This is a genomic window from Stagnihabitans tardus, assembly GCF_009925085.1.
In the GTDB taxonomy this organism is placed as follows: Bacteria; Pseudomonadota; Alphaproteobacteria; order Rhodobacterales; family Rhodobacteraceae; genus Stagnihabitans; species Stagnihabitans tardus.
The window spans coordinates 1-54,153 of record NZ_JAABNR010000020.1; the positions used below are offsets into that span (position 1 = coordinate 1).

The 54,153-nt window shown below is 63.3% G+C and carries 64 protein-coding genes and 1 tRNA gene (1 of these 65 only partly in view); 4 read left to right on the forward strand and 61 right to left on the reverse strand.

Going from position 1 to position 54,153, the window contains the following annotated elements:
* Window positions 1–75: 75 nt before the first annotated feature.
* From GV832_RS16880 to GV832_RS17025, 30 genes are all read right to left on the reverse strand, one after another.
* Entirely contained in the window at window positions 76–840 is a 765-nt protein-coding gene (locus GV832_RS16880) for an amino acid ABC transporter ATP-binding protein (protein WP_168776057.1), read from the reverse strand.
* A 10-nt stretch (window positions 841–850) separates the two neighbouring features.
* On the reverse strand, window positions 851–2,281 hold the full coding sequence (locus tag GV832_RS16885; RefSeq protein WP_168776058.1) for an amino acid ABC transporter permease: 1,431 nt from the start codon (window positions 2,279–2,281) through the stop codon (window positions 851–853).
* 1 nt (window position 2,282) lies between these two features.
* Window positions 2,283–3,527 carry an amino acid ABC transporter permease gene (locus GV832_RS16890; protein ID WP_168776059.1) on the reverse strand — a complete coding sequence of 415 codons (1,245 nt, stop codon included), beginning with the start codon at window positions 3,525–3,527 and terminating at the stop codon, window positions 2,283–2,285.
* 90 nt (window positions 3,528–3,617) lie between these two features.
* Entirely contained in the window at window positions 3,618–4,634 is a 1,017-nt protein-coding gene (locus GV832_RS16895) for an amino acid ABC transporter substrate-binding protein (protein WP_168776060.1), read from the reverse strand.
* Between the two features lie 221 nt (window positions 4,635–4,855).
* The gene (locus GV832_RS16900; protein ID WP_168776061.1) at window positions 4,856–5,560 is read right to left on the reverse strand and encodes an ATP12 family chaperone protein; all 705 of its coding nucleotides are present in this window, start codon (window positions 5,558–5,560) and stop codon (window positions 4,856–4,858) included.
* The gene (locus tag GV832_RS16905; RefSeq protein WP_168776062.1) at window positions 5,561–6,598 is read right to left on the reverse strand and encodes an RluA family pseudouridine synthase; all 1,038 of its coding nucleotides are present in this window, start codon (window positions 6,596–6,598) and stop codon (window positions 5,561–5,563) included.
* The gene (locus tag GV832_RS16910; RefSeq protein ID WP_435531771.1) at window positions 6,595–6,942 is read right to left on the reverse strand and encodes a fluoride efflux transporter FluC; all 348 of its coding nucleotides are present in this window, start codon (window positions 6,940–6,942) and stop codon (window positions 6,595–6,597) included. The genes GV832_RS16905 and GV832_RS16910 overlap by 4 nt, the downstream gene beginning before the upstream one ends.
* A gap of 133 nt (window positions 6,943–7,075) precedes the next feature.
* Window positions 7,076–8,374 (reverse strand): replication-associated recombination protein A, encoded by a 1,299-nt coding sequence (locus tag GV832_RS16915; RefSeq protein ID WP_168776063.1) that lies wholly within the window; start codon window positions 8,372–8,374, stop codon window positions 7,076–7,078.
* A 184-nt stretch (window positions 8,375–8,558) separates the two neighbouring features.
* Complete coding sequence (rplQ, locus tag GV832_RS16920) at window positions 8,559–8,972, reverse strand: 50S ribosomal protein L17 (RefSeq protein WP_168776064.1); 414 nt, start codon at window positions 8,970–8,972, stop codon at window positions 8,559–8,561.
* A gap of 143 nt (window positions 8,973–9,115) precedes the next feature.
* Window positions 9,116–10,132 (reverse strand): DNA-directed RNA polymerase subunit alpha, encoded by a 1,017-nt coding sequence (locus tag GV832_RS16925; RefSeq protein ID WP_168776065.1) that lies wholly within the window; start codon window positions 10,130–10,132, stop codon window positions 9,116–9,118.
* A gap of 116 nt (window positions 10,133–10,248) precedes the next feature.
* Window positions 10,249–10,650: a 30S ribosomal protein S11 gene (gene rpsK / locus GV832_RS16930; protein ID WP_168776066.1), complete on the reverse strand. Its 402-nt coding sequence runs from the start codon at window positions 10,648–10,650 to the stop codon at window positions 10,249–10,251.
* 12 nt (window positions 10,651–10,662) lie between these two features.
* Window positions 10,663–11,031, reverse strand: a complete 369-nt coding sequence (gene rpsM, locus GV832_RS16935; protein ID WP_168776067.1) for a 30S ribosomal protein S13 — start codon at window positions 11,029–11,031, stop codon at window positions 10,663–10,665.
* 174 nt (window positions 11,032–11,205) lie between these two features.
* Entirely contained in the window at window positions 11,206–11,856 is a 651-nt protein-coding gene (locus GV832_RS16940) for an adenylate kinase (RefSeq protein ID WP_168776068.1), read from the reverse strand.
* Between the two features lie 86 nt (window positions 11,857–11,942).
* Window positions 11,943–13,301: a preprotein translocase subunit SecY gene (gene secY, locus GV832_RS16945; RefSeq protein ID WP_168776069.1), complete on the reverse strand. Its 1,359-nt coding sequence runs from the start codon at window positions 13,299–13,301 to the stop codon at window positions 11,943–11,945.
* Between the two features lie 101 nt (window positions 13,302–13,402).
* Complete coding sequence (gene rplO / locus GV832_RS16950; RefSeq protein ID WP_168776070.1) at window positions 13,403–13,873, reverse strand: 50S ribosomal protein L15; 471 nt, start codon at window positions 13,871–13,873, stop codon at window positions 13,403–13,405.
* 139 nt (window positions 13,874–14,012) lie between these two features.
* Complete coding sequence (locus tag GV832_RS16955; protein WP_168776071.1) at window positions 14,013–14,555, reverse strand: hypothetical protein; 543 nt, start codon at window positions 14,553–14,555, stop codon at window positions 14,013–14,015.
* A gap of 100 nt (window positions 14,556–14,655) precedes the next feature.
* Entirely contained in the window at window positions 14,656–15,093 is a 438-nt protein-coding gene (locus GV832_RS16960) for a GFA family protein (protein ID WP_168776072.1), read from the reverse strand.
* 72 nt (window positions 15,094–15,165) lie between these two features.
* Window positions 15,166–15,621 carry a hypothetical protein gene (locus GV832_RS16965; protein WP_168776073.1) on the reverse strand — a complete coding sequence of 152 codons (456 nt, stop codon included), beginning with the start codon at window positions 15,619–15,621 and terminating at the stop codon, window positions 15,166–15,168.
* A 220-nt stretch (window positions 15,622–15,841) separates the two neighbouring features.
* A complete protein-coding gene (gene rpmD / locus GV832_RS16970; protein WP_168776074.1) occupies window positions 15,842–16,033 on the reverse strand; it encodes a 50S ribosomal protein L30 in 192 nt (63 codons plus the stop codon).
* 1 nt (window position 16,034) lies between these two features.
* A complete protein-coding gene (gene rpsE, locus GV832_RS16975) occupies window positions 16,035–16,619 on the reverse strand; it encodes a 30S ribosomal protein S5 (protein ID WP_168776075.1) in 585 nt (194 codons plus the stop codon).
* An 11-nt stretch (window positions 16,620–16,630) separates the two neighbouring features.
* On the reverse strand, window positions 16,631–16,990 hold the full coding sequence (gene rplR, locus GV832_RS16980; protein ID WP_168776076.1) for a 50S ribosomal protein L18: 360 nt from the start codon (window positions 16,988–16,990) through the stop codon (window positions 16,631–16,633).
* 12 nt (window positions 16,991–17,002) lie between these two features.
* A complete protein-coding gene (gene rplF, locus GV832_RS16985) occupies window positions 17,003–17,536 on the reverse strand; it encodes a 50S ribosomal protein L6 (protein WP_168776077.1) in 534 nt (177 codons plus the stop codon).
* A 10-nt stretch (window positions 17,537–17,546) separates the two neighbouring features.
* Entirely contained in the window at window positions 17,547–17,939 is a 393-nt protein-coding gene (gene rpsH, locus GV832_RS16990; protein WP_168776121.1) for a 30S ribosomal protein S8, read from the reverse strand.
* 16 nt (window positions 17,940–17,955) lie between these two features.
* Window positions 17,956–18,261, reverse strand: a complete 306-nt coding sequence (gene rpsN / locus GV832_RS16995; protein ID WP_168776078.1) for a 30S ribosomal protein S14 — start codon at window positions 18,259–18,261, stop codon at window positions 17,956–17,958.
* A 16-nt stretch (window positions 18,262–18,277) separates the two neighbouring features.
* Window positions 18,278–18,838, reverse strand: coding sequence for a 50S ribosomal protein L5 (gene rplE, locus GV832_RS17000; protein WP_168776079.1), 561 nt, complete (start codon window positions 18,836–18,838; stop codon window positions 18,278–18,280).
* Window positions 18,838–19,143 carry a 50S ribosomal protein L24 gene (rplX, locus tag GV832_RS17005; protein ID WP_168776080.1) on the reverse strand — a complete coding sequence of 102 codons (306 nt, stop codon included), beginning with the start codon at window positions 19,141–19,143 and terminating at the stop codon, window positions 18,838–18,840. Before rplX ends, rplE begins: the two co-directional genes overlap by 1 nt.
* Entirely contained in the window at window positions 19,143–19,511 is a 369-nt protein-coding gene (gene rplN, locus GV832_RS17010) for a 50S ribosomal protein L14 (protein ID WP_168776081.1), read from the reverse strand. The genes rplX and rplN overlap by 1 nt, the downstream gene beginning before the upstream one ends.
* Window positions 19,512–19,568: 57 nt before the next feature.
* Window positions 19,569–19,817 carry a 30S ribosomal protein S17 gene (rpsQ, locus tag GV832_RS17015; protein ID WP_168776082.1) on the reverse strand — a complete coding sequence of 83 codons (249 nt, stop codon included), beginning with the start codon at window positions 19,815–19,817 and terminating at the stop codon, window positions 19,569–19,571.
* A 10-nt stretch (window positions 19,818–19,827) separates the two neighbouring features.
* Window positions 19,828–20,028, reverse strand: a complete 201-nt coding sequence (rpmC, locus tag GV832_RS17020; RefSeq protein ID WP_168776083.1) for a 50S ribosomal protein L29 — start codon at window positions 20,026–20,028, stop codon at window positions 19,828–19,830.
* Between the two features lie 179 nt (window positions 20,029–20,207).
* Window positions 20,208–21,002: a hypothetical protein gene (locus GV832_RS17025; protein ID WP_168776084.1), complete on the reverse strand. Its 795-nt coding sequence runs from the start codon at window positions 21,000–21,002 to the stop codon at window positions 20,208–20,210.
* A gap of 192 nt (window positions 21,003–21,194) precedes the next feature.
* Between GV832_RS17025 and GV832_RS17030 the strand changes: the two genes are divergently transcribed.
* Window positions 21,195–21,638: a hypothetical protein gene (locus tag GV832_RS17030; protein WP_168776085.1), complete on the forward strand. Its 444-nt coding sequence runs from the start codon at window positions 21,195–21,197 to the stop codon at window positions 21,636–21,638.
* Window positions 21,639–21,716: 78 nt separating this feature from the next.
* Here GV832_RS17030 and GV832_RS17035 read toward each other — a convergent pair whose 3' ends face one another.
* From GV832_RS17035 to rplJ, 23 genes are all read right to left on the reverse strand, one after another.
* Complete coding sequence (locus GV832_RS17035; RefSeq protein WP_168776086.1) at window positions 21,717–22,340, reverse strand: TIGR02466 family protein; 624 nt, start codon at window positions 22,338–22,340, stop codon at window positions 21,717–21,719.
* An 80-nt stretch (window positions 22,341–22,420) separates the two neighbouring features.
* Window positions 22,421–22,858, reverse strand: a complete 438-nt coding sequence (locus GV832_RS17040) for a hypothetical protein (protein WP_168776087.1) — start codon at window positions 22,856–22,858, stop codon at window positions 22,421–22,423.
* 67 nt (window positions 22,859–22,925) lie between these two features.
* A complete protein-coding gene (rplP, locus tag GV832_RS17045) occupies window positions 22,926–23,339 on the reverse strand; it encodes a 50S ribosomal protein L16 (protein ID WP_168776088.1) in 414 nt (137 codons plus the stop codon).
* Window positions 23,340–23,351: 12 nt separating this feature from the next.
* Complete coding sequence (gene rpsC, locus GV832_RS17050) at window positions 23,352–24,062, reverse strand: 30S ribosomal protein S3 (protein WP_168776089.1); 711 nt, start codon at window positions 24,060–24,062, stop codon at window positions 23,352–23,354.
* Window positions 24,062–24,442: a 50S ribosomal protein L22 gene (gene rplV / locus GV832_RS17055; protein ID WP_168776090.1), complete on the reverse strand. Its 381-nt coding sequence runs from the start codon at window positions 24,440–24,442 to the stop codon at window positions 24,062–24,064. Before rplV ends, rpsC begins: the two co-directional genes overlap by 1 nt.
* A gap of 3 nt (window positions 24,443–24,445) precedes the next feature.
* Complete coding sequence (gene rpsS / locus GV832_RS17060; protein ID WP_168776091.1) at window positions 24,446–24,724, reverse strand: 30S ribosomal protein S19; 279 nt, start codon at window positions 24,722–24,724, stop codon at window positions 24,446–24,448.
* Window positions 24,725–24,727: 3 nt separating this feature from the next.
* Window positions 24,728–25,567, reverse strand: coding sequence for a 50S ribosomal protein L2 (rplB, locus tag GV832_RS17065; RefSeq protein ID WP_168776092.1), 840 nt, complete (start codon window positions 25,565–25,567; stop codon window positions 24,728–24,730).
* Between the two features lie 223 nt (window positions 25,568–25,790).
* A complete protein-coding gene (locus tag GV832_RS17070; RefSeq protein WP_168776093.1) occupies window positions 25,791–26,444 on the reverse strand; it encodes a DUF4274 domain-containing protein in 654 nt (217 codons plus the stop codon).
* Window positions 26,445–26,557: 113 nt separating this feature from the next.
* The gene (locus tag GV832_RS17075) at window positions 26,558–26,854 is read right to left on the reverse strand and encodes a 50S ribosomal protein L23 (RefSeq protein ID WP_168776094.1); all 297 of its coding nucleotides are present in this window, start codon (window positions 26,852–26,854) and stop codon (window positions 26,558–26,560) included.
* Window positions 26,851–27,471, reverse strand: a complete 621-nt coding sequence (gene rplD, locus GV832_RS17080) for a 50S ribosomal protein L4 (RefSeq protein ID WP_168776095.1) — start codon at window positions 27,469–27,471, stop codon at window positions 26,851–26,853. Before rplD ends, GV832_RS17075 begins: the two co-directional genes overlap by 4 nt.
* Window positions 27,468–28,157: a 50S ribosomal protein L3 gene (rplC, locus tag GV832_RS17085; protein WP_168776096.1), complete on the reverse strand. Its 690-nt coding sequence runs from the start codon at window positions 28,155–28,157 to the stop codon at window positions 27,468–27,470. Before rplC ends, rplD begins: the two co-directional genes overlap by 4 nt.
* Window positions 28,158–28,169: 12 nt before the next feature.
* Complete coding sequence (gene rpsJ, locus GV832_RS17090; RefSeq protein WP_168776097.1) at window positions 28,170–28,478, reverse strand: 30S ribosomal protein S10; 309 nt, start codon at window positions 28,476–28,478, stop codon at window positions 28,170–28,172.
* 195 nt (window positions 28,479–28,673) lie between these two features.
* On the reverse strand, window positions 28,674–29,849 hold the full coding sequence (tuf, locus tag GV832_RS17095; RefSeq protein ID WP_168776098.1) for an elongation factor Tu: 1,176 nt from the start codon (window positions 29,847–29,849) through the stop codon (window positions 28,674–28,676).
* A gap of 81 nt (window positions 29,850–29,930) precedes the next feature.
* Window positions 29,931–32,054 (reverse strand): elongation factor G, encoded by a 2,124-nt coding sequence (gene fusA / locus GV832_RS17100; RefSeq protein WP_168776099.1) that lies wholly within the window; start codon window positions 32,052–32,054, stop codon window positions 29,931–29,933.
* Window positions 32,055–32,063: 9 nt separating this feature from the next.
* Window positions 32,064–32,534: a 30S ribosomal protein S7 gene (gene rpsG / locus GV832_RS17105; protein WP_168776100.1), complete on the reverse strand. Its 471-nt coding sequence runs from the start codon at window positions 32,532–32,534 to the stop codon at window positions 32,064–32,066.
* Between the two features lie 11 nt (window positions 32,535–32,545).
* Window positions 32,546–32,917: a 30S ribosomal protein S12 gene (gene rpsL, locus GV832_RS17110; RefSeq protein WP_168776101.1), complete on the reverse strand. Its 372-nt coding sequence runs from the start codon at window positions 32,915–32,917 to the stop codon at window positions 32,546–32,548.
* Window positions 32,918–33,195: 278 nt separating this feature from the next.
* Window positions 33,196–33,504 carry a lipid-A-disaccharide synthase N-terminal domain-containing protein gene (locus GV832_RS17115; RefSeq protein WP_227754497.1) on the reverse strand — a complete coding sequence of 103 codons (309 nt, stop codon included), beginning with the start codon at window positions 33,502–33,504 and terminating at the stop codon, window positions 33,196–33,198.
* Window positions 33,497–34,198 carry a glycosyltransferase family 2 protein gene (locus GV832_RS17120; RefSeq protein ID WP_354001977.1) on the reverse strand — a complete coding sequence of 234 codons (702 nt, stop codon included), beginning with the start codon at window positions 34,196–34,198 and terminating at the stop codon, window positions 33,497–33,499. Before GV832_RS17120 ends, GV832_RS17115 begins: the two co-directional genes overlap by 8 nt.
* 60 nt (window positions 34,199–34,258) lie before the next feature.
* The gene (locus GV832_RS17125) at window positions 34,259–35,128 is read right to left on the reverse strand and encodes a DMT family transporter (RefSeq protein WP_168776103.1); all 870 of its coding nucleotides are present in this window, start codon (window positions 35,126–35,128) and stop codon (window positions 34,259–34,261) included.
* Between the two features lie 59 nt (window positions 35,129–35,187).
* A complete protein-coding gene (gene rpoC, locus GV832_RS17130) occupies window positions 35,188–39,432 on the reverse strand; it encodes a DNA-directed RNA polymerase subunit beta' (protein ID WP_168776104.1) in 4,245 nt (1,414 codons plus the stop codon).
* Window positions 39,433–39,526: 94 nt separating this feature from the next.
* Window positions 39,527–43,660: a DNA-directed RNA polymerase subunit beta gene (gene rpoB / locus GV832_RS17135; protein ID WP_168776105.1), complete on the reverse strand. Its 4,134-nt coding sequence runs from the start codon at window positions 43,658–43,660 to the stop codon at window positions 39,527–39,529.
* A 235-nt stretch (window positions 43,661–43,895) separates the two neighbouring features.
* The gene (gene rplL / locus GV832_RS17140; RefSeq protein WP_168776106.1) at window positions 43,896–44,270 is read right to left on the reverse strand and encodes a 50S ribosomal protein L7/L12; all 375 of its coding nucleotides are present in this window, start codon (window positions 44,268–44,270) and stop codon (window positions 43,896–43,898) included.
* Window positions 44,271–44,339: 69 nt separating this feature from the next.
* On the reverse strand, window positions 44,340–44,855 hold the full coding sequence (gene rplJ / locus GV832_RS17145; protein ID WP_168776107.1) for a 50S ribosomal protein L10: 516 nt from the start codon (window positions 44,853–44,855) through the stop codon (window positions 44,340–44,342).
* 292 nt (window positions 44,856–45,147) lie between these two features.
* On the opposite strand from rplJ, the gene GV832_RS17150 reads away from it, so the two are divergent.
* Entirely contained in the window at window positions 45,148–45,894 is a 747-nt protein-coding gene (locus GV832_RS17150; protein WP_168776108.1) for a class I SAM-dependent methyltransferase, read from the forward strand.
* A 54-nt stretch (window positions 45,895–45,948) separates the two neighbouring features.
* Here the strand turns inward: GV832_RS17150 and rplA are convergent, their stop codons facing one another.
* The 4 genes from rplA to secE all read right to left on the reverse strand — a co-directional run bounded on the left by rplA (window position 45,949) and on the right by secE (window position 48,079).
* Window positions 45,949–46,647 (reverse strand): 50S ribosomal protein L1, encoded by a 699-nt coding sequence (gene rplA, locus GV832_RS17155; protein WP_168776109.1) that lies wholly within the window; start codon window positions 46,645–46,647, stop codon window positions 45,949–45,951.
* 3 nt (window positions 46,648–46,650) lie between these two features.
* Window positions 46,651–47,103 carry a 50S ribosomal protein L11 gene (gene rplK / locus GV832_RS17160; protein ID WP_168776110.1) on the reverse strand — a complete coding sequence of 151 codons (453 nt, stop codon included), beginning with the start codon at window positions 47,101–47,103 and terminating at the stop codon, window positions 46,651–46,653.
* Between the two features lie 86 nt (window positions 47,104–47,189).
* A complete protein-coding gene (nusG, locus tag GV832_RS17165; protein ID WP_168776111.1) occupies window positions 47,190–47,723 on the reverse strand; it encodes a transcription termination/antitermination protein NusG in 534 nt (177 codons plus the stop codon).
* A gap of 158 nt (window positions 47,724–47,881) precedes the next feature.
* Window positions 47,882–48,079, reverse strand: a complete 198-nt coding sequence (gene secE, locus GV832_RS17170; protein WP_168776112.1) for a preprotein translocase subunit SecE — start codon at window positions 48,077–48,079, stop codon at window positions 47,882–47,884.
* Window positions 48,080–48,230: 151 nt separating this feature from the next.
* Here secE and GV832_RS17175 point away from each other — a divergent pair, with 151 nt between their 5' ends.
* On the forward strand, window positions 48,231–49,823 hold the full coding sequence (locus GV832_RS17175; protein ID WP_168776113.1) for a hypothetical protein: 1,593 nt from the start codon (window positions 48,231–48,233) through the stop codon (window positions 49,821–49,823).
* 12 nt (window positions 49,824–49,835) lie between these two features.
* Here the strand turns inward: GV832_RS17175 and GV832_RS17180 are convergent.
* Window positions 49,836–49,911, reverse strand: a tRNA-Trp gene (locus GV832_RS17180).
* A gap of 176 nt (window positions 49,912–50,087) precedes the next feature.
* Between GV832_RS17180 and GV832_RS17185 the strand changes: the two genes are divergently transcribed.
* On the forward strand, window positions 50,088–51,422 hold the full coding sequence (locus GV832_RS17185) for a hypothetical protein (RefSeq protein WP_168776114.1): 1,335 nt from the start codon (window positions 50,088–50,090) through the stop codon (window positions 51,420–51,422).
* Between the two features lie 25 nt (window positions 51,423–51,447).
* On the opposite strand, the gene tuf (GV832_RS17190) is transcribed toward GV832_RS17185, so the two are convergent.
* From tuf (GV832_RS17190) to GV832_RS17200, 3 genes are all read right to left on the reverse strand, one after another.
* Window positions 51,448–52,623: an elongation factor Tu gene (gene tuf / locus GV832_RS17190; RefSeq protein ID WP_168776098.1), complete on the reverse strand. Its 1,176-nt coding sequence runs from the start codon at window positions 52,621–52,623 to the stop codon at window positions 51,448–51,450.
* 85 nt (window positions 52,624–52,708) lie between these two features.
* Window positions 52,709–53,350 (reverse strand): hypothetical protein, encoded by a 642-nt coding sequence (locus GV832_RS17195; RefSeq protein WP_227754499.1) that lies wholly within the window; start codon window positions 53,348–53,350, stop codon window positions 52,709–52,711.
* Window positions 53,351–53,585: 235 nt separating this feature from the next.
* Window positions 53,586–54,153: the 3' portion of a calcium-binding protein gene (locus GV832_RS17200; RefSeq protein ID WP_168776115.1), read on the reverse strand. It continues 281 nt past the right edge of the window; only the last 568 of its 849 coding nucleotides appear in the window; its start codon lies off the right edge, out of view — the gene reads right to left on this strand; its stop codon occupies window positions 53,586–53,588.

The window sequence follows — 54,153 nt, forward strand, 5'->3', positions numbered from 1 at the left end:
GGGGTCGGGGGGAGGGGTTCGCCCCTCCCCCCGCTTGGGCCCGCTGGGCGGCAGAACGGGTTTCCCGTTCTGCCCTTAGTGACCCAGGATCTGGCTCAGGAAGAGCTTCGTCCGCTCCGACTGCGGGTTGTTGAAGAACTCTTTCGGCTCGTTCTGTTCGACGATCTGACCCTTGTCCATGAAGATGACCCGGTTCGCCACGGCCTGGGCAAAGCCCATCTCGTGCGTCACGCAGAGCATCGTCATGCCCTCTTGCGCCAGCTCGATCATGGTGTCCAGGACCTCCTTGATCATCTCGGGGTCAAGCGCCGAGGTCGGCTCGTCAAACAGCATGATCCTGGGCTTCATGCAAAGCGAGCGCGCAATCGCCACCCGCTGCTGCTGACCGCCCGAGAGCTGGCCCGGATACTTGTGCGCCTGCTCGGGGATCTTGACCTTGCGCAGGAAATGCATCGCGGTCTCTTCGGCCTCTTTCTTCGGAACCTTGCGGACCCAGATCGGGGCGAGCGTGCAATTCTCCAGGATCGTCAGATGCGGAAAGAGGTTGAAGTGCTGGAACACCATCCCGACCTCTGAGCGCACCTTGTCGATGTTCTTCAGGTCATTGGTCAGTTCCGTCCCATCCACCACGATCTTGCCCGCCTGGTGTTCCTCCAGCCGGTTGATGCAGCGGATCAGCGTCGATTTGCCCGAGCCCGAGGGCCCGCAGATCACGATCCGCTCCCCCCTTTGCACCGTCAGGTCGATGTCGCGCAGCACATGGAAGGTGCCATACCACTTGTTCATGCCCGTGATCTGCACGGCCACTTCGTTCGAGATTTTCATAGCGGCTTCAGCCATTTGGGCACCCTCAGCGATGATCGGTTTTCAGCCGGGCTTCAAGATAAAGCGCATAGCGGCTCATCCCGAAACAGGCGACGAAGAAGATGGCGGCGACGAAGAGGTAAGGCTCCCAATAGGCCGCCTTCCAGTCGATATCGGCCCGCACGATGGCCGTGACCCCCCGCAGCGGGTCCATCAGCGACACGAAGCTGACCAGCGTCGTGTCCTTGAAGAGCCCGATGAAGACGTTGACGATCCCCGGAATGGAGATCTTCAAGGCCTGCGGCAAGATGATCAGCCGTTGCGCCTGCCAATAGTCCAGGCCCAGGGCATCGGCCGCCTCTTGCTGGCCCTTGGGCAGGCCCGCAAGGCCGCCCCGGATCACCTCGGCGATATAGGCCGCCGAAAAGAAGGTGACCAGGATGATGACGCGCAGGATGGTCTCGAACTGCACCTGCGGCGGCAGGAAGTATTGCAAGAGCAGCGATGCGGTAAAGAGCATCGTGATCAGCGGCACGCCCCGCACGAACTCGATGAAGCCCACCGAGAGCTTGTTCACGATGAACAGATCCGACCGCCGCCCCAGCGCCAGCAGGATGCCCAAGGGCAAAGCCATGCCGATGGACGACACCCCGATGATGAAGGCCAAAAGGAAGCCGCCGAAGTTTTCGCTCTCCACCGGGGCCAGCGCCAGAAGGTCATGCGGCAGGCTGGCCGTCAGCCGGGGCTCGATCACCGTCCACCACAGGAAGGCCGCCACGATGCCGATCCCCGCCGACAGCGGCACGCCAAGCCGCCCGCTGAACAGCTTGACCACGGCCCAGAGGATCACGAAGCCCCCCACGGCCAGGACCGGCCCCGACAGGGGCCCGCCCCACAAAAGCCAAACCGCGACAAAGGGATAGACCCCGGTCAGCACCAAAAGCTTCACCGGCCGATCCGAGGCCCAGGCCGCCAGCACAAAGACCGCGACCGCGATCCCCATGACCAGCAACGGCGCCCCCGCTCCGCCCAAGAGGACCAGCGTCAGGGCCGAGGTCGGCGCGATGATCCATTGCGCGTTCTTGCTGTCATCGGCAAAGAGCGGCGCCACCAGGGCCACCAGCATCAGGCCAAAGCACAGGATCGGGCGCCACCATTCCTCGGTCGGGTAGAAGCCGAAGAGATACTGCCCCCAGCGCTCGCGGATCACCGCCCAGCAGGCGCCCGAGGCATCGGGGCCAAAGCGCTCGGCGATGATCTCCAGGCATTGCAGGTGGCTGTCGGCCACCCAGACCCCGTGCCAGAGCCAAGGCAGGCCCAGGCTCAGGAACTCGTAAAGCACATAGATCGCGGCCAGGGTCAGGATGCTGTTCACCCAGCCCGAGAACAGGTTCTCGCGCATCCAGCCGATGACGCCCTGTTGCGAGGCGGGCGGCGGCGAGGGCTCCAGCATTTGCTTGCGGACATAAGCCGTCATCTCAGCGCTCCTTCAGCTTGACGGAGGCATTGTAGAAATTCAGCAGCCCCGAGAGGATCAAAGAGATCGAGAGGTAAATCCCCATCATCAACAGCATGCATTCCAGCTCGCGGCCCGTCTGGTTCATCGTGATCCCCCCCAGCGTGCCGCGCAGGTCAAGATAGCTGACGGCGATGCCCAGGGACGTGTCCTTGACCAGCGAGAGATAGTTGGAAATCTGCGGCGGGATGATCACCCGCAGCGCTTGCGGCAGGATCACCAGGCTCATGGTGCGCCCCGGGCGCAGACCCAGCGCAAAGGCCGCCTCGGACTGGCCCCGGCTGATCGCCTGGATGCCGCCCCGCACGACCTCGGCCGTGACGGCGGCGTAATAGAGCGACAGCGAGACCACCATGGCGGTGAAGGCATGGGCCAATTGCAGCCCGCCCTTGAAGTTGAAGCCCTTGAAGGTCGGGTAATCCAGGTGGAAGCCCATGGCGACCAGCAAGGCCACCACCGGCAGGACCACCACGGCCAGACCCGGCCAGAAGGTCCCGGGCCGCACGCCCGTCGCCTCTTGCACCCGGGTCGCACGGCGGCGGATCAGGCTCAAGACCCAGAAAGAGGCCATCAGCACCAGGATCACCGCCAGGCCCGAGGTGGGCAGGCCCGCGATCTCGGGCAGGGGGCGGTCCAGCACCGGGGCGGGCATCGTGGTGTAACGGTTGGTCACGGCGGCGATGCCGAGGAACATCTCCTCCTTGGCGACCCCGTCCACCACCTTGAAATCCTTGGGCTCGGGCGAGGCCTCGGAGAAGATGACATAGGCCAGGATGATCCACAAAACCAAGGGGATGTTGCGGAAGAGCTCGACGTAAAGCCCCATCAGCCGCGAGACGAGCCAGTTCTTCGACAGGCGCAAGACGCCGATCAGCACGCCCAGCACCGTGGCAAAGAAGGCCGCGATGATGGCCACGACAAAGGTGTTCACCAGGCCCACCATGGCCGCGCGGAAGTGGTTGTCGTCGTTGGTATAGGGGATCAGGGCCTGACCGATGTCATAGCCCGCCCGGCTCCACAGGAAGGAGAAGTCGATGTCCTTGCCCTTGGCCTCGAGATTGGCCATCAGGTTGCCGACCAGCCAGGACAGGGCCAGCAGAACCAGCACCAGCGCGACCACCTGGATCGTGATGCCTCGGTATCTTGTGTCGTAGATAAGTTGGCTCAGCCGAAACCCTTGTTTCGGCGGCTCGGTGGCATAGGCCATGGATTTCCCCCTGCGCGTCCTGCCGGTTCATGCCGGTCTGTTCGGACGTTATAAGTTGGGCGCGACCCAAAGGTCGCGCCCGGTGTCAGATCAACGGAAGGGCGGAGCGTATTGCAGGCCGCCCTGGGTCCAGAGCGCGTTCAGACCGCGCGCCAGCTTGATCGGGGTCGACATGCCGATATTGGCTTCGAAGATCTCGCCATAGTTGCCGTTGGCGGCGATGGCGGCCTTGGCGAAGCCGGCGTCGAGGCCGAGCATCTTGCCCATGTCGCCCTCAAGGCCCAGGAGGCGCTTGATTTCCGGGTCTTGGGTCGAGGTCGCGACTTCCTCGATATTGGCCTTGGTGATGCCCTTTTCCTCTGCGGTCAGCAGAGCGAAATAGGTCCAGCGCACCACGTCACCCCAGGCATTGTCGCCATGACGGACGACCGGGCCGAGGGGCTCCTTCGAGATGATCTCGGGAAGGATGATGTAGTTGTCCGGATCGGGCAGGGTCGCGCGGGTCGAAGCCAGGCCCGAAGCGTCGGTCGTATAGGCGTCGCAGGCCCCGGCGGTGAACTGGCGCAGCGCCTCACCGTCGTCGGCCACGTTCACCGGCGTATAGGTGATGTTGTTGGCCTTGAAGAAGTCGGCGAGGTTCAGCTCGGTCGTGGTGCCGGTCTGGATGCAGACGGTGGCGCCATCGAGTTCCTTGGCCGAAGAGACGCCGAGGTCCTTCTTCACCATGAAGCCCTGGCCGTCATAGTAGTTCACCGCGACGAAATCGAACTTCAGGTCGGTGTCGCGCGAATAGGTCCAGGTCGAGTTGCGGACCAGGAGGTCCACTTCGCCCGAGGCCAGGGCGGTGAAGCGGGTCTCGCCGGTCAGCGGCACGAACTTCACCTTGGTCTGGTCGCCGAAGACGGCAGCCGCGACGGCCTTGCAGAGGTCGACGTCGAAGCCATGCCATTCGCCCTTGTCATCCGGCGCACCAAAGCCCGTCAGGCCGGTGTTGGAACCGCAGTTCACCTCGCCCCGCGCCTTGATGTCGTCCAGCGTGCCGGCCGAAGCCAGGCCAGCGGACAGCGCCGCAGCGGTCAGCGTGCCGAGAAAGAGGGTCTTGTTCATTCATATCTCCCCATGATGCCCTGTTGGCAGGGCGGTTATCTATGTCCGATCTTGCACCGGACAAGGGTGGGTTGGCCCCACCAGTGCCGGGCAATATCCGCTAAAGCGGATGGATTGGTCAAGTTTATATCATCCAGACAAGGACAAGCGGATTTTTTAACCACGTTTTCGCGGCTTGCGGGCAGGATGTTTCTCCGCCCTGTTCCTCGCAGGCAAGAAACTTACCCGAGAAGGGCGAAGACGCGCGAAGCCGACAGGAAGTCGGCACGTTTCAGGGCCGCAACCTCGGCCGCCTCCTCGTCTTCGCCCCATTCCTCGGCCTGGAAGGTCTCATCGATTCGCGCGAGGTCCCAGGCTTCTTCGGGGGAGAGCCGCTTGTGGGCCACGGCCAGCGCCAGGATCAGCGACCCGGAGATGGCGACGAGGTCATGGAAGGCGGCAAGCTGAAAGGACGAAAAGCCGCCGAGATGGGAGCGCAGCGCGGTCAGCGCGGGCTCGGGCTGGGGCACATGCATGACACCCACCGTGACGGTCAGACGGGCCTGCAAAGCCTCGGCCGCCCAGTCGAGCAGAGGGTCCCAGCCCTCGGCCTGGCGGCGCACCAGTTCGGCCGGTTTCGCCGCCCGATAGCACAGAAGGTCGCTTCCGCCATATTCGGCCAGGTGATCGGCCACGGCCGCGACCATGGGCGCGACCTTGTCCAGCGCCGAATTGGCCATCCGCGTCGCTGGCATGGAATTGGGGTCGATCTTGCCGGTCTGGGCGTCCCATTCGCTGGCCACGAGACGCGCCAGCCCTTCGGTCGGCAGGACGAGCGGCGCCTTGGCCGGGGTCTTGACCGGGCGCGTGTCCAAGAGGACGGTCCAGCCGCCGTCGACGGCCTGGACCGTGGCGGCCTTCCAGAAGCGTTTCGGGGCCCAGCTCATTTATTGCCGATGCGTGAAAGGGTCCGCGGGGACATCATCTTCTTTCCAGTCCAGAAGCTTCCAGGTCTTGGCCATATGTTCGGGCAAGGGCGCGGTGAAGGTCATGATCTTGCCCGTCACCGGATGCTCGATCGTCAGCATCCGCGCATGGAGATGCAGCTTGCGCGACATGTCGCCCCCCGTGCCAGCCCCCCAGCCGTCGCCCATGTTCTCGGCCGTCGAGCCGCCGTATTTGCCGTCGCCGATGATCGGATGGCCGATTTCAGCCATATGGGCGCGCAGCTGGTGAGTGCGGCCCGTGACGGGCTCCAAAGCCATCCAGGACATGCGGGTTCCAAGGAACCAGAGCGTGAAGAAGTCGGTCTGCGCCCGCTTGGCATCGGGGAAATCGCCCATCTTGGCCGGGTGGACGCAGATCATCTTCTCATCGCCGCGCCCCATGGCGGCCTTCATCAGGCCGAACTTGACCGAGCCCTGCTTGGGGTTCGGACAGCCCGCCACCAGGGCCCAATAGATCTTGCGGGCCTCGCGGTGGCGCAGGGCCTCCGAGAGCCTGCGCGCCACGCGATCCGTCCGCGCCAGCATCAAGAGGCCCGAAGTGTCCTTGTCGAGGCGATGCACCAGCTTGGGCTTGTCCTTGTAGCCGAACTTCAAAGCCTCGGCGAGGCCATCGACATGACGCTCCCCCTGCCCCGAGCCGCCTTGGCTGGGCAGGCCAGCAGGCTTGTTCAGGACGATCATGTGTTCGTCCTTCCACAGCACGCAATCCAGGATCATCTGGGCATCGGTCTTGGAGATCTTGCCGTCGGGCTCATATTCCGGCGCGGGGCTGTCGGGCAGCGGCGGGATGCGGATCTCCATCCCCGGGGCGACGCGGTCGCTGGCCTTGGCGCGGCCCTTGTCGACCCGGATCTCACCCTTGCGGCACATCTTCTCGATCGCGCCTTGCGTGATCTGAGGAAAGTGCTTCTTCATCCAGCGGTCGAGGCGGCTTTCGCCCTCGTCCTCGGTGACGGTGATCAGTTGCACGGCGGTCATGGCATCAGCCTTTGGGTCAGGGCGGCGCCGATTGCGACAGCGGCCAGCGAGAGAAGAACGGAGAGGCCCGCATAAGTGGCGGCCTCGGCCAGGCGGCCGGACTGGGTCAGCCTGAGAGTATCCAGCGAGAAGGCTGAAAATGTGGTGAAGCCACCCAGAAGGCCGGTCAGGAAGAGCGGCGCCAGCGGGTGCTTGGCGAGCAGCACGGCCAGCACGCCCATGGCAAAGCAGCCCGCGACGTTGACGGCAGCCGTGCCCCAGGGGGCGCCGACCGCGGAAACGGTCAGATAGCGCAGGACAGAGCCCGCAGCGCCGCCAAGCGCGATCTGGAGAAGGGTGAACATCAGGTTTCCTTGGGGCGGGCGGGTCGAAATGTCAACCGTCGTGGGGGCGCTGCCCCCACACCCCCGGGATATTTGTGTCAGTATGAAAGCGAAAGAGGGAGGCTCTGTGGATTGGCTTGCTGGCTTGCGCGGATCACTCGGCGTTGCGGCGGGCGCGGAGCTTGGCGAAGTAGTCGATGCGCTTGATGAGTTCCCGTTCGAAGCCACGTTCGGGCGGGGCATAGTAGATGGGGCGCTTCATGCCGTCGGGGAAGTAGTTCTGGCCCGAGAAAGCGTCTTCCTGGTCGTGGTCATAGGCATAATCGGCGCCGTAGCCGAGGCTCTTCATCAGCTTGGTCGGCGCATTGCGGATATGCAGCGGCGGGGGGTGAGAGCCGGTCTCCTTGGCGGCCTGTCTTGCGGCCTTGTAGGCTTTGTAGACGCCGTTCGATTTGGGGGCGAGCGCCAGGTAGACCACGGCTTGCGCCAGGGACAGCTCGCCCTCCGGCGAGCCGAGCCGTTCGTAGGTGGCCCATGAGGCCAGGCAAAGCTCCTGCGCCTGGGGGTCGGCGAGGCCGATGTCTTCGACGGCCATTCTCGTGAGGCGGCGGGCGAGGAAACGGGGGTCCTCGCCGCCTTCCAGCATGCGGGCGAACCAGTAGAGCGCGGCATCGGGATCGGAGCCGCGGATGGATTTGTGCAGCGCCGAGATGAGGTTGTAATGCTCCTCGCCCGACTTGTCGTATTTCGCGGCCCGGCGCATCAGGCGGGTCGAGAGCGCCTCGGGGGTGAGCTTGTCCTTGACCGTCCAGGCGGAGACCTGCTCGATCAGGTTCAAGAGCGTGCGGCCGTCGCCATCGGCCATCTCGATCAGGGTTTCGCGGGCCGGGCCTGTCAGCGGCAGGGCGCGGCCAAGGTCTTGCTCGGCGCGCTGGGTCAGGCGTTCGAGGTCAATCGCGGTCAGGCGCTCGAGGACGATGACCTGGGCGCGGGAGAGGAGCGCCGCGTTCAGCTCGAAGGAGGGGTTTTCCGTCGTGGCGCCGACGAGGAGGATCGTGCCATCCTCCATATAGGGCAGGAATCCGTCCTGCTGCGCCTTGTTGAAACGGTGGATTTCGTCGACGAAAAGCAGCGTGCCCTTTTGGCGCAGTTTCGCGGTCTCGAAGACCTTCCGCAGATCGGGGACGCCGGTGAAGATCGCCGAGATCTGCACGAAGGCCAACTCGGTTTCCTGGGCGAGCAACCTTGCGATGGTGGTCTTGCCCACCCCCGGTGGCCCCCAAAGGATCAAGGAGGACAGCGACTTCGCGGCCAGCATGGCGCCCAGGGGCCCCTCGGGGCCCAGAACATGGGACTGGCCGATCACCTCCGCCAGGGTCTGCGGGCGCAGGCGGTCGGCCAGGGGGCGCGGACCTTCGGACTTGGGCTTGGGGCTATCGAATAGGTCGGACATGGGGGGAGGTTACAGGTTCGAGCCACTCTGCAAAAGAGCAGAGCACGAAAAACCCCCAACCTGGCCTTCTTGAGGCAAGGGCGCTTGGGGGCAATCCCCTGCGGCGAGGGGAGCGGGAAACCCCATGGCCCGGACATGCAAAAGGCCCGCGCGGGGCGGGCCTTTCGGGGAAGTCGGCAAGCGTTTACTCGGCGTCTTGGGCTTCAAGACGGGCACGGTCAACGGCGCCCTTGGCGTTCGGATCGCGGTCCACGAACTCGATGATCGCCATCGGAGCCATGTCGCCATAGCGGAAACCGGCCTTCAGCACGCGGACATAGCCACCCTGACGGTCCTTGTAGCGCGGCCCGAGGATTTCGAACAGACGGGCCACCAGACGCTCTTCCTTCAGCGAGGCCGAGGCCTGGCGACGGGCGTGCAGGTCGCCGCGCTTGGCCAGCGTGATCAGCTTTTCGACGATCGGACGCAGTTCCTTGGCCTTGGGCAGGGTCGTCTTGATCTGCTCATGCTCGATCAGCGAGCCCGCCATATTGGCGAAGAGCGCCTTGCGGTGCTCATGCGTGCGGTTCAGGCGGCGATAGCCAGCACCATGGTTCATAATAGTCTCCTATTCCATTTTGTTTTGTCTGGCGGGGGATCGTTCTTTCCCCGTCCGTTGGGTCTTGCGACCAGAGTTCCCCGGCAGCCCGGGCATTTTCGTCAAGGGTTCCACCCACGTAGGGTGGGTGAAACCCACCGTTCTTAGAACTGGTCCTCAAACCGCTTGGCCAGGTCTTCGATGTTTTCCGGCGGCCAGTCTTCGACTTCCATGCCCAGATGCAGGCCCATGCCCGACAGCACTTCCTTGATTTCGTTCAAGGACTTGCGGCCGAAGTTCGGGGTGCGCAGCATCTCGGCTTCGGTCTTCTGGATCAGATCGCCGATATAGACGATGTTGTCGTTCTTCAGGCAGTTGGCCGAACGGACCGAGAGTTCCAGCTCGTCGACCTTCTTCAAGAGCAGCGGGTTGAACTCGAGACCCGAATCCTCCACGCCCTTGCCAGCAGCCTCGGGCTCGTCGAAGTTGACGAAGACCGCCAGCTGGTCCTGCAGGATGCGCGCGGCATAGGCCACGGCGTCTTCGGGGGTCAGCGAGCCATCGGTTTCGACGCGCAGCGTCAGCTTGTCATAGTCCAGCACCTGGCCCTCACGGGTCGGGGTGACTTCATACGACACCTTTTTCACCGGCGAGAAGATCGCATCGATCGGGATCAGACCGATCGGCGCATCCTCGGGGCGGTTCTTGTCGGCCGAGACATAGCCCTTGCCGGTGTTGACCGTCAGTTCCATGTAGACATCGGCGCCGTCGTCCAGGTGGCAGATCACGTGGTCGCGGTTCAGGATCTCGATCCCCGAGGTCTCGGAGATGTCGCCAGCCACCACGACGCCCGGGCCCTTGGCCGAGATCGACAGGCGCTTCGGACCTTCAACATCCATCTTCAGACGGACGCCTTTGAGATTCAGGACGATGTCGGTGACGTCTTCACGCACGCCCGGCACCGAGGAGAACTCGTGCAGCACGTTGTCGATCTGCACCGAGGTGATCGCCGCGCCTTGCAGCGAGGAGAGCAGAACCCGACGCAGGGCATTGCCCAGGGTCAGGCCAAAGCCACGCTCCAGCGGCTCGGCGATCAGGGTCGCCGTGCGCTGCGCATCGGGACCATGCTTGGTCGCCAATTGCTGCGGCTTGATCAGTTCTTGCCAATTCTTGTGGATCATGCTGTCGCCTCCATACCTGCCCGCTGCCCATGTCCTTGACGGCGGACGCCCGAGGGTCGTTGAATAGCCGAAACCGGGCCGCGGAGGATCCGCAGCCCGGCCTTAGTCAGTAATGCTTAGACGCGGCGACGCTTGGGCGGGCGGCAGCCATTGTGCGCCAGCGGGGTCACGTCGCGGATCGAGGTGATGTTGAAGCCCACGGCGGCCAGCGCGCGCAGCGCCGACTCGCGGCCCGAACCCGGGCCCTGAACTTCGACTTCGATCGTCTTCACGCCATGTTCCTGAGCCTTGCGGCCAGCATCTTCGGCAGCCATCTGGGCGGCATAGGGGGTCGATTTGCGCGAACCCTTGAAGCCCATCGTGCCAGCCGACGACCAGGAGATCGCATTGCCCTGCACGTCCGAGATCAGGATCTTGGTGTTGTTGAACGAAGAATTGACGTGAGCAACGCCGGCGGCGATGTTCTTGCGCTCTTTCTTCTTGCCGCGCGACGCGGCGGATTTGGTATCCTTGGCCATCTGATCTACCCCTTACTTCTTCTTGCCGGCGATCGGCTTGGCCGGGCCCTTGCGGGTGCGGGCGTTCGTGTGGGTGCGCTGGCCGCGGACCGGGAGGCCCTTGCGGTGACGCAGGCCGCGGTAGCAGCCGAGATCCATCAGACGCTTGATGTTCATCGAGACTTCACGGCGCAGGTCGCCCTCGACGGTGAAGTTGGCGTCGATGTGTTCGCGGATCGCGAGCACTTCGGCGTCGGTCAGCTGGTTCACACGGCGGGCGCGGTCGATGTTCAACGCAGCGCAGATCTGCTCGGCGATATGGGCGCCGATGCCGGTGATGTACTGGAGCGCGATCGGAACGCGCTTCGCGGTGGGGATGTTGACGCCAGCAATACGTGCCACGCGTGTCTTCCTTTGCAGTTGCGGTTCCGTATCACCAGAACCTTTTTTCACAACCGAGGGTTTCCCCCCGAACGATCCCTCATCGTTGCCAATGAGAACCCCGGGCCGATTCCGCCCCGGGACACCGCGCTTTATGGGCTTTTCCGCCACGGGTCAAGGGGCGGAAGGCCCAATTCAACGCTTGTCAAGAACTTTCGCCACGGCCACGGCCACCGCATCGGGTTCCGCCATGCCATCGACGCCCGCCAGCTTGCCCTTGGCATAGTAATAGCCGATCAGCGGCGAGGTCTTCTTGTAGTATTCCATCAGCCGGGTCTTCAGCGCCTCGGCATTGTCATCGGCGCGGCGGTTCAGCTCGGTCCCGCCGCATTGGTCACAGGTGCCCGGAACCTTGGTGGGCTTGGTCTCGTCGTGATAGACCTCGCCGCAGCTCCGGCAGGTGAAGCGGCCCGACACCCGCGCCACGAGGGCCGCATCGTCCACCTGGATCTCGATGACCGAGGCCAGCTCCTGCCCCTTGCGCGCCAGGAGCTCGCCCAGGGCATCCGCCTGTTTCAGCGTCCGGGGGAAGCCGTCGAAGATGAAGCCCCCAGCGGCCCCGCCGTTCAGCTTTTCCTCGATCAGGCCGATGACAATTTCGTCCGTCACAAGCTGGCCAAGCGCCATGACATCGGCCACGCGCTTGCCCATCTCGGTCCCCGAGGTCTGGGCCTCGCGCAGCATGTCACCGGTCGAAAGCTGCACCATCTGCCGCTCGTCGACCAGTTTCTTCGCCTGCGTCCCCTTGCCCGCACCGGGCGGTCCCAGAAGGATGATATTGGTCATGATTCAGGTCCCTCCCCATTCACTTTCCCGTTAACGCAAGAAGGGGCCACTTTCCAGCGGCCCCTTGCCTCGCGTGACGTTTTGCCTCAGCGCCGCGCCGGCGCCTTGGGCGCCGTCCGCTTGCGTCCGCGCAACTGCGACTTCTCGATCAGCCCTTCGTATTGATGGGCCAACATATGCGACTGGATCTGGTTGATCGTGTCCATGGTCACCGACACGACGATCAGAACCGAGGTTCCGCCGAAGTAGAAGGGGATCGAGAACTGCGTGACCAGGATCGTCGGCAAGAGCACGACCGCCGCCAGGTAGAGCGAGCCCGCCACCAGGATGCGGTTGACCACGTAATCAAGGTAGTCCTGCGTCTTCTTGCCCGGACGGATGCCCGGCACGAAGCCGCCTTGCTTTTGCAGGTTCTCGGCCACGTCATCGGTCTTGAAGGCGACGTTGTGGGTGTAGAAATAGGCGAAGAACATCACCAGCGCGACCTCGAGCACGAGGTAGAGCGGCTGGCCATGGCCCAAGAGCGCCAGGACATAGCCCAGGATCGGGTTCGAGGTCTGGCCCGAGAAGGTCGCGAGAGTCGTCGGCAGCAAGAGCAGCGACGAAGCGAAGATCGCCGGAATGACGCCCGCCGGGTTCACCTTGATCGGCAGGTGGGACGAGCCCGCGTCGTAGATCTTCATGCCCACCTGGCGGCGGGGATACTGGATATGGATCTTGCGCAGCGCGCGCTCCATGAAGACCACGAAGAAGATCACCGCGACGACCAGGATCAGAGCGATCAGGATGACCCAGGGCGAGATGACGCCCGAACGGCCCTGGCTCAGGAACTGGGCCAGCGCGCCGGGGATTTCGGCCACGATGCCGGTGAAGATGATCAGCGAGACGCCGTTGCCGATGCCGCGCGCGGTGATCTGCTCGCCCAGCCACATCAGGAACATCGTGCCGCCGACCAGCGTGATCACGCAGGACAGCTTGAAGAACAGGTCCGGATTGTGCGCCAGCCCGCCCGAGGCGATCGAGGCCGCAATCGCCCAGCCCTGGAAGGCCGCGAGGCCCACCGTCGCATAGCGCGTGTACTGGTTGATCTTCTTGCGGCCCTGCTCGCCCTCTTTCTTCAGGCTCTCAAGCTGCGGGACCATCGAGGCAAGGAGCTGGACGATGATCGAGGCCGAGATATAGGGCATGACGCCAAGCGCGAAGATCCCCATGCGCGACAGGGCGCCGCCGGTGAACAGGCTCAGCATCCCGCCAAGACCCTGCCCCTGCCCCTCCATGAAGGAGCGCAGCGCGGTGCCGTCGATGCCCGGGACGGGAATGTAAGTGCCCAGGCGGTAGACCATCAACACGAGGATGGTGAAGAAGATGCGCTGGCGCAAATCGCTGGCCTTGCCGAGCGCGCCCCAGCTGAGGTTCGCCGCCATCTGCTCTGCTGCGGATGCCATATCGGGACTTCCTGTTGGCTTTGTGACAGCGCCGCCAAACCGGTTTCACCAGTTGGCGGCGCGAAGATAGATGTAGGAGGGCGCGTGCCCCCCCGCAAGCCTTATTCGGCAGCCGCCGCAGTCACGGTCAGCGAGCCACCAGCGGCCGCAACCGCTTCGATGGCCGAGGCCGAGGCGCCGGTGACGACCAGGTTCACCTTGGAGGTGATGGCGCCCTTGGCGAGGATGCGGATGCCGTCATGCTTGGACTTGGTCAGGCCAGCGGCGACCAGGGCGTCCTCGGTGATCGTGGCCGAGATGTCCAGCTTGCCGAGGGCCACGAACTTCTCGATCAGGCCGAGGTTGATGACGGCGAATTGCTTCTGGTTGGGCTTGTTGAAGCCACGCTTCGGCAGGCGCCGATAAAGCGGCATCTGGCCGCCTTCGTAGCCACCCAGGGCGACGCCCGAACGGGACGACTGACCCTTGATACCGCGACCAGCGGTCTTGCCCTTGCCCGAACCCGGACCACGCGCCACGCGCTTTTGCTTCTTGGCGGCGCCGGGATTGTCGGAAAGTTCATGCAGTTTCATGTCGCAAACTCCTATGCCGGAACTGCCTGGGCTGCGACGGCGCAGGCAAACACGGCGTTGATGATTCTTGCGGCGATAGGACGCCACCGGGGGCGTATAGCGGGGAGGGGGGCGGGGGGCAAGGGGCTTGGCTGTGGCCTCAGCCGCCCGCATCAATCGAGTCCGGCATAGGCTCCTCGACGTCGCGCCAGGACCTGAACGCCAGACCGGGATGCGTTTCCACGAAGATCCCGAGAAAGCGCAAGCCTTCGCCCTGGTCGTGATACCTGGAGGCCGGGGCTTCCGCCTCCAATGGCCCCGGGTGGCATCCGGCCTCGGGGGCCGGCTCTGAGGCGGCGCCGGGGTTGCCCTGCCGCGATGGCGGATCGATGAAGCGGGGAGGGCAGAGCGCGAAAACGACATAGTCGATGCCGTCGTCCAGAAGATAGCCCCCCTCGGCATCACGGTAGAGGGCGGAGCCCCTCCACCATCCCGTGTCCTCGAAGAGCTTCACGGTCTCGCTGCTCCACCCATCCGAGATGACCAACTGGCGGCTCCAGTCCGAGTGCCACCCGAACAGGGGCTGACCTCGAAGCACAACCGTCTTGCCATCCCCGAGGTCAGCCTCGGAGGTCACGGTCGGAACCCAGAACAGCCAGACACCCAGGCCAATGATCGTTGCCAGAAAGACTATCTTTTTCAAACTCTTTGCCTCAGGCCAGACCCGCCCACTGCGCTTGGTTGACACGTAGGGCGGGGCGCACCCCGCCGCTACCGGGTCGGCGGGGTGCGCCCCGCCCTACTCAATGCCCCGCAGGCCAGACGAACTCCGGCCGCAACCCGCCAAACACGGGACGACCATCCTGCGGCGCCGGGTAGCCCTTCGTCTCGTCCCAGAACGCATGGTAGGTCGCCTTGGGGAAGGCCGCGTCGTCGTAGCCCATCACGTTGGGCACGGCCACCCGGATGCGGCCCACCTTGTCGTCCAGCATCAGGACCGCGCCGCAGTCGGTGCAGAGGCAGATCTCCAGCGGACCATTCGGGTTCTGCGCGTTGAAGGGCACCCGCTTGATCTTCTCGGGATGATCCACCTTCACGTCGCCATGGTTGAAAAAGGCCACATGGGTCGTGTGCTGACCCGTGACCGCCTTGCAGACATTGCAATGGCATTCGTGGTTGTCGATCGGCTCGGCGTCGGTCGTCACATGGACATGGGCGCAACCGCCCGCATATTTGGACATGATTTCCTCCCTCTGGTTGGCGTGCCGCCATGGGCGACCCTAGCACGGCCCAAGGCCCGGGCGAGAGGAAATCTAGCTATAGGCCCGCGCCGAAAAGGCCGTGCGGATTGCCTTCTGCGCCTCGGCCTTGCACAGCGGGCAGACCACGAAATCCACCTTGTGCGGCTCCAGGGCGGGATGGATGTCGCTGTCCTCCCAGCGGTCGCCGTGGCGGCTGCGCAGGCACTGGCTGCAACAGCGGAGGGGCTCGCCCTGCGGCGCAATCGGCGGTGTCCTGCGACGGATCAGCTCCAGCGGGCGATGCGACAGGCGCAGGCCATTCTCGGCCAGGGGCTCGATCAGAAGCTCGTAAAGCCGCCATTCCTCGATGCTGTCGCAGCGATAGCGCACCGAGACGCTTTGCCCCGCGCTGCGCGCCGCAAAGAGCAGCGCATTCATGTAGCTGCGCGTGTCCAGACCCGTGACGAAATCCCAAATCGGCCGCCCGATGATGGCACGCGCCACGGCAGAGGGGCAGTCATTGGTCATGGCAAACCCATCCCAATTTGCGCTGACCGACAGGATGCGATTCTGTCCAGAGAGTTCATACACACGCACGGCCCGACTCCCCATTCCACGACTGGAGAATTCCCGGCAAATCTTAACAAATCGTTAACTTGGCGGATCGTTCAATAAGATTGCATATACCTGGCCCAAAGAAAAAGCGCCCCGGTTTGACCCGGGGCGCCCTTGTTCCGTTGAAGATCGCTTAGCCGCGCTCTTCGATGATCTTCACCAGGTGAGAGATCGAGTTCACCATGCCGCGGACGGAGGGCGTATCCTCCAGCTCACGGGTGCGGCGGATCTTGTTCAGACCCAGACCCTTGAGGGTCGCGGTCTGCACGGCCGGACGGCGCGCGGCCGAGGCATATTGCTGGACGACGATGGTCTTCTTGGTCATCTCAGGCCTCCGCCACTTCGGCTTCCGGCTTGCGGAGGATTTCCGCAACCTTCTTGCCACGACGCGCTGCAACCTGACGCGGCGAGGTTTCGGACTTCAGCCCATCCACCGTCGCACGGATCATGTTGTAGGGATTGGTCGAGCCGATCGACTTGGCCACGACGTCCTGCAGACCCAGCATTTCGAAGACGGCACGCATCGGGCCGCCCGCGATGATCCCGGTCCCGGCAACGGCCGTCCGCATCACGACTTTCCCGGCGCCATGACGGCCTTCCATGTCGTGGTGCAGGGTGCGGCTGTCCTTCAGCGGAACCTTGATCAGGCTGCGCTTGGCCTGCTCGGTCGCCTTGCGGATCGCCTCGGGCACTTCTTTCGCCTTGCCCTTGCCGAAGCCCACGCGACCACGCTGGTCACCGACAACCACCAGGGCTGCAAAGCCGAAGCGCTTGCCGCCTTTCACGGTCTTGGAGACGCGGTTGATCGCAACCAGGCGTTCGCCGAACTCGGAAGCTTCTTCGCGGTTGTTATCGCGGTTCTGGCCACGGCCATTGCCACGATCGTCCCGGCGGTTTTCACGTTCTGCCATTTAAATTCTCCTCAGAACTTCAGGCCGCCTTCACGGGCAGCGTCGGCCAAAGCCTTGATCTTGCCGTGAAAGAGGAAACCACCGCGGTCGAAATAGCACTCTTCGACCCCAGCCGCTTTGGCACGTTCCGCGATCGTGGCGCCGACTTTCGCAGCCGCCTCGATGTTGTTCTTGCCGACGAAGCCCAGTTCTTTCTCGAGCGTCGAGGCAGAGGCCAGGGTGACCCCTTTCACGTCGTCGATCAGTTGGACCATGATATTCTTGGAAGAGCGGTGGACCGACAGGCGAAGACGCCCATGAGCCACTGCCTTGATCCGGTTCCGCACACGCACACGGCGCTTGAGGAACAGCTCTCGCTTGTTGTTCGCCATTTCTCTCGCCCTTTACTTCTTCTTGCCTTCCTTGCGGAAGATGAACTCGCCCTTATAGCGGATGCCTTTGCCCTTGTAGGGCTCGGGCTTGCGCCATTCGCGGATGTTCGCGGCGACCTGACCAACGGCTTGTTGATCGATGCCTTCCACCACAAGTTCGGTCTGCTTGGGCGACGAAACCGTCACGCCAGCGGGAACCTCAAACACGACTTCATGGCTGAAGCCCAGCGAGAGCTGGACGTCTTTGCCCTTCATCGCGGCGCGATAACCCACGCCCTGGATTTCCAGTTCCTTCTTGAAGCCGGTGGTGACACCGGTCACGAGGTTCTGGATCATCGAGCGGGACATGCCCCACTGCGACCGAGCGCGCTTGGACAGGCCACGCGGGGTGACCTTGACCGCTTCGCCTTCGACCGTGATGGTGACATCGTCCCCAGCGGTGAAGGAGCGGGTGCCTTTCGGCCCCTTGACTTCGATGGTCTGACCCGAGACCGAGGCGGTGACACCCTTGACCAGGGCGACGGGCTTTTTGCCGATACGAGACATCTTGCCCTCCTCAGAACACGGTGCAGAGGACTTCGCCGCCAACATTGGCCGCACGGGCATTGGCATCGGTCATCACGCCCTTGGGGGTCGAGACGATGGCGATACCAAGACCATTGCGCACCTGGGCGATGTCCTTGATGGAGTTGTAGACGCGACGGCCGGGCTTCGACACGCGCTTCAGTTCGCGAATGACCGGGGTGCCTTCGTAGTACTTCAGGCTGATGGTCAGTTCGCCCTGGCCGTTGGCGGTCTCGGCCTTTTCATAGCCGCGGATATAGCCTTCCGCGACCAGCACGTCCAAGACCCAGGCCCGCAGCTTGGAAGCCGGGGTCGAGACGGTGGACTTGCCGCGCATTTGGGCGTTGCGGATGCGGGTCAGCATATCGCCGAGAGGATCGTTCATCATCTTGCGATACTCCTTACCAGCTCGACTTCACCATGCCGGGGATCTGGCCGAAGGAGGCCAGGTCACGCAGCATGATGCGGCTGAGCTTGAGCTTGCGGTAGAACGCGTGCGGACGGCCGGTCAGTTGGCACCGGTTGTGCATACGCGTCGCGGAAGAGTTGCGGGGCATCTGGGCAAGCTTGTGCGTTGCCTTGAAGCGCTCTTCCATCGGCTTGGTCTGGTCGGCGATCACCGCTTTCAGCGCGGCGCGCTTGGCTGCGTGCTGCTGCACGAGCTTGGCGCGCTTCACTTCGCGGTTCACCATGGATTTTTTGGCCATTCTTGGTTTCCTCGCGTTACGACGTGAAGGGCATCTTGAAGTGCTTCAACAGCGCCTTCGCTTCCGCATCCGTCTTGGCGTTGGTGCAGATGATGATGTCCATGCCCAGAACTTCGTCGACTTTGTCGAAGTTGATTTCCGGGAACACGATATGCTCTTTCAAGCCCATCGCGTAGTTGCCACGACCGTCGAACGCCGTGCCCTTGACGCCGCGGAAGTCGCGGACGCGGGGCAGTGCGATCGTGATCAGGCGATCGAGGAATTCATACATCCGGTCGCCACGCAGGGTAACCTTGGTGCCCAGCGGCATCCCTTCACGAACGCGGAAGCCCGCGATCGAGTTCTTGGCCTTGGTGATCACGGCCTTTTGGCCCGCGATCAGCGTCAGGTCGTCAGCAGCTTGCTTGACCTTCTTGGTGTCCTTGACCGCTTCGCCGACGCCCATGTTCAGGACGATCTTGTCCAGACGGGGGATCTGCATGTCGTTCGTGTAACCGAACTCGGTCTTCATCGCGGCGCGGATCGTGGCCAGGTATTCGGCCTTCAGGCGCGGCGTATAGGTGGCAGCGTCCAGCATCAGATCGCCTCCCCGGTGGTCTTGGCGTAACGGACCTTCACTTCGCCTTCCATGCGGAAGCCGACGCGGGTCGCTTTGCCATTGGCGTCAACGATGGCGAGGTTGGACAGGTCGATCGGCATCGCCTTGGCGATGCGGCCGCCCTGGCTGTTGGCCGATTGCTTGGTGTGGCGGATCGCCATGTTCAAGCCGTCGACGATGGCCTTGCCGTCCTTGGGCGACACGGACGAGATCTCGCCCTGCTTGCCCTTGTCCTTGCCGGTGAGCACGACGACCTTGTCGCCCTTGCGGAGTTTCGCAGCCATTACAGCACCTCCGGCGCGAGAGAGATGATCTTCATGAAGTTCTTCGCGCGCAGCTCGCGCACGACCGGCCCGAAGATACGGGTGCCGACCGGTTCGCCCTGGTTGTTCAGGATGACGGCGGCGTTCCGATCGAAACGGATCGCGGTGCCGTCTTCACGGCGGACTTCCTTGGCGGTGCGGACGACGACGGCCTTGCGGACGTCCCCCTTCTTCACCTTGCCTTTGGGAATTGCTTCCTTGACCGACACCACGATGATGTCGCCCACGGATGCATAGCGGCGGTGCGAACCGCCCAGAACCTTGATGCACTGAACTCGGCGAGCGCCCGAGTTGTCAGCAACATCCAGGTTGGTCTGCATCTGGATCATTGGTTGTCTCCGACCTTTGGGGACCCTTCAGGCCCCAGGGTTTCGTTCAGTTGCGGTTCACGCCGTCGCCTGGGCGACGTCGGTGATCACAATCCAACGCTTCGACTTCGAAATCGGCGCGCATTCCTCGATGCGGACCACGTCGCCTTCCTTGAACGTGTTCAAGGGGTCATGAGCGCGGTACTTCTTGGATTTGCGGATCGTCTTCTGCAGCACGGGGTGCTTGAAGCGGCGTTCGACCAGAACCGTGACGGTCTGTTCGTTCTTGTCCGAGGTGACGACACCTGAAAGGATACGCTTGGGCATCTGTCTCTCCTCAGTTCGCAGCCGCGGTGGCCATTTCGACCAGCACGGTTTTCACGCGGGCAACGTCCTTGCGGACCTTGTTGATGCGTGCGGTATTTTCGAGTTGGTTGGTCGCGGCCTGAAAGCGCAGGTTGAAGGCTTCTTTCTTCAACGCCACCAGCTGCTCGCGCAGCTGATCAGGGGTCTTGGAGCGCAGCTCTTTAGCGTCCATGTCGTCCTCTTTCTCTGTCACCAGACGGCCCCGAGGGTCACCGTTTGCCTGGTGGATGAATATAATACCGACGATTCCGAGTCGCCCCGGAACCGCAGATGCGCCCGTATAGGGGGGTTGGGGCTGTGGGGCAAGGGGGAAGTTGGATTCAGTGCTTCTCGCTCGTGAGTGCCATGGCATCATCTCCAGCGTCCAAATGTGAACACGGACTGAAGCCGCCGCTTTGCTCTGGCAAGCAGGGGCGACTGCTTCACAGGCCGGATTTCGCACAGTGGCTGACCATCGAAATGAATATTGATCAGCATGGTTGCTGCAACCATCACGACCAAAGACGTGCCGTTCAGAACCTCTGTGCCACTTCTCTCCAGCGCAAGATGGGTTGCGCCTTTGCGCCCTGCGGGCAGCGTCTCAGCTGGAGGTCCGAAGGTAAGGTGACGCGAGGCCCTTTCCAGCACCTCTTCCCTTTGGTTTCTCGATGTGTCGTGGTGCGCACCGCCGTGCTTATTGCAGGCAAACCGGACCACCTCATCCAAAGGAAATACTACGCCTTCGAAAAAGAGCGACGGTCGCTTCATCGCGTATCCAAGCCGAACCATTTTGACCCCAACTGTCGCCATCTCTGCTGCCCAAGTCGGCGGTGTGTCGATACGAGATGCATATAGTTGCATCATTGGGCGGCCATCAAATTTGACCCCCACTGATAGGTAATAGTCTATACTTGCGTCGTTCTTCGCCTTTTCGAATAGATGACCGTCGTCTTGGACCGGAAAGGTGACGCTCACCCCAAGGCGGCGCGTTAGGTTACTCAACTCGTTATCGCACAACCAACGCCGCACGATTACCGACGCTTGACGGATATGTCGTTCTTGAACCGGCCCGTTTGTGAAGGTGAGTTCGACGAGACTCCGCAGGTCGTCTTCGAAGAGGCGTTGTAGCTGGTCAGGCTCTTCCGTGTTCCCTGCATTCACTGCCACAAGCGCCCCTCACCCCAAATCATAATTTACGCTCACCGAGATCCGCTCTTCCTCGGCAATGTTCATCCGCACCTCATTGTAGCGACGGTCTCACCGCCCCCCTCCCCCGTCAACCATTTCGCCAATCTTCTCCCGCATAATCCCCTCCGACCTAACCCGGAGCCCGCCTTGCGCCTTGTCCTCACCTGCCTCATGACCCTCTCCCCCCTGCCCGCCCTGGCCCAGGAGGTCGATCTCTCCTGGCTGATGGAGGCGCATTATGCCGCCTCATCGACCACGGCCGAAGGCGTGACGGGCGATTTCGATCTTTCGGCCGAGGATTGGGTCTGGACGCTCGACTTCGCGAATGGCGCCAGCCTCGATACCAGCTTTGTCGAGCAGCGCTCCTCGGCCTGGAAGCCCAGCGACGGAGAGGTCTGGGCCGGTGCCGTGCTCGAGGTCGAAGAGGACCCGGGCGAGCTGGAAAACGGCAACACGCTCTGCGGCGCGGAGGAGGCGAGCTTCATCGTCTTCACCCCGGTGGACGAGGCCCAGATCGGCGCCGCGCTGCAAATCGCCGTCTTCTCGGGCGAGACCCCGCCCGAGAACATCGAAGACCCCAGCCTCTGCGGCACCTATATCTACGAAATCCGGTAGAACGGCCCTAACAAAAGGTTAACAAGAGACAAAGACTCCGCCGAGATCAATGGCTTGGCGGTTCTTGCACGCGTGCAATCACGCCCAGCCATAGTTGAAGCTGACCGAGATCCGCTCTTCCTCGGACATGTTCATCGGCACCTCATGCCGCAGCCAGCTCTCCCAGAGAAGAACCTCCCCCACCTCCGGCTTCACATAAACAAAGGGCTGCAACTTCTGCGCCGCATCCTTCTTCCGAAGGGGCGCATGCATCATCATCGCGTGGCGCGGGTCCTCCAGCTTCAGCGCCGAGGCCCCCTCCGGCATCGCCATATAGGTCGTCCCCGAGATCACCGAATGCGGATGGATATGGGAGGCATGCATCCCCCCCTCCGGCAGGATGTTGATCCAGAAGCTGTCGCATTTCAGCTTCTTGCCCTGAAGATCAAACCCCAGGTCCTCGACGAAAGCCGCGACATGCTTGTCCAAGGCCTTTTGCAGATCGGCAAAGATCGGCGCCCGCCAGGGAAGGTCATTCAACGAGGCATAAGAGGTATAGCCCGGATAGCCATTCTCCTCGCACCACTCCTGCCCCGCCTCGTCATCCTCCGCCATGGCCTCGCAGGTCTGGCGCAGCTCCTTGTAATCGACCTTTGTCTTGGCCAACTCGTTCAGCTTGGCGCGGTAAAGACGGGTGACAAACAGCGACGAGATTTCGGCCATGGAGTGTACCCCGGGATCAACGGGCAAAGTCGCCCGCCTCCGTTTCCCACAAGGGCCTGCCTCACGCAAGCGTCGGCTGTTCAGCTTTCCGGTCGCATCAACCTAGCGTAAAGCCCGTCGCCGAGGTCCAGCAACACCGCTCTGCTCCCCGTCTGAACCAGAAGCTCCAAAGGCCCCTCCCCGCCGCAATCGAGCGCCGACATTTCGACCGCGTAGACACCCTGCCCCGCGACCAGCCCCACGGAGGCCCAACTCCCTCCCGCAGAACCAAAGCTCTCCGCATCGTCCCGCAGGTTCACCGGTTGCGCAGGGGCCATGTCGCAGAAGAGCCCGCCCGGAAGTTGAAGTCGCGCGCCCGAGAGTGTCACCTCTTTCCCTTGAAGGCGGATCGACAGATCAGACTCGCCGACGGAAACGCCAGGTGCAAGCACCTCCGCGACGTGCCAGGTCCCGTCAAGATCCAAGGCCCCGGCAAAGGCCGGACCTGCCGCCAGGATGAATACCATAACCCGCAACATCGCCGTCCTCCACAAGCAAAAGGGCCGAGGTTTCCCCCGGCCCTTTCCGTAACATGGCAAGCGAGGCTTACCAGTCTTCCTTGGTGATGATCCGCGAGGTCACCGGCAGCTTCATCGCGCCGAGGCGCAGGGCCTCGCGGGCGATGGCTTCCGACACGCCGTCGATCTCGAACATGATCCGGCCGGGCTTCACCTTGGCCGCCCAGTAGTCGGTCGAGCCCTTGCCGGAGCCCATCCGGACTTCGATCGGCTTGGCCGAGACCGGGACGTCCGGGAAAATCCGGATCCAGACACGGCCCTGACGCTTCATGTAGCGGGTGATCGCGCGGCGAGCCGCTTCGATCTGCCGCGCCGTGACGCGCTCGGGCTCGGTGGCCTTGAGGCCGAAGGAACCGAAGTTCAGCAGGAACCCACCCTTGGCTTCGCCATGGATGCGGCCCTTGTGCATCTTGCGGAACTTGGTGCGCTTGGGTTGCAGCATCTCTTCTCTCCCTTATGCGCGTTCGCGGCGCGGAGCGCGCGGCGCGGGGCCATCGGCTTGTTCAGCCAGACGACGGTCATGGGCCTGGGGATCATGCTCAAGGATTTCGCCCTTGAAGATCCAGACCTTCACACCAATGATCCCGTAGGGGGTCTTGGCTTCGGACAGCGCATAGTCGATGTCGGCGCGCAGCGTGTGCAGCGGCACGCGGCCCTCGCGGTACCATTCGGTCCGCGCGATTTCCGCACCACCCAGACGACCACCGACATTGACCCGGATCCCCAGGGCGCCGATGCGCATCGCGTTCTGCACGCCGCGCTTCATGGCGCGACGGAAGGACACGCGGCGCTCCATCTGCTGAGCGATCGACTCGGCCACCAGCTGAGCGTCCAACTCGGGCTTGCGGATTTCGACGATGTTCAGGTGGAGTTCCGACTTGGTGAAAACCGCCAGCTTCTTGCGCAGGGTTTCGATATCGGCGCCTTTTTTGCCGATGATCACGCCCGGACGCGCGGTGTGGATCGTGACGCGGCACTTCTTGTGCGGACGCTCGATGATCACCTTGGAGATGCCGGCCGCCTTGCACTCGGTGTGCACGAAGTCGCGCATCTTGAGGTCTTCGAGCAGCAGGTTGCCATAGTCCTTCGACTCGGCGAACCAGCGGCTGTCCCAGGTGCGGTTGACCTGCAGACGCATCCCAATCGGGTTGACTTTCTGACCCATTACGCAGTCTCCCCGACTTGGCGCAGCTTGATGGTAATTTCCGAGAACGGCTTCATGATCTTGCCGAAGCGACCACGAGCGCGCGGACGGCCACGCTTCATGACGAGGTTCTTGCCGACCCAGGCCTCGGCGACGACAAGCGCGTCGACGTCCAGGTTGTGGTTGTTTTCGGCATTGGCGATCGCCGACTGAAGGCACTTCTTCACGTCATTGGCGACACGGCGCTTCGAGAAGGTGAGGTCGGCCAAGGCCTTGTCCACCTTCTTGCCGCGGATCAGACCGGCGACGAGGTTCAGCTTCTGCTCCGACCCGCGCAGCATGCGCAGAACGGCCATAGCCTCGTTGTCCGCCACGCGGCGCGGAGCTTTTTCCTTACCCATGGCTTATTTCCTCTTCGCTTTCTTGTCGGCGGCGTGGCCGTAGTAGGTCCGGGTCGGCGAGTATTCGCCGAACTTCTGACCGATCATGTCCTCGGTCACGTTGACCGGGATGTGCTTCTTGCCGTTGTAGACGCCGAAGGTCAGACCAACGAACTGCGGCAGGATGGTGGAACGACGCGACCAGATCTTGATCACTTCGCTCTTGCCCGAGGCTTTGGCTTTCTCGGCCTTCGTCAGAAGGTAGCCGTCGACGAACGGGCCTTTCCAGAGGGAACGTGCCATGGATTAGCGCCCTTTCTTCTTGGCGTGACGCGAGCGGACGATAAGCTTGTCCGACTGCTTCGGTTTGCGGGTCTTGTTGCCCTTGGTGCCCTTGCCCCAGGGGGTAACCGGGTGGCGGCCACCAGAGGTCCGGCCTTCACCACCACCATGCGGGTGGTCGATCGGGTTCATGGCCACGCCGCGGACCGTCGGGCGGATGCCCATCCAGCGCGAACGACCGGCTTTACCGAAGTTCTGGTTCGAGTTGTCGGGGTTTGACACGGCACCGATGGTGGCCATGCATTCCTGACGGACCATGCGCAGTTCGCCCGAGGAGAGGCGGATCTGGGCATAGCCACCGTCGCGGCCGACGAATTGTGCATAGGTGCCAGCGGCGCGGGCCAGCTGACCGCCCTTGCCGGGCTTCAGTTCCACATTGTGGACGATCGCACCGATCGGCATGCCCGAGAAGGGCATCGCGTTGCCGGGCTTCACGTCGACCTTGGCGCCGGCGATCACTTGATCACCAACAGCCAGACGCTGCGGAGCGAGGATATAGGCCAGCTCGCCATCGGCATACTTCACCAGGGCGATGAAGGCCGTGCGGTTGGGGTCGTACTCGATACGCTCGACCGTGGCGGCGATATCGAACTTGGTGCGGCGGAAATCAACCACGCGATAGAGGCGCTTGTGACCGCCCCCCTTGTGCCACATCGTGATGCGACCCGTGTTGTTCCGTCCACCCGTACCGGTCAGACCCTCGGTCAGCGCCTTGATCGGGCGCCCCTTGAAGAGGTCCGAACGGTCGATCAGAACCAGCCCACGCTGGCCAGGCGTCGTCGGTTTATACGACTTGAGTGCCATGCTTTCTGTCTTCCGTCGTTGTGGGGTCTTGCGACCCAAAAGGAGCGCCGAAGCTCTCCGGTTTCATAGGGCGCCGAAGCTCCCAACGTAAAACGCCAAGCCCCGGAACGAATCCCGGGGCGCAGGCGATGGGGTCGTTTAGGGGAGGGAGGGGGGAAGGTCAAGGGGCGGAAGCTAGGGATTTCGACCTTTCCGACCTTTGACGACTGAGCGCAAGGCCGCGTCACCGCCCGATCTTCAGAATGCTTGCCAGGAATGACATCGGCCCTTTGCCAGAGGCTCTTGCCGGGGCGGCCATCAGCTCGGCCACGCGGGCCTGAATGTCGTCTGGCATCAACGGCAGCAATAACTCTGTCGACCGACGGACCCTTTCATTGCTGCGCAGGCCAGCAGCGATCTGTTGGGCTTCCTTCTCGACGTGGGCGCGGTGCTTGGCGCGACGCTCTTCAATTGTCTCGGTCGGCACCTTGAGTGCCGGCAGGACGATTCCCGGGTCCAACTGCCAGAACCCAAAGCAGGGTGCTGCGTTGTCACCACGCATGAGCCCCCCCGGAATAAAGCTCCAATCCCGTCTGTGATCCTGGGGATCGTGCCGATAGCCACCCGAGTTCACACGGTCGTGGATACGCTTGAGCATCTGGTAGATAGCGGATGTCTGCCGCTCTGGCCGCACATAGAACTGAGGTTCAGCCAGATAGAACACCGACAAGGCCGTAAGAAGCGAGCAATCCGCCCGGTCGATGATTGCCCCAAGGACCTCGGCAGGGAAATAGTCCCAATTATAACTATGGGCCGTAGGCAGCAACTCCTCGGTGCGAAGCTTGGCCACGACATCGAGTTGCTGAGCAAGGCTAAGCCTTTCGGTGTCCAAATCCATTCAATCCATCCTTCCTGGTACCTCGCCGGATAAACCGCGACTGTGGCAAGACTTTGAAAAGCAAAAGGCCCCCACCTCGCGGCAGGGGCCCTCTGTTCCGGTCAGACCAGGTCTCAGAGGCCGGTCGTCACGTCGATCGTGTGGCCGCTTTCCAGCGTCACATAGGCTTTCTTCACGTCGCTGCGCTCGCCGGGGCGGCCGCGGAAACGCTTGGTCTTGCCCTTGGTGATCGTCGTGTTGACGGCCTTCACCTTCACCCCAAAGACAGCCTCGACGGCTTCCTTGATCTTGGGCTTGGTGGCGTCCATCGCGACTTTGAAGACGACGGCACCATTCTCGGAGGCCATGGTGGCCTTCTCGGTGATGATCGGCTTCTTGATCAGGTCGTAGTGTTCGGGTTTCGCGCTCATTTCAGACGAGCCTCCAAAGCTTCGATACCTGCCTTGGTGATCACCAGGGTGTCACGCTTCAGGATATCATACACATTGGCGCCGATCGCGGGCAGAGCGTCGATGCCTTCGAGGTTGCGCGCGGCGAGGGCGAAGTTCGCCTCGATCGCACCACCGTCGATGACCAGGACGCGCTTCCAACCCAGCTCCGACACCTGCTTGGCGAGGATCGCGGTCTTGGCTTCGGCCAAAGTCGCCGAGTCCAGGATCACCAGCTCACCGGCCTTGGCCTTGGCCGACAGCGCATGACGCAGGCCCAAAGCGCGGAATTGCTTGGGCAGGTCATGGGCGTGGCTGCGGGGCGTCGGGCCCTTGTAGACGCCACCGTGACGGAAGATCGGAGCCTTCTTGGAACCGTGGCGAGCGCCGCCGGTGCCCTTCTGGCGATAGATCTTCTTGGTCGAATAGGAGACGTCCGACTTGCCCAGCGTCGAGTGGGTGCCGGCTTGCGCCTTGGCGCGCTGCCAACGGACCACGCGGTGCAGGATGTCTGCACGGGGCTCGAGGCCGAACAGGGCTTCATTCAGCTCGATCGAGCCAGCCTTGCCGCCATCCAGAGTGATCACATCGAGTTTCATGCTTCACCCCCAACAGCGCGGACGGCAGCCGGGATCGGCAGACCTTCCGGAGCAGCCTTCTTCACGGCGTCCTTGATCGTGACCCAGCCGCCGGCATGGCCGGGGACAGCGCCCTTGATCATCAGGAGACCACGTTCGGCATCCGTGCGGACCACTTGCAGGTTCTGCGTGGTCGAACGGACGGCGCCCATGTGGCCCGCCATCTTCTTGCCCTTGAACACCTTGCCGGGGTCCTGGCACTGGCCGGTCGAACCGTGCGAACGGTGCGAAACCGACACACCGTGCGAGGCGCGCAGGCCGCCGAAGTTGTGCCGCTTCATGGCACCGGCGAAACCCTTACCCGACGAAGTCCCGGCGATATCCACGAACTGGCCGGTCAGATAGTGGTCAGCGGTGATTTCCGCGCCCACTTCGATCAGGCAATCCGGGGTCACGCGGAATTCGGCGACCTTGCGCTTCGGCGCCACATTCGCCTTGGCGAAGTGACCGCGCTGCGCGGCGGTGGTGTTCTTGGCCTTGGCCGTGCCCGCGCCCAGCTGGACGGCGGTGTAGCCATCCTTCTCGACGGTGCGTTGTGCCACGACCTGGAGCGAATCGAGTTGAAGAACGGTCACAGGAACCTGCGTGCCGTTTTCCAGGAACAGCCGGGTCATGCCCAGCTTCTTTGCAATCGTGCCCGAGCGCATCTGTTTGCTCCCTTACACTTTGATCTCGACATCCACGCCAGCGGCGAGGTCGAGCTTCATCAGCGCGTCCACGGTCTGGGGGGTCGGGTCAACGATGTCCAGAAGACGCTTGTGCGTCCGGATTTCCCACTGGTCGCGCGACTTCTTGTCGATGTGCGGACCACGGAGAACCGTGAACTTTTCGATCTTGTTGGGGAGCGGGATGGGACCGCGAACCGTGGCGCCCGTGCGCTTGGCCGTATTGACGATTTCCTGGGTGCTGGCATCCAGCACGCGGAAGTCGAAGGCCTTGAGCCGGATGCGAATGGTTTGACCTTGCATCTGTTCTTCCTTCGGAACGTAGAGCGGACGACATGCCCGGTCCATAGGTTCCCTGTTTCTGGTCGTAAAGCTGTTTAGGGCAGTAAGACGAGGGCGGGGATTACCCCCGCCCTGTCCAAACTTCAAGATGATTCGAAGAGCGCGACGGCCTTATTTTCAAAGGCGGTCCAGGGGCGGGGTTTCCCCCGCCGCTGCTTACTTGATGATCTTCGAAACCACGCCGGCGCCGACGGTGCGGCCGCCTTCACGGATGGCGAAGCGCAGCTTCTCTTCCATGGCGATCGGAGCGATCAGCTCGACGTTGAACTTCAGGTTGTCGCCCGGCATCACCATCTCGGTGCCTTCGGGCAGCTGAACCGTCCCGGTCACGTCGGTGGTGCGGAAGTAGAATTGCGGACGGTAGTTCGCAAAGAACGGCGTGTGACGGCCGCCTTCTTCCTTGGTCAGGATATAGGCCTCGGCTTCGAACTGGGTGTGCGGGTTGACCGACTTCGGCTTGCACAGCACCTGGCCGCGCTCCACGCCTTCACGGTCGATGCCGCGCAGCAGCACGCCGACGTTGTCGCCAGCCTCGCCGCGATCCAGCAGCTTGCGGAACATTTCCACGCCGGTGCAGGTCGACTTCTTGGTCTCGCGGATGCCCACGATTTCCACTTCGTCGCCGACGTTGATCACGCCACGCTCGACGCGGCCGGTCACCACGGTGCCACGGCCCGAGATCGAGAACACGTCTTCGATCGGCATCAGGAAGGGCTGGTCGATGGCGCGGGCCGGGGTCGGGATGTAGCTGTCAACCGCAGCCATCAGGGCGCGGATCGACTGCTCGCCGATGTCGGGACGCTCGCCGATCATGGCCTGGTGGGCCGAGCCCTTGACGATCGGGATATCATCGCCGGGGTATTCGTAGGACGAGAAGAGCTCGCGGATTTCCATCTCGACGAGTTCGATCAGCTCTTCGTCATCGACCAGGTCGACCTTGTTCATGTAGCAGACCATGTAGGGGATACCCACCTGGCGGCCGAGCAGGATGTGCTCGCGGGTCTGCGGCATCGGGCCGTCGGAGGCGGCGCAAACCAGGATCGCGCCGTCCATCTGCGCGGCGCCGGTGATCATGTTCTTCACATAGTCAGCGTGGCCGGGGCAGTCGACGTGGGCGTAGTGACGGGTCTCGGTCTCGTATTCCACGTGGGCGGTCGAGATCGTGATGCCACGGGCGCGCTCTTCGGGGGCGCCGTCGATCTGGTCGTAGGCGCGGAATTCGCCGAAGTACTTCGTGATCGCCGCCGTCAGCGTCGTCTTGCCGTGGTCAACGTGGCCGATCGTGCCAATGTTGACGTGCGGTTTGGTCCGTTCAAACTTTGCCTTTGCCATGTGGCAACTCCTTTGGTGTCTGATGCGGTGCCCGGGGGCACCCTACGGGGTGGTAGGGCGGGGTTGCCCCCGCCGCACCGATCAAGCGTATTTCTTCTGGATTTCCAGCGACAGGTTCTCGGGAACCGCGTCGTAATGGTCGAAGGACATCGAGAACACGGCCCGGCCCGAGGTCATCGAGCGCAGCGTGTTGATGTAGCCGAACATATTGGCCAGCGGCACCATGGCGGCGATGACATTCGCATTGCCGCGGCTGTCCTGGCCGTTGATCATGCCCCGACGCGAGGTCAGGTCGCCGATGACGCCGCCGGTATATTCTTCCGGGGTGACGACTTCGACCTTCATGATCGGCTCCAGGAGCTTCGCGCCGGCCTTCTTCAGACCTTCGCGCATACCGGCCCGGGTCGCGATTTCGAAAGCCAGCACCGAGGAGTCGACGTCGTGGAAAGCACCGTCAACCAGCGCCACCTTGAAGTCGATCACCGGGAAGCCTGCCAGCGGACCGGAGTCCATGACCGACTTGATGCCCTTTTCGACGCCGGGGATATATTCCTTCGGCACCGCGCCACCCACGATCTTGGATTCGAACGAGTAACCCTCGCCCGGCTCCGTCGGGGTGATTTCCAGCTTGATGCGGGCGAACTGGCCCGTACCACCGGTCTGCTTCTTGTGCGTGTAGTCGATCTCGGTCGCGCGCGAGATGGTCTCGCGGTAGGCCACCTGAGGAGCACCGATATTCGCCTCGACCTTGAACTCGCGACGCATGCGGTCAACGAGGATGTCCAGGTGAAGTTCGCCCATGCCCTTCATGATGGTCTGGCCCGATTCGACATCGGTCTCGACGCGGAAGGACGGGTCTTCGGCAGCCAGGCGAGCGAGGGCGAGGCCCATCTTCTCCTGGTCGGCCTTGGACTTCGGTTCCACGGCGATTTCGATCACGGGGACCGGGAAGGTCATCGTTTCCAGAACCACGGGAGCCGCCGGATCGCAGAGCGTGTCGCCGGTCGTGGTTTCCTTCAGACCCGCCAGCGCCATGATGTCGCCGGAGAAGGCCTCGGTGATTTCTTCCTGCTTGTTGGCGTGCATCATGACCATGCGGCCGATGCGCTCCTTGCGGCCCTTGGTGGCGTTCAGGATCGCGTCGCCCTTCTTCACCTGGCCCGAGTAGACGCGGGTGAAGGTCAGGGTGCCCATGAAGGGGTCGTTCATGATCTTGAAAGCCAGGCCCGAGAAGGGCTGGGCGTCGTCGGCCGACCGCGAGATGTTGCGGGTTTCGGTCTCGTCACCGGGGGCAAAGCCCTCGTAGGCGGGAACGTCCAGCGGATCGGGCAGGTAGTCGATGACGGCGTTCAACAGGGGCTGCACGCCCTTGTTCTTGAAGGCCGAACCGGCAAAGATCGGAACGAAGTCGATGGCTAGCGTGCCCTTGCGGATCAGCTTGCGCAGCTCTTCGGCGGAGGGCTCGTTGCCTTCCAGATAGGCTTCCATCGCGGCGTCGTCCTGACCCACTGCCGTTTCCAGCAGGTTCAGGCGCCATTCGTCGGCCTGGTCCTTCAGCTCGGCACGGATCGGCTGGCGCACCCAGGAGGCGCCCAGGTCTTCGCCCTGGTAGACCCACTCTTCCATGGTCACGAGGTCGATGATGCCTTCCAGCTTGTCTTCCGCGCCGATCGGCAGGGCCACGGGAACCGGGTTGGCCCCGGTGCGGTCCTTGATCATCTTCACGCAGTTGAAGAAGTCGGCGCCGGTCTTGTCCATCTTGTTGACGAAGACGATGCGCGGCACCTTGTAGCGGTCAGCCTGACGCCACACGGTCTCGGTCTGGGGCTCCACGCCGGCGTTGCCGTCGAGCAGAACCACGGCACCGTCGAGCACGGCCAGCGAGCGTTCGACTTCGATGGTGAAGTCCACGTGGCCGGGGGTGTCGATGATGTTGAAGCGATAGCGGTCGGTGGCCGACTTGGCTTCACCGGGATCGACCTGGCGCTGCCAGAAGGTCGTGGTGGCAGCCGAGGTGATCGTGATGCCACGCTCTTGCTCTTGCTCCATCCAGTCCATGGTGGCGGCGCCATCATGGACTTCCCCGATCTTGTGGGTCTTGCCGGTGTAGTAGAGGATCCGTTCGGTCGTCGTGGTCTTGCCCGCGTCGATGTGAGCAATGATCCCGAAGTTCCGATAGCGGTTAAGCGGATATTCGCGAGCCATGAGAACCCCTTACCAGCGGTAGTGGCTGAACGCTTTGTTCGCGTCGGCCATCTTGTGGGTGTCTTCGCGCTTCTTCACGGCGGTGCCACGGTTGTTCACCGCGTCCGAGAGTTCAGCGGCCAGACGCTCTTCCATCGTGTTCTCGTTGCGCTTGCGCGCAGCCGTGATCAGCCAACGGATCGCCAGGGCTTCGCGGCGGTCCGTGCGGACTTCGACCGGAACCTGGTAGGTCGCACCACCGACGCGGCGCGAGCGCACTTCGACGGAGGGCTTCACATTGTCCAGGGCTTCGTGGAAAGCCTGGACGGGCTCGCGCTTCAGGCGGGTCTGAACCCGTTCCAGGGCGCCATAAACGATCCCTTCAGCGACGGACTTCTTGCCGTCCAGCATCAGGTTGTTCATGAATTTGGTGATGACGCGGTCGCCATACTTGGCGTCCGGCAGAACTTCGCGCTTCTCAGCGGCGTGACGACGGGACATGTGTTATCTCCTCACTTCGGACGCTTGGCGCCATACTTCGAACGGCGCTGGCGACGTTCCTTCACGCCCTGGGTGTCCAGGACGCCGCGGAGGATGTGATAACGCACGCCGGGAAGGTCTTTCACACGGCCGCCACGGATCAGCACGACCGAGTGCTCTTGCAGGTTGTGCTTTTCACCGGGGATGTAGGAGATCACTTCGAACCCGTTGGTCAAACGGACCTTGGCGACCTTCCGCATAGCGGAGTTCGGCTTCTTCGGCGTCGTGGTGTAAACACGGGTGCAAACCCCACGCTTCTGGGGGCAGGATTCCAAGTGTTGCGACTTGGACTTCCGCACCAGAGCTTCCCGCGGCTTGCGGATCAGCTGTTGGATCGTCGGCATTCAGCTTCCTCGTTTTGCGCCTCTCGGCGCGGTGTCAATACTCGCAACCCCTTGGGATTGCGCTGCTTCTCGACCTGGCCCTTGCGCCCATCGCAAGCACCAAAACCGCAAGCGCGCCCCATTCAGGGAGCGATGCGGTGGAATTCCAGAGGATCGGAGCCTTAGCCCGGATCGTGACCGTTTCCAATCGTGAGCCCAACCAAGGGGAAACCCCCTTGAGAAGGTAGCGGGCTGATAGGGGGAATCGGGTGCAGAGTCAACAGGGCTTGGGCAAGGGCCTAGCCGCCCAGCCGCTCGCGCTCCTTGCGGATGAGCCAAAGGTTGCGGGTGTAGATCACCGTCCCGGGCAATTGGCCCAGGATGATCACCGGCTCGACCTCGCGGATGCCGTAGGCCAGGACGATCAGCGAGCCCGCGATCGAGAAATACCAGAAGGAGACCGGCACGACCGACCGCCCCGCCTTTTCCGAGGCCCACCATTGCATCAGGAACCGCGCGGTGAACATCAGCTGTCCGCCGATCCCGACCAGGACCCAAACCGCATCGGTCGCGGTCTTGACCCCCATCATTTCCAGGAGGTTATACATCAAAGCTCTCCGGCTCGGCCTTCTTGCGGCGGCGCAAGAGCCAGGCCACGCCGAAAAGGTCAACGACGCCAACCAGGGCGCGTTGCAGGTTGGTGTAATTCGACGCCCCTGCCCCGCGCGCGCGGTGGCTGACGTCGACATGGGCGATCACCCAGCCATCGCGGGCGAAAAGCGCGGGCAGATAGCGGTGCATGTGGTTGAAATACGGGAGCCGCAGGAAGGCCTCGCGGCGAAAGGCTTTCAGCCCGCAGCCGGTGTCCCGCGTCCCGTCCTTCAGCATCCAGCCGCGAATGGCATTGGCGGCCCTGGAGGCCTGCTTCTTCGACCAGGTGTCCTGGCGGCCGACCCGTTGCCCCGCCACCAGGCCCACGCGCGGATTAGCCAGGGGCGCGATCAGCGCGGGCAGGTTGGCGGGCGGGTTCTGGCCGTCGCCGTCCAGCGTGCAGACGATCTCGGCCCGCGCGGCCATCACCCCGGAATGCACCGCCGCCGATTGCCCCGCCGAGACGGGATGGCGCAGCACCCGGACATGCGGCAGGACCTTGGCCGCCGCCCCGGTGCCATCAGTCGATCCATCATCGACCACGATGATCTCGAAGGGCGCGAAAGCGCCAAGCGCCGCGTCGATCTCGCGCACCAGGGCCGCGATGTTGAGGGCCTCGTTCCGGGCCGGGATGACGACAGAGAGTTTCACGGCTTCTCCTTTTGCGCGGGCCCTAGCAGATCGCGTCCCGTTTCGCAAATCATGCCCCGATCAGCGCCGAGCAAAACGCTCCCGCATGAAGATATAGACCCCCGAGGCCACCACAATCCCCGAACCCAGGCTCGTTTGCACATCCGGCAGGTCGCCGAAGACCAGCCAGCCGATGAGGATGGCCCATAGCAGCGAGGTGTAACGGAACGGCGCGACCACGGCGAGTTCGCCCACCCGCATCACCCGCACGGCAAAGAGATAGCCCGCGATGATGAAGATCCCGGCCGCCCCGACCTCCAGCGTCGGGCGCAGCGCCAGGGGCTGCCAGCCCTGCCAGGCCGTCACCAGGCCGCCCATGACCATGACCGCCACCGCCGCCCAGACCGCACCGACGGTCGAGGGCATTTCGCGGCTGAACTTCCGCGTGGCGATGTCGCGCAGCACGACCCCCGCCACCGAGATCAGGCCCAGCACCGACCAGAAGCTGAAATCCTCGGCCCCCGGGCGGATGATGATCAGGACACCCACGAAGCCCACGAGGATCGCGGCCAGCCTTTGCCAACCGATGGGCTCGCGCAGGAAGACCGCCGCAGCCAGGGTCACGGCCAGGGGCAGCGACTGCAGGATGGCCGAGAGATTGGCGATGGGCATCTGGGTCAGGGCGATCAGGAAGGTCGCGGTCGAGACGATCTCTCCGAAGGTGCGGGCCAGGACCCAGAACCTGTCACGGCCCTGGGGCAGGAACTGCCGCACGCCCTGGGCCCTTGCCAGGACATAGATGCCGAAAGTGGCGATCAGGCCGCGCAGGAAAATGGCCTGGAACAGCGGCATATGCTCGGTCGCGGCCTTCATCAGCCCGTCGTTGACGGTGAAGCCCAGCATCGAGCCGCACATCAGAAGGATGCCGCGGGTGTTGTCGGAAAGTGCCATGGAAACCCCAAAGGAAAACCCCCCGCCTTTCGGGCGGGGGGTTCGCGATCAGCCGAAGATCAATCCCGGCTTTCGATCGTATCGACGAGGCCGCTGTCGCGGTCGTCGTCCTGGTCCATCACGTCGAAGGGCGCAGCCAGGGCCGCAGCCGTCTCGGCCTCGGACTTGCGGGCCTCGATCACCGTCATGTCGCGGTCGGCCGCGATCTTCTTGACGCGCGAGGTCGCGCCGCCGGTGCCTGCCGGGATCAACCGGCCGACGATGACGTTTTCCTTCAGACCCACCAGCTTGTCGCGCTTGCCCTGGACCGAAGCCTCGGTCAGCACGCGGGTGGTCTCCTGGAACGAGGCCGCCGAGATGAAGCTGCGGGTTTGCAGCGACGCCTTGGTCAGACCCAGCAAGATCGGCTCCGCCGTCGCAGGGCGCAGGCCCATGGCGATGATCTTGTCGTTGTTCTCGTCCAGCTCCGCCTTGTCGACGGTCTCACCCTTCAGAAGCGTGGTGTCGCCCGAATCCAGGATCTCGAACTTCTGCAGCATCTGGCGGACGATGACTTCGATGTGCTTGTCGTTGATGCGCACGCCTTGCAGACGGTACACATCCTGCACTTCTTCGATCATGTAGTTCGCCAGGGCCTCGACGCCGAGGATCCGCAGGATGTCGTGCGGCGCAGGGTTGCCGTCCATGATGTAGTCGCCCTTCTGGACGAAGTCACCTTCCTGAACCGGAATGTGCTTGCCCTTGGGGATCATGTATTCCTGCGCGTTCAGCGTCTCATCCACCGGTTCGACCGTGATGCGGCGCTTGTTCTTGTAGTCCTTCCCGAAGCGGACATAGCCGTCGTATTCGGCGATGATTGCGTGATCCTTCGGACGACGGGCTTCGAACAGTTCCGCCACGCGGGGAAGACCCCCGGTGATGTCCTTGGTCTTGGCACCTTCGCGCGGGATACGCGCCACCACGTCGCCCGGACGCAGCTCTTGACCGTCTTCGATCGAGAGAACCGCATCCACCGACATCGGATAGGTGATCGGGTTGCCATTGTCGCCGCGCACCGGATCGCCGGTGACCGGGTCCAGGACCAGCACTTCCGGCTTCAGCTCGTTGCCGCGCGGCGCCGAGCGCCAGTCGGAGACGATCTTCTGCGTCATGCCGGTGGCTTCGTCGGTGTCCTCGCGGACCGAGATCCCCGAGATGAGGTCCTTGAACCGCGCCGCGCCCGCCCGTTCGGCGATGATCGGCAGGGTATAGGGGTCCCATTCGAAGAGCTTGTTGCCGCGCTTGACCATGGCGCCATCGGCGACATGGAGCTTGGCCCCATAGGTCAGCTTGTGAACAGCCCGATCCGCGCCCGCCTCGTCGAGGATGGCGATGGACATGTTCCGGCCCACAACGATCTGCTCACCCGCCACATTGGACAGGAGGTTGGCGTTGCGGAACTCGATCTTGCCCTCTTGGCTGGCTTCCAGGAAGGACTGCTGGCCGCCCTGAGCGATACCGCCGATGTGGAAGGTCCGCATCGTCAGCTGGGTGCCGGGCTCGCCGATGGATTGGGCGGCGATGATGCCGACCGCTTCACCGATGTTCACCAGCGTGCCGCGCGCCAGGTCACGACCATAGCACATGGCGCAGACGCCTTCCTCGGACTCGCAGGTCAGCGGAGAGCGGATGCGGGCATGGGTGATCGCGTTGGTGTGGATCAGGTCGGCGCGACGTTCGTCGATCAGCTCGCCCTTGGCCACCAGCACTTCACCGGTCAGCGGCACGACGATGTCATCGGCAGCGACGCGACCGAGGATACGCTCGGCCAGGGACTGCACGACTTCGCCATCGTTCACCGCGGTTTCGGCGTTGATCGCGCGCTCGGTGCCGCAATCATGCTGACGCACGATGCAGTCCTGGGCCACGTCAACCAGGCGGCGGGTCAGGTAACCCGAGTTCGCCGTCTTGAGCGCGGTGTCAGCCAGACCCTTACGGGCGCCGTGGGTGGAGTTGAAATACTCCAACACGGTCAGGCCTTCCTTGAAGTTCGAGATGATCGGCGTCTCGATGATCTCGCCCGAGGGCTTGGCCATCAGACCGCGCATCCCGCCCAGCTGCTTCATCTGCGCCGGCGAACCCCGGGCCCCGGAGTGCGACATCATATAGACCGAGTTCGGCTCTTTTTCGGCGCCAGCATCGGTGTAACGGACGGCCGAAATCTCGGCCATCATCTCGGCCGCGACCTTGTCCGAGCACTTGGACCAGGCGTCGACCACCTTGTTATACTTTTCGCCCTGGGTGATCAGGCCGTCCATGTACTGCTGTTCGAATTCCTTCACCTGGTCGCGAACCTCGTTCACGATCGGCCATTTGGTGTCGGGGATCAGCATGTCGTCCTTGCCGAACGAGATGCCCGCCCGGAAGGCCTCACGGAAGCCAAGCGTCATGATCTGGTCGCAGAAGATCACCGACTCTTTCTGGCCGCAATAGCGGTAGACGGTGTCGATGACGGCCTGCACGTCCTTCTTCCGCAGCAGACGGTTGACCAGGTCGAAGGGCGCCTTGGCGTTCAAGGGCATGATATTGCCCAGCCGCAGGCGGCCCGGCGTCGTGTCGAAGCGCTTCCAGACGATGTTGCCTTCCTCGTCAACCTGACGCAGGCGGGCCTTGATCTTGGCATGGAGGTGCACAACGCCAGCGGCGAGGGCGTGTTCGACCTCGTCGATGTCCGAGAAGGCCATGCCTTCGCCGACCATGCCCTTGCGCTCCATCGTCACGTAATAGATGCCCAGAACCATGTCCTGCGACGGAACGATGATCGGAGCGCCGTTGGCGGGCGACAGGACGTTGTTGGTGGACATCATCAGGACGCGGGCCTCAAGCTGGGCTTCCAGCGAGAGGGGCACGTGGACGGCCATCTGGTCACCGTCGAAGTCGGCGTTGAAGGCCGAGCAAACGAGCGGGTGCAGCTGGATCGCCTTGCCTTCGATCAGCATCGGCTCGAAGGCCTGGATGCCCAGACGGTGCAGCGTCGGCGCGCGGTTCAGAAGGACCGGATGTTCGCGGATGACTTCGTCCAGGATATCCCAAACCTCGGGACGTTCCTTTTCCACCAGCTTCTTGGCCTGCTTGACGGTCGAGGAAAGCCCCTTGGCCTCGAGCCGCGAGTAGATGAAGGGCTTGAACAGCTCCAAGGCCATCTTCTTCGGCAGGCCGCACTGGTGCAGCTTCAGCTCCGGCCCGGTCACGATGACCGAACGACCCGAGAAGTCCACCCGCTTGCCCAGAAGGTTCTGACGGAAGCGGCCCTGCTTGCCTTTCAGCATGTCGGACAGCGACTTCAGCGGGCGCTTGTTGGTGCCCGTGATGACGCGGCCGCGACGGCCGTTGTCGAAGAGGGCGTCCACCGCCTCTTGCAGCATGCGCTTTTCGTTGCGCACGATGATATCGGGCGCACGCAGCTCGATCAGGCGCTTCAAACGGTTGTTCCGGTTGATGACGCGACGATAGAGGTCGTTCAGGTCAGAGGTCGCGAAACGGCCGCCATCCAGCGGAACCAGCGGACGCAGTTCCGGCGGGATCACCGGGAGGACGGTCAGAACCATCCACTCCGGACGGTTGCCGGATTCGAGGAAGCTTTCGACGATCTTCAAACGCTTGATGATCTTCTTGGGCTTCAGCTCGCCGGTCGCCTCTTTGAGGTCGGCGCGGAGTTGGTCCGCGGTCGCTTCAAGGTCGATGTTGACCAGCATTTCGCGGATCGCCTCAGCGCCGATATTGGCGGTGAAGGCGTCAGCGCCATACTGGTCCTGCGCGTCGAGGAATTCCTCTTCGGTCATCAGCTGGCCATAGGTCAGATCGGTCAGACCCGGCTCGATGACGACGTAGTTTTCGAAATAGAGGATGCGCTCCAGGTCCCGCAGCGTCATGTCCAGCATCAGGCCGATGCGGGAGGGAAGCGACTTCAGGAACCAGATGTGGGCGACAGGCGCCGCCAGTTCGATATGGCCCATCCGCTCGCGGCGGACCTTTTGCAGGGTGACTTCAACGCCGCACTTTTCGCAGACGACGCCGCGATATTTCATGCGCTTGTATTTGCCGCAGAGGCATTCGTAATCCTTGATCGGCCCGAAGATACGGGCGCAGAACAGGCCATCACGCTCGGGCTTGAAGGTCCGGTAGTTGATGGTTTCCGGCTTCTTGATCTCGCCATAGGACCACGAGAGGATCCGCTCCGGCGAGGCCAGAGAGATCTTGATCTCGTCGAAAGTCTTGACGGGCGCCACCGGGTTGAACGGGTTGGTGCTGAGTTCCTGGTTCATTTCATAACCTTATGAAGAGGGGCGGCGGGGAAGGATTTGCCGGGCGACAAGGTCGCCCGACACGGCGTCAGTCGGGGGTTACCCCGGCCTCCGCTCATTCCTCCTCCGCATCCAGGAGTTCCATGTTGAGGCCGAGGCCGCGCACTTCCTTGACGAGGACGTTGAACGATTCCGGCACGCCGGCTTCGAAATTGTCCTCGCCCTTGACGATGCTTTCGTAGACCTTGGTCCGGCCCGCCACGTCGTCCGACTTCACCGTCAGCATTTCCTGCAGGGTATAGGCGGCACCATAGGCTTCCAGGGCCCAGACCTCCATTTCCCCCAGACGCTGACCGCCGAACTGCGCCTTACCGCCCAAGGGCTGCTGGGTGACCAGCGAGTAAGGCCCGGTCGAGCGGGCGTGCAGCTTGTCGTCCACCAGGTGGTGCAGCTTCAGCATATACTTCACGCCAACCGTGACCTTGCGCTGGAACTTCTCACCGGTGCGGCCGTCGAAGACATCCGACTGGCCCGAGGTGTCGAAACCGGCGCGGGTGAGCGCGTCGTTGACATCGGCCTCCTTGGCCCCGTCGAAAACCGGGGAGGCAATCGGAACGCCGCGCGTCACATTGCCCGCCAGTTCCAGGAACTCGGCCTCGTCGCGGTCGCCGAAAGCGTCCTCATAGGTCTCGTCGCCGTAGGCCAGGCGCATCGCCTCACGCACCGGGGTCATGTCGCCGTGACGCTTGTAGTCCTTCAGCGCCTCGTCGATCTTCAGGCCCAGGCCACGCGCGGCCCAGCCCATGTGGGTCTCCAGGATCTGACCGACGTTCATGCGCGAGGGCACGCCCAGCGGGTTCAGAACCAGGTCGACATGGGTGCCATCGGCCAGGAAGGGCATGTCCTCGACCGGAACGACCTTGGAGATAACACCCTTGTTGCCGTGACGACCGGCCATCTTGTCGCCCGGTTGCAGCTTGCGCTTCACCGCGACGAAAACCTTGACCATCTTCATCACGCCCGGAGGCAGATCGTCGCCGCGACGCACCTTCTCGACCTTGTCGTCGAAGCGGTTGTCGAGGGCACGCTTTTGCGCCTCGAACTGGTCGTGCAGAGCCTCGACATCCTTGGCGTCCGACTCTTCGGCCAGGGCCAACTGCCACCACTGACCCTTGGAGAGGGTGCCCAGCAGTTCCTCGTCGATGGTCGAACCGGCCTTGATGCCCTTCGGACCCTTCACGGCGGTCTTGCCCATCACCAGCGTCCGCAGGCGCGAGTAGATGTTGCGCTCGAGGATCGCCAGCTCGTCGTCGCGGTCGCGCGACAGGCGTTCGATCTCTTCGCGCTCGATCTGCAAGGACCGCTCGTCCTTGTCCACACCATGACGGTTGAAGACGCGGACTTCGACGATCGTGCCATAGGCACCCGGCGGCAGACGCAGGGACGTATCCCGCACGTCCGAAGCCTTTTCCCCGAAGATGGCGCGCAGAAGCTTTTCTTCCGGCGTCATCGGGCTTTCGCCCTTGGGGGTGATCTTGCCCACCAGGATATCGCCCGGCTGAACCTCGGCGCCGATATAGACGATGCCAGCTTCGTCCAGGTTGCGTAGAGCCTCTTCACCGACGTTCGGAATGTCGCGGGTGATTTCTTCGGGCCCAAGCTTGGTGTCACGGGCGGCGACTTCGTATTCCTCGATGTGGATCGAGGTGAAGACGTCATCCTTGAGGATCCGCTCGGAGATCAGGATCGAGTCTTCGTAGTTGTAGCCATTCCAGGGCATGAAGGCCACGATGACGTTCCGGCCCAGGGCCAGTTCGCCCATGTCGGTGCAGGGGCCGTCAGCCACGACCTCGCCACGCGCCACGGTGTCACCCACCTTCACCAGCGGACGCTGGTTGATGCAGGACGACTGGTTCGAGCGCTTGAACTTGCGCAGACGGTAGATGTCCACGCCCGGCTCGCCGGGTTCCAAGAGTTCGGTGGCGCGCACAACGATACGCTGCGCGTCGACCTGGTCGATCACGCCCGCACGCCGCGCCATGATCGCCGCACCGGAGTCGCGGGCGACGACCGCTTCGATCCCCGTGCCCACGAAAGGCGCGTCGGATTGCAGCAGAGGAACCGCCTGACGCTGCATGTTCGAACCCATGAGGGCGCGGTTGGCGTCGTCGTTTTCCAGGAAGGGGATCAGCGAGGCCGCAACGGACACCAGCTGCTTCGGCGACACGTCGATCAGGTCGATGGCATCCGGCGGGTTCAGCATGAATTCCCCGGCTTTCCGCGAGGAAATCAGGTCATCCTGGAAGCGCCCTTCGGCATCCTGCGCCGCGTTGGCCTGAGCCACCGTGTGACGCATTTCCTCGGTCGCGGACATATAGACCACGTCGTCGGAAACCTTGCCGTCGATGACCTTCCGATAGGGGGTCTCGATGAAGCCATACTTGTTCACGCGGGCGAAAGTGGCCAGCGAGTTGATCAGACCGATGTTCTGACCTTCGGGAGTCTCGATCGGGCACATCCGGCCGTAGTGGGTCGGGTGAACGTCGCGGACCTCGAAGCCCGCACGCTCACGGGTCAGACCGCCCGGCCCGAGGGCCGAGAGGCGACGCTTGTGCGTGACTTCGGACAGCGGGTTGGTCTGGTCCATGAACTGCGACAGCTGCGAGGAGCCGAAGAACTCACGAACGGCAGCCGCGGCGGGCTTGGCGTTGATCAGGTCCTGCGGCATGATCGTGTCGATCTCGACGGACGACATCCGCTCCTTGATCGCGCGCTCCATGCGCAGGAGGCCGACGCGATACTGGTTCTCCATCAGCTCGCCGACCGAGCGCACCCGGCGGTTGCCGAGGTGGTCGATGTCGTCGATCTCGCCCTTGCCGTCACGGAGTTCCGTCAGGGCCTTGATGCAGGCCACGATGTCTTCGCGGTCGAGCGTGCGCTGGGTGTCGGGCTTGCCGAGGTCCAGGCGCATGTTCATCTTCACCCGACCGACGGCCGAGAGGTCATAGCGCTCCTTGTCCGAGAAGAGCGTGTCGAAGAGCGAGGCAGCCGCCTCGACCGTCGGCGGCTCGCCGGGGCGCATGACGCGGTAGATGTCCATGAGCGCGGTGTCGCGGCCCATGTTCTTGTCCACCGCCATGGTGTTGCGCATATAGGGGCCGACATTGACATTGTCGATGTCCAAGACCGGGATCTCGGTGATGCCCTGGTCCAGGAGAAGCTTCAGCGAACCGCCCTTGGGCTGACCGTCGCGGTCATATTCCATGGTCAGCTCATCACCGGCTTCGACCCAGATTTCCCCGGTCTCTTCGTTGATGATGTCCTTCGAGACATAGCGCCCGATGATCTGGTCATAGGGCAACAGAAGCTCGGACACCCGGCCCGACTTCAGAAGGTCGTTGGCCATGCGCGGCGTCATCTTGTCGCCCGCCTTGCAGATCACCTCACCGGTGGCCGCATCGACGAGGTCATGGCTCGGACGCGTGCCGCGCACGCGGTCCGGGAAGAACTTGGTCACCCAACCCTTGTTCTTCTGATACTTGAACATGACCGTGTTGTAATAGGCATCCATGATGCCTTCCTGGTCCATGCCAAGCGCATAGAGCAGGGTGGTCACCGGCAGCTTCCGGCGACGGTCGATGCGCGCAAAGACGATGTCCTTGGCGTCGAACTCGAAGTCCAGCCACGACCCGCGATAGGGGATGATCCGGCAGGCGAACAGAAGCTTGCCCGAGGAATGGGTCTTGCCCTTGTCATGGTCGAAGAACACGCCCGGCGAGCGGTGCATCTGCGACACGATGACCCGCTCGGTCCCGTTCACGATGAAGGTGCCGTTGGTCGTCATCAGGGGCATGTCGCCCATGTAGACGTCCTGCTCCTTGATATCCTTGACCGACTTGGCGCCGGTGGCCTCATCGACATCGAACACGATCAGACGCAGCGTCACCTTCAGGGGCGCCGCATAGGTCAGGTCGCGCTGCATGCATTCGTCAACGTCGTACTTGGGCTTTTCCAGCTCGTATTTCACGAACTCCAGAACCGCCGTCTCGTTGAAGTCCTTGATCGGGAAGACCGATTGGAACGTGCCCTGGATGCCCTCGTCATCCAGCGGCTTGTCGCCTTCACCCGAACGCAGGAACAGATCGTAGGAGCTCTTCTGCACCTCGATCAGGTTCGGCATCTCCAGGACTTCACGGATTTTGCCGAAATACCGGCGAATACGCTTTTGACCAACGTAAGCTTGCGCCATGCTCGTCGTGACCTTTCTCATCAGAGCTTGGCCGTTCCGCTGGGCGTCGGACCGGCTGCTCGGGCGTCAGGTGGTAAGGTTCCATTCATGCCGCCCGGCCCTTTGGGCGGCTCCCGAACCTTCCCGCGTCTGGAAAGAGGCTTTGCGCGAAAGCACCTTTCAAGACGCAGACGGCAGGGCCGGGAAAACTCCCGACCCTGCCTTGTCTTCAGTTCCGGGCGAACCCGGAGGCCACTTAGGCCAGCTCGACCTTGGCGCCAGCCTCTTCGAGCTTCTTCTTCATGGCTTCGGCGTCGGCCTTGCCAACGGCTTCCTTGACCTTGCCGCCAGCTTCGACGAGGTCCTTGGCTTCCTTCAGACCCAGACCGGTGATCGCGCGCACTTCCTTGATCACGTTGATCTTGTTGGCGCCGGCGTCCTTCAGGACGACGTCGAACTCGGTCTTTTCTTCTTCAGCCGGGGCAGCGGCAGCAGCCGGGCCAGCGACCATGACAGCGCCGCCAGCGGCGGGCTCGATGCCATACTTGTCCTTCAGGATGGTCTTCAGTTCCTGGGCTTGCAGGAGGGTCAGACCAACGATGTCTTCGGCGAGTTTGTTCAGATCGGCCATTTTTCAGTTCCGTAAGTTTGAGATGGTGTTCTAACGAGGCATGGTCTTCCACACCCGTCATGCGTTGCTTCAGGCGGCTTCCCGCTCCTCAAGAGTCTTGAGGATCCCCGCGATATTCGCCGCAGGCGCGCCAATGGCACCGGCCAGGCTCGAAGCGGGCGCGCCGATGATCGACACGATCTGAGCGATGAGCTCTTCACGCGACGGCATCGAAGCGACGGCTTTCACGCCGGCAGGGTCCAGAACCTCGGTGCCCATGGCCCCGCCAAGGATGACGAACTTGTCGTTCGTCTTGGCATAGGCCTCGCAGACCTTCGCCGCAGCGACGGGGTCTTCGGAATAGGCAAGGACGGTCATGCCCGCGAGCAGCGAACCCATCTTTTCAGAGGGCTTGCCACCGAGGGCGATCTTGGCGAGCGTGTTCTTGGCGACACGGACAGCCCCGCCGACTTCACGCATCTGCGCGCGGAGGGACTGCATCTGAGCAACTGTCATGCCGGTGTAGCGGGCAACCACCACAACGCCAGAGCTTGCGAAGACCTGGCCGAGTTCATCGACCACTTGTGCTTTCTGGGCTCTATCCACAGTTTTACTCCAAGTATGGGGGTTTCCCCCCGGCTCGTACATGCCCCGCTTGCGCGAGGCGTTCAGTCCATGATGCGGCCCGAGCCTTGAACCGGTTTCCCGGAGCAAAAGTTTCGAACTCCATCTCAGGCGGGATATCAAGGCGTTTGCGCGCCACCTGCCGTCTCGGACAAAGCATACGGTCCCCGTGACGAATCACGCGGGCCCGCATTGGGTGGGATTAGTCTCTTCCTTGACAGATTCCAAGCCCTCTCAGACATATGGGGCCAAGCAACATGAAATGAGAGGCAGAATGTTCAAACGCGCAGAAGGGGCCCGCTACAAGTGGCTCATCAAGGAGCTGCACAGCACCCATCTTTTCGACTGGTACCTGGAAATCGGCTGCCGGTCGGGCGACACCTTTTCCCCGTCCCGGTCCAAGACCATCGCGGTCGATCCGTTTTTCCGGGTCGAGCAGAATGCCATCGGCCAAAAGCCCGCGCTGCATGTCTTCCAGGCCACCTCGGACGATTTCTTCGCCAGCGGTTTCCTCGAGAAGAACGGGATCCAGCTGACCCTGTCCTTCATCGACGGGATGCACCTGGTCGAATATGCCCTGCGCGACCTGATCAACGTCGAGCGCAACTCGGCCCCCCATGGGCTGATCATGCTGCACGACCTGATCCCCTTCACCCACGAGATGACCTCGCGCGACCTGGACAAGCTGCCGCCCGGGCCCTGGACGGGGGATGTCTGGAAGCTGATCCCGATCATCCGTCGCTATCGGCCGGACCTGAAGCTGACGGTTCTGGACGCCAAACCCTCGGGCGTCGTGGTCCTTTCGGGGCTGAACCCCAAGGATGAGACGCTGAAGCAGAATTACGACGCGATCCTGGCGGAATTCCAGGAGCTGACGCTTCAGGACTACGGGGTCGAGAAATTCACCGCGCAGTATGAACTGACCGATTGCCGGGCCGAAGAGGAAGCGGGCTTCCCGCTCTTTGCGGGCATCAAGCTGGATGAATCCCAGGCCCTGAAACCGGGCTTCGTGTCGAAATAGGGTTGAAATGAAAAAGGGCGCCCTAAGGGGCGCCCTTTTCCGCATGGGATGCGCTTAGCGCGCGGTGGCCGAGGAAAGCTCCAGCGACACGCCCGGGCCCATCGTCGAAGACAGCGAGATCTTCTTCAGATAGGTGCCCTTGGCGCCCGCGGGCTTGGCCTTGGAAACGGCGTCCACGAAGGCGCGCACGTTGTCAGCCAGCTTGGCATCGTCGAAGGAGATCTTGCCGATGCCGCCATGGATGACGCCGGCCTTCTCGACCTTGAACTGCACTTCGCCGCCCTTGGCGCCCGCGACGGCCGTTTTCACGTCCATGGTCACGGTGCCCACCTTCGGGTTCGGCATCAGGTTGCGCGGGCCCAGGATCTTGCCCAGACGGCCGACCAGCGGCATCAGGTCCGGCGTCGCGATGCAACGGTCGAACTCGATCTTGCCGGACTGGATGGTTTCCATCAGGTCCTCGGCGCCGACGATATCCGCACCGGCGGCGCGGGCTTCGTCAGCCTTGGCGCCACGGGCGAAAACGGCGACGCGAACCACCTTGCCGGTGCCATGAGGCAGAGCCACGACGCCACGGACCATCTGGTCGGCGTGACGCGGGTCGACGCCCAGGTTCATCGCGATTTCCAGCGTCTCGTCGAACTTGGCCGAGGCCGCGGTCTTGATCAGCTTGACAGCATCCTCGACCGTCAGGGCCGACTTGCCTTCGAATTGTGCGCGCGCCGCTTTGGTGCGCTTACCGAACTTGGCCATGGCTTACCCCTTGATCTCGATGCCGCAGGACTTGGCGGTGCCGACGATGACGGTCATGGCCGCCTCGACGTCATTCGCATTCAGGTCCTTCATCTTGGTTTCGGCGATCTTGCGGATCGCGGCGACCGTGACGGAGCCCGCAACGGCATGGCCCGGCTTGACCGAACCCTTGGCGCGGTTGCGCTTGCCAACGGGGGGCAGACCAGCGGCCTGCTTCAGCAGGAAGGAGGTCGGCGGGGTCTTCAGCTCGAGGCTGAAGGACTTGTCCTGGTAGTAGGTGATCACGACCGGCACGGGGGTGCCCGGCGGGAATTCGGCCGACTTCGCGTTGAATTCCTTCACGAAGGCCATGATGTTCAACCCGCGTTGACCCAGCGCCGGACCAACCGGGGGCGAGGGGTTCGCTTGTTGCGCCTTCACTTGCAGCTTGAGGCTGCCCATAATCTTCTTGGCCATCTGGCCTTCTCCTCATCACACGGCACCCGGGTGGGTGCGGTTTAGTGGTGCGGCCCCGCCTTGGCGGGAACCTCCCACGCAGACACTCAGGCGCCCTTGGACACCTGGGTGAATTCCAGTTCCACGGGCGTCGCGCGCCCGAAGATCGAGACGGAGACTTTCAGGCGCGAATGCACCTCGTCCACTTCCTCGACCATGCCGTCGAAACCCTCGAAGGGGCCATCGGCGACCTTCACCCGCTCACCAACCTCGAAGCGGATCAGGTTGCGCGGCGCGGCCTCGCCCTCTTCGACGCGGTTCAGGATCTGGTTGACCTCGGCGTCCCGCATCGGCATCGGCTTGCCTTGCGGACCCAGGAACCCCGTCACGCGGTTGATCGTCGAGATCAGGTGATAGCCGCGGTTGGTCATCTCCATCCGCACCAGCACGTAACCCGGCATGAAGCGGCGCTCGGACGAGACCTTCTTGCCGCGACGGACCTCGATCACCTCTTCGGTGGGGACCAGGACCTCGTCGATTTCCTCTTGCAGACCGGCCTCGGCGACAGCGGTCTTGATCTGCTCGGCCACCTTCTTTTCGAAGTTGGAGAGGACCGATACCGAATACCAGCGCTTTGCCATTGCCTTTACCTTCCGTCGCCCCTTCGTGGGGCCGCTGCTTTCCGGGAAAACAAAACAGCGCGCCGCCCGAATCGCTGCGCGCCGTTTCCCGTCACTTGGGGCGGGGGATAGCGGCCCGCACCGATGATTTCAAGAAAAAACGCCGAAAAGCGCCAATCTCAGTGGAAGCTCGACAGGATCCAGGTCAGGCCCAGCTTGATCACGAGATCGACGAGGAAGAAGAAGGTCGCCGTCAAGGCGGCCATGACGAAGACCATCATCGTGGTCAGCATGACTTCGCGACGGGTCGGCCAGGCGACTTTGGCGACTTCGCTGCGCACCTGGTTGATGAATTGCATCGGGTTGGTCATGGCCATGGGGAATCCGCCTCTTGCGTCTGGGGGGCAGATACGCAGTTTGCCCGCCGATTTCAAGCGCCGTCACATGCGAAGCCCGCCTTGCAACCCAAAGTCGCCCAAGTCGTGCCAAATTCTCCCTATTTGACGGTCCCATAGCTTGGAGGTGATCTTGGGACGTCTTGTTGTTTTGCTTTTCATGGGCCCCTGGTGGATCCGCATGGTCGTCGCGGCGGGCTTTGCCTATCTCAGCCTCAGCGCCTGGCAGGACAATGCCCAGATGCAGGCTGCGCGCGAGGCGCTGATCCACCAACAGCCCCCCGCCGTGATCCCCGTGGCCGAGCTGAAGCGCGAACCGGGCCTTCCCTTGCAAGAGGTCGCCATCCGGGTGGTCATCGCCTCCGAGCACAACAGCCACCTGGTTGAAAAGCGCAACCTCGTCACGACGAACGAGGACCTGATGTATGTCCTCCAGGACGAAACCGCGGGCGTGGACGAACCCCTGGTGCGCGGCGTCGTGATGATCGAACCCTCGGAGAAGGAGGCCTTCCTCTCCTGGGTCATCGCCCATGCGGAGACATTTACCGACACGGGCCCCGTGGTCGAGCTGACGGGGCTGATCGGCCCGATGCGGAACCTGGCCCATTCCTCGCAGGTCCTGCGCGAGGCGGGGCTGACCCAGGCGCCGGGCTTCTTCCAGCTGGAGCCCTTCGTGATCTCCCGCGCCTCGGCGCTGGAGAAGCTGCCGCATGACTCCACCCAACTGCCCTGGGCGGGCTTCGGCATCGCGGCGATCTTCGCCCTGATCGGGCTTAACGACCGCCGCAAGGCCAAGCGCATCAAGGCGCAGAAGGCGGCGGTGGAGGAAATCGCGGCCCAGTATTCCGCCTTTGTCGCGGCCAGCCAGGCCAAGCCAGAGCCCCGCCCCGACGCTGCGGTCGGTGCCGGGCCTGCGGCCCCCCTTTCCCCCGCCGAGGTCGAGGCCCGGCTTTCCGCCCCCAGCCTGCATCGCAGCCGCGGCGCCGACCCCCTGCCCCTGTCGGCCGCCGAGGTCGAGGCTCGCCTCTCCGCGCCGCTGAAGCCGCAGGCCGCCGCCCTGCCCGAGGCGCGGCCTGAAACCACACAGCCCCCGATGACCAGGGCCGAGACGCAGCCGCTCCCCGAAAGGGCCGAGAAGGCGCGGCTGATGTCCCATGTCTCCAAGGGCTTCGGGGCCGACATGCCGCGCTCCTTGCGGCTGGCCATGGTGCTGGCCCTGGGGATCGTGGCCCTGTCGATCCTGGGCAAGACCCTGCCCGCCAGTGACCTGCCCGCGATGGAAAAGGTCCTGGGCTGGCTCTGCGCCACCCTCCTGCCCCTGGGGCTGATCTACACCCAGCGCGCCCGCTTCGCCGCCCTGATCCCGGCACCCAAAGCCGCGCCCGGCGGCCCGATCCAGTCCTTCCCAAGCCTTGGGGAACGCTTTACCGCCTGGACCGCCGCCCAGACCTTCCGCGCCTGGACGCCCTTCCTCCTGGGCCTGGGCTTCCTGGTGCTGGTGCCCCTGATCCGCAAGATTCCGGGCCTGGAGTTCATTGCCAATGCCACTCCGCTGCCGGGCGATGAGGGCTTTTACAGCGCCGCCGTCCCGGGCGCTTTCGCCAGCCTCTGCATCCTGGGGGCCACGGCCTGGGGTATCCACAAATGGCTGAAGCCGGGCGTGGCCGACCTGTCCGACAGGCCCGACCCCTGGGACCGCATCACGCGGGAACGCAACCGAAGATGAGGGGAAGCGGCCTGGCAGGAGTTGGGGGACTCGAACCCACGACCCTCGGTTTTGGAGACCGATGCTCTACCAACTGAGCTAAACTCCTAGGCCTGCCGGGGGGATATTCCATGGAAGCGGGGAATTCAAGAGGCTCTCTCTTCCCGTCATGCGGAATTCTTGACCGCGGCGACCCCGACGTCCAGGTCATCTTCAGAAGAGACCGGCGCCACGCAATCGCCGCAAAGCCGTGGTTGATGGGGGATGCCGTTTTCAGGTCGACGCATGAAACACACCCTCTTTGCCCTGCTGCTCTCCGCCCTCCCCCTGGCCGCCCGGGCCGAGGTTCCCGATTGCCTGCCCAGCCCCAGCAGGGCCTGCCTCTTCCAGATGGCGCTGACCCAGGCGGAGGCGGCGGATCGGCCCGTGAGACTCGCGAGAGGCTATCTTGCCGTGGCCATCGCGCAAGAGAGTATTGGCAGCGACGCCGACCCCACCCGGCGCGCCCTGCTGGTCGGCCTGCTGCGGAGGAATCCCGATCCGGCGGAGGCACGCGAGAACCTAGGCTGGGCCATGTTCGGACTTGTTCTCAGCGACACCCACATGGAAAACAGCCCTCAAACGCTGCGTTGGTTTCACCAGACCATGCGCGACCTCGACCGCCAGGCGAATCTCCCCGAGACCAAGGATGACGACGAGGCCCGCCGGGAGAAGACAAGGGCAAAGGTCGCGGCCGCCCCCAAGGATCACCTGCCGAAATATGCAAGGGCCGATGCCTTGGGCCTGACCGTGGATATCGAATTAGGCCAGTACTGGCCGCCCTTCTCTTTCGCCTTCAATCCAGGGCGAGCGGATACTCTGTCTGAACTGATCAGGCACCGCGCGCTGACCGCCGCAGCGACCGAGATTGTAACCTTGCCCAGTACTGCCATGCGCGCCAATGGCCGGGCCTTTCTTGCCCTGGGCCTGGCCAAGGCGGGCAAGCTGCCCGAGGCGCAGGCCCTGGCCTCCAGCCTCGACCTGTCCCTGATGGACGAGGAGGGCTTGATCTACCTGGCCGAAGTTCAGGCCCGCGTCGGGCAAGAGAAAGCCGCGACCGATCTGCTTGACAGTATCCCACGCACCTCCGGTTACGTCCGCTCCAACACGGACAACCGCCTGAGGCTCGCCATCATCGCCCGAACCGTCTCTGGTGACTTCAAGGGCGCGCGCGACCTGATCCTGGTACTGGCCCCGCGCGACAGGGGCAATGCGCTGAATGAGGCGCTCGATGCCCGCCTGACTGCCGGGCGCCAGGGTCTCGCGCCGCTCCTCGCCTCCCTGCCCAGCGAGCTTCGGGCAAGGGCGCTCTATTACCTCGGCTGGCGCCAGGCGAGCTTGGGCGACCTCAAGGCGGCGCAGCTGGCCCAGGCGCTTTTGCAGGCCATGGGCCCGGTGGCGCAGGACTACGACCTCCGCCCGGCCCTCGCCCCCCTGCTGGCGGCCCTGGGCAAGACCGAGGACGCCACAAGGATGGCCCATGACCTTGGCAACGCCATCGTCACGGCCCAGGTCGCGGCACATCTGAAGGAGAAAGGCCGCCCCCAAGGGACGGCCTTTCCAGCAGATCGCAACCCGTAGCCCGGGGTATACCCCGGGTCACGTCTTACTTGATGATCTTCGAAACCACGCCGGCGCCGACGGTGCGGCCGCCTTCACGGATGGCGAAGCGCAGCTTCTCTTCCATGGCGATCGGCGCGATCAGCTCGACGTTGAACTTCAGGTTGTCGCCCGGCATCACCATCTCGGTGCCTTCGGGCAGCTGAACCGTCCCGGTCACGTCGGTGGTGCGGAAGTAGAATTGCGGACGGTAGTTCGCAAAGAACGGCGTGTGACGGCCGCCTTCTTCCTTGGTCAGGATATAGGCCTCGGCTTCGAACTGGGTGTGCGGGTTGACCGACTTCGGCTTGCACAGCACCTGGCCGCGCTCCACGCCTTCACGGTCGATGCCGCGCAGCAGCACGCCGACGTTGTCGCCAGCCTCGCCGCGATCCAGCAGCTTGCGGAACATTTCCACGCCGGTGCAGGTCGACTTCTTGGTCTCGCGGATGCCCACGATTTCCACTTCGTCGCCGACGTTGATCACGCCACGCTCGACGCGGCCGGTCACCACGGTGCCACGGCCCGAGATCGAGAACACGTCTTCGATCGGCATCAGGAAGGGCTGGTCGATGGCGCGGGCCGGGGTCGGGATGTAGCTGTCAACCGCAGCCATCAGGGCGCGGATCGACTGCTCGCCGATGTCGGGACGCTCGCCGATCATGGCCTGGTGGGCCGAGCCCTTGACGATCGGGATATCATCGCCGGGGTATTCGTAGGACGAGAAGAGCTCGCGGATTTCCATCTCGACGAGTTCGATCAGCTCTTCGTCATCGACCAGGTCGACCTTGTTCATGTAGCAGACCATGTAGGGGATACCCACCTGGCGGCCGAGCAGGATGTGCTCGCGGGTCTGCGGCATCGGGCCGTCGGAGGCGGCGCAAACCAGGATCGCGCCGTCCATCTGCGCGGCGCCGGTGATCATGTTCTTCACATAGTCAGCGTGGCCGGGGCAGTCGACGTGGGCGTAGTGACGGGTCTCGGTCTCGTATTCCACGTGGGCGGTCGAGATCGTGATGCCACGGGCGCGCTCTTCGGGGGCGCCGTCGATCTGGTCGTAGGCGCGGAATTCGCCGAAGTACTTCGTGATCGCCGCCGTCAGCGTCGTCTTGCCGTGGTCAACGTGGCCGATCGTGCCAATGTTGACGTGCGGTTTGGTCCGTTCAAACTTTGCCTTTGCCATGTCGGCCACCCTTGTTTCGGGGGGCCGTCATGGGCCCCGGTCTACACGCGCGGCGATGTATTCCGGCGCAAGGGGAAAATCAAGGTCATCCCGCAGTTGCCGGTTTTGCGGGCGCGGGCGTGTCTCCGGGGTCACCCTTCTGGCCCTCGCGCACCTCCTCGACCGGCGCGGCGCCGTCCAGCGGCAGGCCCAGCCATTCGGGATGCTCCAGCATGTAATCCTGCACGGCCTTGGCGGCATTGCGGGCGAGCTTCTTCATCTGCGCCTGCTTGTTCTGCGTCCAGCCCGAGCCCACCAGCGTCTCGCCACTGGTGCCCTCCAGCACGGTGATCTGCTTGCCGCCCTCGACCAGGAGCTGGCGTTTCGCATCGTCCCAGACATTGACCGTGATGATCAGCGCCGAACGGGGGGAGGCGACCAGGGGAATGCCGGGCGGGGCCAGGACATAGCCGTCGATCGAAATGCCGAAGTCGAAGAGCTTGTCGCCCTCGTAGGACCCGAAGCGTTCGTCCATGGCTTCGGTCATCACCTTCTCCCAGTCCTCCGCCGTCACCTGGCGCGAGATCGGGATGGTCTGGGCGGTGGAGCCCACGACGATGTTGTGGCCCATGGCGAAATTGCCCATGGGTTTCGGCGGGTCGCCGAAATCCGCCGCATCGCAGGCCGCAAGGGACAGGAGGGCGGCCAAGAGGGCCAGGGGGCGGATCAGGGCGCGGATCAGGGACATGGGGCGGGGATTCCTCCGGGATTTGGCTCAGGGATAGGCGGCGGAGGCCCGCTTGTCCATGGCAGCGGGCAAGACGGCGCTTGCCTCGGCAAGAAGTGATCCGCCGACTGCACCGCCGTGCCTCCCCTGCACCCTCGCCCCGCCGACTGAGAGACGGACCTGGCGGAACGGGCCCCCTCTCGGCAATCGCCGTTCAAGTCGCAAGGCCGCTGTGCCCGAAGTCATGCGGGCCCGCTCAGTCCCACTCCCAGCCTGCGATGTCGATCCAGCCCGGCGCATGCGGCCCGATGATGTCGCCGATCCAGGTCTTGCCGCCTGCGCCATTGGCATCGGCATCATAGAAGACCCGGTAGCCCGAGGTAATGACCGTCACCAGGAAGAAGTCCTGCGCATCCTGCGCCGTGGCGCCCAGATGCACCAAGTCGGACAGGGCATGGCCCGAGGCAAAAGCCTCGCCGAAGGTCACTTCCGCGAAATACAGGCCATCCGTGCCGGGCGTGTAATCGACGATCACATCGGCGCGGCCTCCATCGGCGTTGCGGTCGTCGAAGACGAAGGAATCCGCTCCCTTGCCGCCGATCAGCCGATCCGCGCCGTCGCCGCCCTGGACCGTGTCATTGCCCGCCCCGCCATTGACCGTGTCGTTGCCTCCCTGCCCCTTGATCAGGTCATTCCCGTTATATCCCAACAGGATATCGGCCTTGTTCGTCCCGGTGATCTGATCAGCCTCGCGGAAGATATAGGCGAAGGTCGTGTCGTTCACCCCGCCCTCCCTGACCAGGTCGAAGAGCTTGGCCGCCTGA

What these genes read in the sequence shown, in the direction of transcription:
- GV832_RS16880 (WP_168776057.1), bottom strand. Translation starts at nt 840, where the DNA reads ATGGCTGAAGCCGCTATGAAAATCTCGAACGAAGTGGCCGTGCAGATC.
- GV832_RS16885 (WP_168776058.1), bottom strand. Translation starts at nt 2,281, where the DNA reads ATGACGGCTTATGTCCGCAAGCAAATGCTGGAGCCCTCGCCGCCGCCC.
- GV832_RS16890 (WP_168776059.1), bottom strand. Translation starts at nt 3,527, where the DNA reads ATGGCCTATGCCACCGAGCCGCCGAAACAAGGGTTTCGGCTGAGCCAA.
- GV832_RS16895 (WP_168776060.1), bottom strand. Translation starts at nt 4,634, where the DNA reads ATGAACAAGACCCTCTTTCTCGGCACGCTGACCGCTGCGGCGCTGTCC.
- GV832_RS16900 (WP_168776061.1), bottom strand. Translation starts at nt 5,560, where the DNA reads ATGAGCTGGGCCCCGAAACGCTTCTGGAAGGCCGCCACGGTCCAGGCC.
- GV832_RS16905 (WP_168776062.1), bottom strand. Translation starts at nt 6,598, where the DNA reads ATGACCGCCGTGCAACTGATCACCGTCACCGAGGACGAGGGCGAAAGC.
- GV832_RS16910 (WP_435531771.1), bottom strand. Translation starts at nt 6,942, where the DNA reads ATGTTCACCCTTCTCCAGATCGCGCTTGGCGGCGCTGCGGGCTCTGTC.
- GV832_RS16915 (WP_168776063.1), bottom strand. Translation starts at nt 8,374, where the DNA reads ATGTCCGACCTATTCGATAGCCCCAAGCCCAAGTCCGAAGGTCCGCGC.
- rplQ (WP_168776064.1), bottom strand. Translation starts at nt 8,972, where the DNA reads ATGAACCATGGTGCTGGCTATCGCCGCCTGAACCGCACGCATGAGCAC.
- GV832_RS16925 (WP_168776065.1), bottom strand. Translation starts at nt 10,132, where the DNA reads ATGATCCACAAGAATTGGCAAGAACTGATCAAGCCGCAGCAATTGGCG.
- rpsK (WP_168776066.1), bottom strand. Translation starts at nt 10,650, where the DNA reads ATGGCCAAGGATACCAAATCCGCCGCGTCGCGCGGCAAGAAGAAAGAG.
- GV832_RS16940 (WP_168776068.1), bottom strand. Translation starts at nt 11,856, where the DNA reads ATGACCAATATCATCCTTCTGGGACCGCCCGGTGCGGGCAAGGGGACG.
- secY (WP_168776069.1), bottom strand. Translation starts at nt 13,301, where the DNA reads ATGGCATCCGCAGCAGAGCAGATGGCGGCGAACCTCAGCTGGGGCGCG.
- rplO (WP_168776070.1), bottom strand. Translation starts at nt 13,873, where the DNA reads ATGAAACTGCATGAACTTTCCGACAATCCCGGCGCCGCCAAGAAGCAA.
- GV832_RS16960 (WP_168776072.1), bottom strand. Translation starts at nt 15,093, where the DNA reads ATGTCCAAATATGCGGGCGGTTGCGCCCATGTCCATGTGACGACCGAC.
- GV832_RS16965 (WP_168776073.1), bottom strand. Translation starts at nt 15,621, where the DNA reads ATGACCAATGACTGCCCCTCTGCCGTGGCGCGTGCCATCATCGGGCGG.
- rpmD (WP_168776074.1), bottom strand. Translation starts at nt 16,033, where the DNA reads ATGACCAAGAAGACCATCGTCGTCCAGCAATATGCCTCGGCCGCGCGC.
- rpsE (WP_168776075.1), bottom strand. Translation starts at nt 16,619, where the DNA reads ATGGCAGAACGTGAAAACCGCCGGGACGATCGTGGCAATGGCCGTGGC.
- rplR (WP_168776076.1), bottom strand. Translation starts at nt 16,990, where the DNA reads ATGGCGAACAACAAGCGAGAGCTGTTCCTCAAGCGCCGTGTGCGTGTG.
- rplF (WP_168776077.1), bottom strand. Translation starts at nt 17,536, where the DNA reads ATGTCTCGTATCGGCAAAAAGCCCGTCGCCCTGGTCAAGGGTGTCACC.
- rpsH (WP_168776121.1), bottom strand. Translation starts at nt 17,939, where the DNA reads ATGAACGATCCTCTCGGCGATATGCTGACCCGCATCCGCAACGCCCAA.
- rpsN (WP_168776078.1), bottom strand. Translation starts at nt 18,261, where the DNA reads ATGGCCAAAAAATCCATGGTGAACCGCGAAGTGAAGCGCGCCAAGCTC.
- rplE (WP_168776079.1), bottom strand. Translation starts at nt 18,838, where the DNA reads ATGCTGGACGCTGCCACCTATACGCCGCGCCTGAAGGCCGAATACCTG.
- rplX (WP_168776080.1), bottom strand. Translation starts at nt 19,143, where the DNA reads ATGGCTGCGAAACTCCGCAAGGGCGACAAGGTCGTCGTGCTCACCGGC.
- rplN (WP_168776081.1), bottom strand. Translation starts at nt 19,511, where the DNA reads ATGATCCAGATGCAGACCAACCTGGATGTTGCTGACAACTCGGGCGCT.
- rpsQ (WP_168776082.1), bottom strand. Translation starts at nt 19,817, where the DNA reads ATGCCCAAGCGTATCCTTTCAGGTGTCGTCACCTCGGACAAGAACGAA.
- rpmC (WP_168776083.1), bottom strand. Translation starts at nt 20,028, where the DNA reads ATGGACGCTAAAGAGCTGCGCTCCAAGACCCCTGATCAGCTGCGCGAG.
- GV832_RS17030 (WP_168776085.1), top strand. Translation starts at nt 21,195, where the DNA reads ATGACCCTCTCCCCCCTGCCCGCCCTGGCCCAGGAGGTCGATCTCTCC.
- GV832_RS17035 (WP_168776086.1), bottom strand. Translation starts at nt 22,340, where the DNA reads ATGGCCGAAATCTCGTCGCTGTTTGTCACCCGTCTTTACCGCGCCAAG.
- GV832_RS17040 (WP_168776087.1), bottom strand. Translation starts at nt 22,858, where the DNA reads ATGTTGCGGGTTATGGTATTCATCCTGGCGGCAGGTCCGGCCTTTGCC.
- rplP (WP_168776088.1), bottom strand. Translation starts at nt 23,339, where the DNA reads ATGCTGCAACCCAAGCGCACCAAGTTCCGCAAGATGCACAAGGGCCGC.
- rpsC (WP_168776089.1), bottom strand. Translation starts at nt 24,062, where the DNA reads ATGGGTCAGAAAGTCAACCCGATTGGGATGCGTCTGCAGGTCAACCGC.
- rplV (WP_168776090.1), bottom strand. Translation starts at nt 24,442, where the DNA reads ATGGGTAAGGAAAAAGCTCCGCGCCGCGTGGCGGACAACGAGGCTATG.
- rpsS (WP_168776091.1), bottom strand. Translation starts at nt 24,724, where the DNA reads ATGGCACGTTCCCTCTGGAAAGGCCCGTTCGTCGACGGCTACCTTCTG.
- rplB (WP_168776092.1), bottom strand. Translation starts at nt 25,567, where the DNA reads ATGGCACTCAAGTCGTATAAACCGACGACGCCTGGCCAGCGTGGGCTG.
- GV832_RS17070 (WP_168776093.1), bottom strand. Translation starts at nt 26,444, where the DNA reads ATGGATTTGGACACCGAAAGGCTTAGCCTTGCTCAGCAACTCGATGTC.
- GV832_RS17075 (WP_168776094.1), bottom strand. Translation starts at nt 26,854, where the DNA reads ATGAGCGCGAAACCCGAACACTACGACCTGATCAAGAAGCCGATCATC.
- rplD (WP_168776095.1), bottom strand. Translation starts at nt 27,471, where the DNA reads ATGAAACTCGATGTGATCACTCTGGATGGCGGCAAGGCTGGCTCGATC.
- rplC (WP_168776096.1), bottom strand. Translation starts at nt 28,157, where the DNA reads ATGCGCTCGGGCACGATTGCAAAGAAGCTGGGCATGACCCGGCTGTTC.
- rpsJ (WP_168776097.1), bottom strand. Translation starts at nt 28,478, where the DNA reads ATGCAAGGTCAAACCATTCGCATCCGGCTCAAGGCCTTCGACTTCCGC.
- tuf (WP_168776098.1), bottom strand. Translation starts at nt 29,849, where the DNA reads ATGGCAAAGGCAAAGTTTGAACGGACCAAACCGCACGTCAACATTGGC.
- fusA (WP_168776099.1), bottom strand. Translation starts at nt 32,054, where the DNA reads ATGGCTCGCGAATATCCGCTTAACCGCTATCGGAACTTCGGGATCATT.
- rpsG (WP_168776100.1), bottom strand. Translation starts at nt 32,534, where the DNA reads ATGTCCCGTCGTCACGCCGCTGAGAAGCGCGAAGTTCTGCCGGACGCC.
- rpsL (WP_168776101.1), bottom strand. Translation starts at nt 32,917, where the DNA reads ATGCCGACGATCCAACAGCTGATCCGCAAGCCGCGGGAAGCTCTGGTG.
- GV832_RS17115 (WP_227754497.1), bottom strand. Translation starts at nt 33,504, where the DNA reads ATGTATAACCTCCTGGAAATGATGGGGGTCAAGACCGCGACCGATGCG.
- GV832_RS17125 (WP_168776103.1), bottom strand. Translation starts at nt 35,128, where the DNA reads ATGGCACTTTCCGACAACACCCGCGGCATCCTTCTGATGTGCGGCTCG.
- rpoC (WP_168776104.1), bottom strand. Translation starts at nt 39,432, where the DNA reads ATGAACCAGGAACTCAGCACCAACCCGTTCAACCCGGTGGCGCCCGTC.
- rpoB (WP_168776105.1), bottom strand. Translation starts at nt 43,660, where the DNA reads ATGGCGCAAGCTTACGTTGGTCAAAAGCGTATTCGCCGGTATTTCGGC.
- rplL (WP_168776106.1), bottom strand. Translation starts at nt 44,270, where the DNA reads ATGGCCGATCTGAACAAACTCGCCGAAGACATCGTTGGTCTGACCCTC.
- GV832_RS17150 (WP_168776108.1), top strand. Translation starts at nt 45,148, where the DNA reads ATGTTCAAACGCGCAGAAGGGGCCCGCTACAAGTGGCTCATCAAGGAG.
- rplA (WP_168776109.1), bottom strand. Translation starts at nt 46,647, where the DNA reads ATGGCCAAGTTCGGTAAGCGCACCAAAGCGGCGCGCGCACAATTCGAA.
- rplK (WP_168776110.1), bottom strand. Translation starts at nt 47,103, where the DNA reads ATGGCCAAGAAGATTATGGGCAGCCTCAAGCTGCAAGTGAAGGCGCAA.
- nusG (WP_168776111.1), bottom strand. Translation starts at nt 47,723, where the DNA reads ATGGCAAAGCGCTGGTATTCGGTATCGGTCCTCTCCAACTTCGAAAAG.
- secE (WP_168776112.1), bottom strand. Translation starts at nt 48,079, where the DNA reads ATGGCCATGACCAACCCGATGCAATTCATCAACCAGGTGCGCAGCGAA.
- GV832_RS17185 (WP_168776114.1), top strand. Translation starts at nt 50,088, where the DNA reads ATGAAACACACCCTCTTTGCCCTGCTGCTCTCCGCCCTCCCCCTGGCC.
- tuf (WP_168776098.1), bottom strand. Translation starts at nt 52,623, where the DNA reads ATGGCAAAGGCAAAGTTTGAACGGACCAAACCGCACGTCAACATTGGC.
- GV832_RS17195 (WP_227754499.1), bottom strand. Translation starts at nt 53,350, where the DNA reads ATGTCCCTGATCCGCGCCCTGATCCGCCCCCTGGCCCTCTTGGCCGCC.